At 41.7% G+C, this 56,682-nt stretch carries 58 protein-coding genes, 6 tRNA genes and 1 rRNA gene (1 of these 65 only partly in view); 24 read left to right on the plus strand and 41 right to left on the minus strand.

The annotated features are described in order from the left end of the window. The 3 genes in view from IEU81_RS05865 to IEU81_RS11050 are tightly spaced (at most 1 nt apart) and all read left to right on the plus strand, a layout consistent with a single transcriptional unit that may run on beyond the window. A protein-coding gene (locus tag IEU81_RS05865) for an ABC transporter ATP-binding protein (RefSeq protein WP_092598778.1) crosses the window boundary here: on the plus strand, positions 1–969 show its 3' portion. The gene continues 39 nt to the left of window position 1, outside the view; only the last 969 of its 1,008 coding nucleotides appear in the window; its start codon lies off the left edge, out of view; its stop codon occupies positions 967–969. Further along, complete coding sequence (locus tag IEU81_RS05870; RefSeq protein ID WP_092598775.1) at positions 959–2,062, plus strand: ABC transporter ATP-binding protein; 1,104 nt, start codon at positions 959–961, stop codon at positions 2,060–2,062. Before IEU81_RS05865 ends, IEU81_RS05870 begins: the two co-directional genes overlap by 11 nt. A 1-nt stretch (position 2,063) precedes the next feature. After that, on the plus strand, positions 2,064–2,198 hold the full coding sequence (locus IEU81_RS11050) for a hypothetical protein (RefSeq protein ID WP_268884138.1): 135 nt from the start codon (positions 2,064–2,066) through the stop codon (positions 2,196–2,198). A 4-nt stretch (positions 2,199–2,202) separates the two neighbouring features. On the opposite strand, the gene IEU81_RS05875 is transcribed toward IEU81_RS11050, so the two are convergent. The 7 genes from IEU81_RS05875 to IEU81_RS05905 all read right to left on the minus strand — a co-directional run bounded on the left by IEU81_RS05875 (position 2,203) and on the right by IEU81_RS05905 (position 8,659). Beyond that, positions 2,203–2,685 carry a DUF456 domain-containing protein gene (locus tag IEU81_RS05875; protein WP_092598772.1) on the minus strand — a complete coding sequence of 161 codons (483 nt, stop codon included), beginning with the start codon at positions 2,683–2,685 and terminating at the stop codon, positions 2,203–2,205. Then, entirely contained in the window at positions 2,685–3,890 is a 1,206-nt protein-coding gene (locus tag IEU81_RS05880; RefSeq protein WP_186090707.1) for a sugar efflux transporter, read from the minus strand. The genes IEU81_RS05875 and IEU81_RS05880 overlap by 1 nt, the downstream gene beginning before the upstream one ends. A gap of 15 nt (positions 3,891–3,905) precedes the next feature. Next, entirely contained in the window at positions 3,906–4,766 is an 861-nt protein-coding gene (locus IEU81_RS05885) for a LysR family transcriptional regulator (protein WP_186090708.1), read from the minus strand. 46 nt (positions 4,767–4,812) lie between these two features. Further along, positions 4,813–5,349, minus strand: coding sequence for a ribonuclease FAU-1 family protein (locus IEU81_RS05890; RefSeq protein WP_186090710.1), 537 nt, complete (start codon positions 5,347–5,349; stop codon positions 4,813–4,815). Positions 5,350–5,446: 97 nt separating this feature from the next. Beyond that, on the minus strand, positions 5,447–7,405 hold the full coding sequence (locus IEU81_RS05895; protein ID WP_186090711.1) for an ABC transporter permease: 1,959 nt from the start codon (positions 7,403–7,405) through the stop codon (positions 5,447–5,449). After that, positions 7,377–8,282: an ABC transporter ATP-binding protein gene (locus IEU81_RS05900; protein ID WP_186090713.1), complete on the minus strand. Its 906-nt coding sequence runs from the start codon at positions 8,280–8,282 to the stop codon at positions 7,377–7,379. The genes IEU81_RS05895 and IEU81_RS05900 overlap by 29 nt, the downstream gene beginning before the upstream one ends. Beyond that, complete coding sequence (locus IEU81_RS05905) at positions 8,279–8,659, minus strand: GntR family transcriptional regulator (protein WP_186090715.1); 381 nt, start codon at positions 8,657–8,659, stop codon at positions 8,279–8,281. The genes IEU81_RS05900 and IEU81_RS05905 overlap by 4 nt, the downstream gene beginning before the upstream one ends. Before the next feature lie 215 nt (positions 8,660–8,874). Here IEU81_RS05905 and argF point away from each other — a divergent pair, with 215 nt between their 5' ends. Genes argF through IEU81_RS05930 form a run of 5 tightly spaced genes read left to right on the plus strand, consistent with a single transcriptional unit; the run spans position 8,875 to position 14,304 of the window. After that, a complete protein-coding gene (argF, locus tag IEU81_RS05910) occupies positions 8,875–9,882 on the plus strand; it encodes an ornithine carbamoyltransferase (RefSeq protein WP_186090717.1) in 1,008 nt (335 codons plus the stop codon). 21 nt (positions 9,883–9,903) lie between these two features. Further along, on the plus strand, positions 9,904–10,944 hold the full coding sequence (gene argC, locus IEU81_RS05915) for an N-acetyl-gamma-glutamyl-phosphate reductase (RefSeq protein ID WP_186090718.1): 1,041 nt from the start codon (positions 9,904–9,906) through the stop codon (positions 10,942–10,944). Between the two features lie 12 nt (positions 10,945–10,956). After that, on the plus strand, positions 10,957–12,180 hold the full coding sequence (gene argJ, locus IEU81_RS05920) for a bifunctional glutamate N-acetyltransferase/amino-acid acetyltransferase ArgJ (RefSeq protein ID WP_186090720.1): 1,224 nt from the start codon (positions 10,957–10,959) through the stop codon (positions 12,178–12,180). Between the two features lie 10 nt (positions 12,181–12,190). Beyond that, positions 12,191–13,096 (plus strand): acetylglutamate kinase, encoded by a 906-nt coding sequence (gene argB, locus IEU81_RS05925; protein WP_208454708.1) that lies wholly within the window; start codon positions 12,191–12,193, stop codon positions 13,094–13,096. Continuing rightward, positions 13,093–14,304, plus strand: coding sequence for an aspartate aminotransferase family protein (locus tag IEU81_RS05930; RefSeq protein WP_186090721.1), 1,212 nt, complete (start codon positions 13,093–13,095; stop codon positions 14,302–14,304). Before argB ends, IEU81_RS05930 begins: the two co-directional genes overlap by 4 nt. A gap of 50 nt (positions 14,305–14,354) precedes the next feature. Here IEU81_RS05930 and IEU81_RS05935 read toward each other — a convergent pair whose 3' ends face one another. The 6 genes from IEU81_RS05935 to IEU81_RS05960 all read right to left on the minus strand — a co-directional run bounded on the left by IEU81_RS05935 (position 14,355) and on the right by IEU81_RS05960 (position 19,871). Further along, a complete protein-coding gene (locus IEU81_RS05935) occupies positions 14,355–15,128 on the minus strand; it encodes an SDR family NAD(P)-dependent oxidoreductase (protein WP_186090823.1) in 774 nt (257 codons plus the stop codon). Positions 15,129–15,158: 30 nt separating this feature from the next. Continuing rightward, on the minus strand, positions 15,159–15,878 hold the full coding sequence (locus IEU81_RS05940; RefSeq protein WP_186090723.1) for a YebC/PmpR family DNA-binding transcriptional regulator: 720 nt from the start codon (positions 15,876–15,878) through the stop codon (positions 15,159–15,161). A 46-nt stretch (positions 15,879–15,924) separates the two neighbouring features. Continuing rightward, positions 15,925–16,839, minus strand: a complete 915-nt coding sequence (locus IEU81_RS05945; protein ID WP_186090725.1) for a Rossmann-fold NAD(P)-binding domain-containing protein — start codon at positions 16,837–16,839, stop codon at positions 15,925–15,927. A 10-nt stretch (positions 16,840–16,849) separates the two neighbouring features. Then, on the minus strand, positions 16,850–18,001 hold the full coding sequence (locus tag IEU81_RS05950; protein WP_231957182.1) for an MFS transporter: 1,152 nt from the start codon (positions 17,999–18,001) through the stop codon (positions 16,850–16,852). Between the two features lie 105 nt (positions 18,002–18,106). Further along, positions 18,107–19,297: a dicarboxylate/amino acid:cation symporter gene (locus IEU81_RS05955; RefSeq protein ID WP_092598729.1), complete on the minus strand. Its 1,191-nt coding sequence runs from the start codon at positions 19,295–19,297 to the stop codon at positions 18,107–18,109. 70 nt (positions 19,298–19,367) lie between these two features. Then, the gene (locus IEU81_RS05960) at positions 19,368–19,871 is read right to left on the minus strand and encodes a GNAT family N-acetyltransferase (protein WP_092598726.1); all 504 of its coding nucleotides are present in this window, start codon (positions 19,869–19,871) and stop codon (positions 19,368–19,370) included. Between the two features lie 113 nt (positions 19,872–19,984). On the opposite strand from IEU81_RS05960, the gene IEU81_RS05965 reads away from it, so the two are divergent. After that, entirely contained in the window at positions 19,985–20,266 is a 282-nt protein-coding gene (locus IEU81_RS05965) for a hypothetical protein (RefSeq protein WP_092598723.1), read from the plus strand. Between the two features lie 57 nt (positions 20,267–20,323). Here IEU81_RS05965 and IEU81_RS05970 read toward each other — a convergent pair whose 3' ends face one another. Continuing rightward, positions 20,324–20,962, minus strand: a complete 639-nt coding sequence (locus tag IEU81_RS05970) for a DsbA family oxidoreductase (RefSeq protein WP_186090726.1) — start codon at positions 20,960–20,962, stop codon at positions 20,324–20,326. Positions 20,963–21,134: 172 nt separating this feature from the next. On the opposite strand from IEU81_RS05970, the gene trhO reads away from it, so the two are divergent. The 5 genes from trhO to IEU81_RS05995 all read left to right on the plus strand — a co-directional run bounded on the left by trhO (position 21,135) and on the right by IEU81_RS05995 (position 26,428). Then, positions 21,135–22,121, plus strand: a complete 987-nt coding sequence (gene trhO, locus IEU81_RS05975; protein ID WP_092598717.1) for an oxygen-dependent tRNA uridine(34) hydroxylase TrhO — start codon at positions 21,135–21,137, stop codon at positions 22,119–22,121. A 367-nt stretch (positions 22,122–22,488) separates the two neighbouring features. Continuing rightward, entirely contained in the window at positions 22,489–23,013 is a 525-nt protein-coding gene (locus IEU81_RS05980) for an MsnO8 family LLM class oxidoreductase (protein WP_186090728.1), read from the plus strand. Between the two features lie 72 nt (positions 23,014–23,085). Then, complete coding sequence (locus IEU81_RS05985) at positions 23,086–23,490, plus strand: hypothetical protein (protein WP_186090730.1); 405 nt, start codon at positions 23,086–23,088, stop codon at positions 23,488–23,490. After that, the gene (locus tag IEU81_RS05990) at positions 23,487–24,797 is read left to right on the plus strand and encodes an LLM class flavin-dependent oxidoreductase (RefSeq protein ID WP_186090732.1); all 1,311 of its coding nucleotides are present in this window, start codon (positions 23,487–23,489) and stop codon (positions 24,795–24,797) included. Before IEU81_RS05985 ends, IEU81_RS05990 begins: the two co-directional genes overlap by 4 nt. Positions 24,798–24,988: 191 nt before the next feature. After that, positions 24,989–26,428 carry a carbon starvation CstA family protein gene (locus IEU81_RS05995; protein WP_186090734.1) on the plus strand — a complete coding sequence of 480 codons (1,440 nt, stop codon included), beginning with the start codon at positions 24,989–24,991 and terminating at the stop codon, positions 26,426–26,428. Positions 26,429–26,687: 259 nt separating this feature from the next. On the opposite strand, the gene IEU81_RS06000 is transcribed toward IEU81_RS05995, so the two are convergent. From IEU81_RS06000 to IEU81_RS06015, 4 genes are all read right to left on the minus strand, one after another. Continuing rightward, positions 26,688–27,665 (minus strand): C40 family peptidase, encoded by a 978-nt coding sequence (locus IEU81_RS06000; protein ID WP_186090735.1) that lies wholly within the window; start codon positions 27,663–27,665, stop codon positions 26,688–26,690. A gap of 331 nt (positions 27,666–27,996) precedes the next feature. After that, positions 27,997–28,746, minus strand: coding sequence for a DeoR/GlpR family DNA-binding transcription regulator (locus IEU81_RS06005; RefSeq protein WP_186090737.1), 750 nt, complete (start codon positions 28,744–28,746; stop codon positions 27,997–27,999). Positions 28,747–28,912: 166 nt separating this feature from the next. Next, on the minus strand, positions 28,913–29,311 hold the full coding sequence (locus IEU81_RS06010) for a hypothetical protein (protein WP_092598657.1): 399 nt from the start codon (positions 29,309–29,311) through the stop codon (positions 28,913–28,915). 206 nt (positions 29,312–29,517) lie between these two features. Next, positions 29,518–30,156: an NAD(P)-dependent oxidoreductase gene (locus IEU81_RS06015; RefSeq protein ID WP_186090738.1), complete on the minus strand. Its 639-nt coding sequence runs from the start codon at positions 30,154–30,156 to the stop codon at positions 29,518–29,520. Between the two features lie 96 nt (positions 30,157–30,252). On the opposite strand from IEU81_RS06015, the gene ybaK reads away from it, so the two are divergent. Next, positions 30,253–30,732: a Cys-tRNA(Pro) deacylase gene (ybaK, locus tag IEU81_RS06020; RefSeq protein ID WP_218122154.1), complete on the plus strand. Its 480-nt coding sequence runs from the start codon at positions 30,253–30,255 to the stop codon at positions 30,730–30,732. A gap of 48 nt (positions 30,733–30,780) precedes the next feature. Here ybaK and IEU81_RS06025 read toward each other — a convergent pair whose 3' ends face one another. Beyond that, the gene (locus IEU81_RS06025; protein WP_186090740.1) at positions 30,781–32,916 is read right to left on the minus strand and encodes an ATP-dependent Clp protease ATP-binding subunit; all 2,136 of its coding nucleotides are present in this window, start codon (positions 32,914–32,916) and stop codon (positions 30,781–30,783) included. 299 nt (positions 32,917–33,215) lie between these two features. On the opposite strand from IEU81_RS06025, the gene IEU81_RS06030 reads away from it, so the two are divergent. The 4 genes from IEU81_RS06030 to IEU81_RS06045 are packed head-to-tail and all read left to right on the plus strand — an operon-like array spanning position 33,216 to position 35,780. Then, positions 33,216–33,584: a GntR family transcriptional regulator gene (locus IEU81_RS06030; protein ID WP_092598645.1), complete on the plus strand. Its 369-nt coding sequence runs from the start codon at positions 33,216–33,218 to the stop codon at positions 33,582–33,584. Further along, complete coding sequence (locus IEU81_RS06035) at positions 33,577–34,458, plus strand: ABC transporter ATP-binding protein (protein ID WP_092598642.1); 882 nt, start codon at positions 33,577–33,579, stop codon at positions 34,456–34,458. The genes IEU81_RS06030 and IEU81_RS06035 overlap by 8 nt, the downstream gene beginning before the upstream one ends. Then, entirely contained in the window at positions 34,445–35,137 is a 693-nt protein-coding gene (locus IEU81_RS06040; protein ID WP_092598639.1) for a hypothetical protein, read from the plus strand. The genes IEU81_RS06035 and IEU81_RS06040 overlap by 14 nt, the downstream gene beginning before the upstream one ends. Before the next feature lie 49 nt (positions 35,138–35,186). After that, positions 35,187–35,780, plus strand: coding sequence for a hypothetical protein (locus IEU81_RS06045; protein ID WP_186090742.1), 594 nt, complete (start codon positions 35,187–35,189; stop codon positions 35,778–35,780). Here the strand turns inward: IEU81_RS06045 and IEU81_RS06050 are convergent. The 5 genes from IEU81_RS06050 to IEU81_RS06070 form a co-directional block, all read right to left on the minus strand. Further along, positions 35,705–36,664 carry a VOC family protein gene (locus tag IEU81_RS06050; RefSeq protein WP_186090743.1) on the minus strand — a complete coding sequence of 320 codons (960 nt, stop codon included), beginning with the start codon at positions 36,662–36,664 and terminating at the stop codon, positions 35,705–35,707. The genes IEU81_RS06045 and IEU81_RS06050 overlap by 76 nt on opposite strands. A gap of 39 nt (positions 36,665–36,703) precedes the next feature. After that, the gene (locus IEU81_RS06055) at positions 36,704–37,645 is read right to left on the minus strand and encodes a DMT family transporter (RefSeq protein ID WP_092598626.1); all 942 of its coding nucleotides are present in this window, start codon (positions 37,643–37,645) and stop codon (positions 36,704–36,706) included. A gap of 97 nt (positions 37,646–37,742) precedes the next feature. Beyond that, positions 37,743–38,711, minus strand: a complete 969-nt coding sequence (locus IEU81_RS06060; protein WP_092598623.1) for a tRNA dihydrouridine synthase — start codon at positions 38,709–38,711, stop codon at positions 37,743–37,745. Positions 38,712–38,822: 111 nt separating this feature from the next. Continuing rightward, positions 38,823–39,152 (minus strand): GRAM domain-containing protein, encoded by a 330-nt coding sequence (locus tag IEU81_RS06065; protein WP_092598620.1) that lies wholly within the window; start codon positions 39,150–39,152, stop codon positions 38,823–38,825. A 198-nt stretch (positions 39,153–39,350) separates the two neighbouring features. Beyond that, positions 39,351–40,847, minus strand: coding sequence for an MDR family MFS transporter (locus tag IEU81_RS06070; RefSeq protein WP_186090745.1), 1,497 nt, complete (start codon positions 40,845–40,847; stop codon positions 39,351–39,353). Positions 40,848–40,958: 111 nt separating this feature from the next. On the opposite strand from IEU81_RS06070, the gene IEU81_RS06075 reads away from it, so the two are divergent. Both IEU81_RS06075 and IEU81_RS06080 read left to right on the plus strand, forming a co-directional pair. Next, positions 40,959–41,786 carry a MerR family transcriptional regulator gene (locus IEU81_RS06075; RefSeq protein WP_209725773.1) on the plus strand — a complete coding sequence of 276 codons (828 nt, stop codon included), beginning with the start codon at positions 40,959–40,961 and terminating at the stop codon, positions 41,784–41,786. Positions 41,787–41,863: 77 nt separating this feature from the next. Beyond that, positions 41,864–42,022 (plus strand): hypothetical protein, encoded by a 159-nt coding sequence (locus IEU81_RS06080; RefSeq protein ID WP_186090748.1) that lies wholly within the window; start codon positions 41,864–41,866, stop codon positions 42,020–42,022. A 99-nt stretch (positions 42,023–42,121) separates the two neighbouring features. Here IEU81_RS06080 and IEU81_RS06085 read toward each other — a convergent pair whose 3' ends face one another. The 3 genes from IEU81_RS06085 to gcvPA form a co-directional block, all read right to left on the minus strand. Then, entirely contained in the window at positions 42,122–42,931 is an 810-nt protein-coding gene (locus IEU81_RS06085) for a SurA N-terminal domain-containing protein (protein ID WP_092598608.1), read from the minus strand. Positions 42,932–43,125: 194 nt separating this feature from the next. Next, on the minus strand, positions 43,126–44,592 hold the full coding sequence (gcvPB, locus tag IEU81_RS06090; RefSeq protein ID WP_186090750.1) for an aminomethyl-transferring glycine dehydrogenase subunit GcvPB: 1,467 nt from the start codon (positions 44,590–44,592) through the stop codon (positions 43,126–43,128). Then, positions 44,585–45,937, minus strand: coding sequence for an aminomethyl-transferring glycine dehydrogenase subunit GcvPA (gene gcvPA / locus IEU81_RS06095; protein ID WP_186090752.1), 1,353 nt, complete (start codon positions 45,935–45,937; stop codon positions 44,585–44,587). Before gcvPA ends, gcvPB begins: the two co-directional genes overlap by 8 nt. A 331-nt stretch (positions 45,938–46,268) precedes the next feature. On the opposite strand from gcvPA, the gene IEU81_RS06100 reads away from it, so the two are divergent. Continuing rightward, positions 46,269–46,889, plus strand: a complete 621-nt coding sequence (locus IEU81_RS06100; RefSeq protein WP_186090753.1) for an NAD(P)-dependent oxidoreductase — start codon at positions 46,269–46,271, stop codon at positions 46,887–46,889. Between the two features lie 43 nt (positions 46,890–46,932). Here the strand turns inward: IEU81_RS06100 and glmS are convergent, their stop codons facing one another. Together glmS and IEU81_RS06110 are read right to left on the minus strand one after the other, a co-directional pair. Further along, positions 46,933–48,735, minus strand: a complete 1,803-nt coding sequence (gene glmS, locus IEU81_RS06105; RefSeq protein ID WP_186090755.1) for a glutamine--fructose-6-phosphate transaminase (isomerizing) — start codon at positions 48,733–48,735, stop codon at positions 46,933–46,935. A 588-nt stretch (positions 48,736–49,323) separates the two neighbouring features. Continuing rightward, a complete protein-coding gene (locus tag IEU81_RS06110) occupies positions 49,324–49,518 on the minus strand; it encodes a YwbE family protein (RefSeq protein ID WP_186090757.1) in 195 nt (64 codons plus the stop codon). Between the two features lie 170 nt (positions 49,519–49,688). Here IEU81_RS06110 and IEU81_RS06115 point away from each other — a divergent pair, with 170 nt between their 5' ends. Continuing rightward, a complete protein-coding gene (locus IEU81_RS06115) occupies positions 49,689–50,222 on the plus strand; it encodes a metal-dependent hydrolase (protein ID WP_092598590.1) in 534 nt (177 codons plus the stop codon). A 61-nt stretch (positions 50,223–50,283) separates the two neighbouring features. On the opposite strand, the gene glmM is transcribed toward IEU81_RS06115, so the two are convergent. Genes glmM through IEU81_RS06135 form a run of 4 tightly spaced genes read right to left on the minus strand, consistent with a single transcriptional unit; the run spans position 50,284 to position 54,386 of the window. Then, positions 50,284–51,636 (minus strand): phosphoglucosamine mutase, encoded by a 1,353-nt coding sequence (glmM, locus tag IEU81_RS06120; protein WP_092598587.1) that lies wholly within the window; start codon positions 51,634–51,636, stop codon positions 50,284–50,286. Positions 51,637–51,660: 24 nt separating this feature from the next. Beyond that, on the minus strand, positions 51,661–52,608 hold the full coding sequence (locus IEU81_RS06125) for a CdaR family protein (RefSeq protein ID WP_186090758.1): 948 nt from the start codon (positions 52,606–52,608) through the stop codon (positions 51,661–51,663). Next, positions 52,595–53,416 carry a diadenylate cyclase CdaA gene (cdaA, locus tag IEU81_RS06130; RefSeq protein ID WP_092598581.1) on the minus strand — a complete coding sequence of 274 codons (822 nt, stop codon included), beginning with the start codon at positions 53,414–53,416 and terminating at the stop codon, positions 52,595–52,597. The genes IEU81_RS06125 and cdaA overlap by 14 nt, the downstream gene beginning before the upstream one ends. Before the next feature lie 22 nt (positions 53,417–53,438). After that, positions 53,439–54,386: a helix-turn-helix domain-containing protein gene (locus IEU81_RS06135; RefSeq protein ID WP_176760642.1), complete on the minus strand. Its 948-nt coding sequence runs from the start codon at positions 54,384–54,386 to the stop codon at positions 53,439–53,441. A gap of 142 nt (positions 54,387–54,528) precedes the next feature. Here IEU81_RS06135 and IEU81_RS06140 point away from each other — a divergent pair, with 142 nt between their 5' ends. Continuing rightward, positions 54,529–54,975, plus strand: a complete 447-nt coding sequence (locus IEU81_RS06140; protein ID WP_186090760.1) for a winged helix-turn-helix domain-containing protein — start codon at positions 54,529–54,531, stop codon at positions 54,973–54,975. A 23-nt stretch (positions 54,976–54,998) separates the two neighbouring features. Here IEU81_RS06140 and rocF read toward each other — a convergent pair whose 3' ends face one another. The 8 genes from rocF to rrf form a co-directional block, all read right to left on the minus strand. Further along, positions 54,999–55,904 carry an arginase gene (rocF, locus tag IEU81_RS06145; protein ID WP_373867773.1) on the minus strand — a complete coding sequence of 302 codons (906 nt, stop codon included), beginning with the start codon at positions 55,902–55,904 and terminating at the stop codon, positions 54,999–55,001. Positions 55,905–56,043: 139 nt separating this feature from the next. Further along, a tRNA-Lys gene (locus tag IEU81_RS06150) sits at positions 56,044–56,116 on the minus strand. Between the two features lie 17 nt (positions 56,117–56,133). Further along, positions 56,134–56,205, minus strand: a tRNA-Gln gene (locus IEU81_RS06155). 7 nt (positions 56,206–56,212) lie between these two features. Next, positions 56,213–56,296 (minus strand) — tRNA-Tyr (locus IEU81_RS06160). A 10-nt stretch (positions 56,297–56,306) separates the two neighbouring features. Continuing rightward, positions 56,307–56,379 (minus strand) — tRNA-Val (locus IEU81_RS06165). A gap of 21 nt (positions 56,380–56,400) precedes the next feature. Then, positions 56,401–56,475 (minus strand) — tRNA-Glu (locus tag IEU81_RS06170). An 11-nt stretch (positions 56,476–56,486) separates the two neighbouring features. Beyond that, positions 56,487–56,561, minus strand: a tRNA-Asn gene (locus tag IEU81_RS06175). 19 nt (positions 56,562–56,580) lie between these two features. Continuing rightward, positions 56,581–56,682 (minus strand): 5S ribosomal RNA (rrf, locus tag IEU81_RS06180); the annotation flags it as partial.

Genomic DNA, 56,682 nt, shown 5'->3' on the forward strand with positions numbered 1-56,682 from the left:
ACTTCCTTCTTCGTTGATTCAAACGAAGTTAAGGCAGTCGACGGAGTTACATTCCAGGTGCCTAAAGGTAAAACTCTGGGTATTGTTGGAGAAAGTGGTTCAGGTAAAAGTATCTCTGCCCTTTCGATTTTAAGATTAATTGAACATCCCGGAAAAATTATCGGGGGAAGCATTAAATATAAAGGCGAAGAATTAACAGAAGTTAAAAATGCCCGCATGCGTCAAATTCGCGGTAATGAAATCTCAATGATTTTCCAAGAGCCGATGACATCACTGAATCCGACTTTCACTATCGGCCAGCAGCTTCGTGAGTCTTACAAAATTCACGAAGGTCTAGGTAAAAAAGATGGGACGAAACGAGCAATTGAAATGCTTGAACTCGTTGGTATTCCATCCCCTGAAAAACGTGTGGATCAGTATCCTTTCGAACTTTCAGGCGGTATGAGACAGCGTGTCATGATTGCTATGGCCTTAGCATGTAAACCAGATCTCCTGATTGCCGATGAGCCGACAACGGCACTCGACGTAACCATTCAGGCACAGATTTTAGAACTCATTAAAGAACTTCAGGAAGAAATCGGCATGAGTGTTGTAATGATTACTCACGACCTTGGTGTTGTTGCAGAAACGTGCGATTACGTTGCTGTAATGTATGCAGGTAAAGTCGTAGAATTCGCCGATATTAATACACTGTTTGAAAATCCGAAACACCCGTATACAGTTGGACTCTTAAACTCACTGCCTCGACACGATAAAACTCAGGATGAACTGATTCCAATTAAAGGCAACGTGCCTGCACCTGACGAAATGCCTTCAGGCTGCAGATTTGCACCGCGCTGCCCATTCGCTTCAGATATTTGCAACACATTGCCTGAACTCGAAGACCTCGGCAACGGCAACGAAGTCAGATGCTGGATCCATACAGATCAGTGGGACGGAGACAAGGAGGTACAGCTGAATGCCAAATAAACCATTATTAAATGTTGAAAATCTCGAGCAGCACTTCCCGATTAAAGGCGGATTTTTCGGCCGTACAGTCAACCACGTTAAAGCCGTTGACGGCATCACTTTTTCAATCGATAAAGGTGAAACTGTCGCTGTCGTCGGTGAATCCGGCTGCGGTAAATCAACGACCGGCCGCGCTATCCTCCGTTTGGACGAACCGACCGGCGGTAAAGTTGAATTTGAAGGCCAGGATGTTCTCGCCATGTCTAAAGATGAAATGCGCAAGATGAGAAAAGATATGCAGATCATCTTCCAGGATCCATATGCATCATTAAACCCGCGTAAAACAGTCAGACAGACACTGTGGGAAGCCATGGATATTCAAAAAGTCGTTCCGAGAAAAGAACGCAATGCACGCATTATCGAGCTGATGGAAACAGTTGGGCTGCAAAAACACCAGATTGACCGCTACCCGCACGAATTCTCAGGCGGACAGCGCCAGCGTATCGGTATTGCCCGTGCTTTATCAGTAAATCCTAAACTCATCATTTGTGATGAAGCAGTATCAGCGCTGGACGTTTCAATCCAGGCACAAGTACTCAACCTGCTGAAAAGATTGCAGCGCGAACTCGGCCTGACTTATCTCTTTATCTCACATGACCTTGGAGTCGTCCGTCACATTGCTGACCGTATCGTCGTAATGTACCTAGGTAAAATTGTCGAAGTCGGAGATACAGAATCTATTTTTGAAAACCCTCAGCACCCGTATACAAAAGCATTATTATCAGCAATCCCTGTACCGGATCCGAAGAAAAAATCACAGCGTATATTCCTGCGCGGTGACGTTCCTTCACCTATTGATCCGCCGACAGGCTGCCGATTCCATACGAGATGCCCGTTCGCGACAGACCACTGCCGAACAGCTGAACCGCATTTGGAACAAAAAGATACTCAATTTGAAGGTTTCCACAAAGTATCTTGTCACTACGCCCTCGATATTCAGGATGGAAAACACGAACCGCAGTATGAAATGTACAACGTTCGTAAAATTCTTGATGATGAAGGCGAAGAAGCAGCAACAGAAGACAGTGAAGCATTTTCAAAAACAGAAAAATAGTATGATGATAAAGCCCGGTAATCCGACATTTGGATTGCCGGGTATTTTTGTGCAGCTGGAAAGATCGGATTATCTTGACGTTGGATTTCACAACATTCATACAAAAATCCCCCGCTCACATGAGCAGGGGATTTAACCAACTAATATAAGAATACATCCAGCAGGAAGAACATAATCAGGAAGATGTATACAATAATGTCGAAGACAGCACTGGAAATAAAGGCCAAGAATGAGCCGATCGATGCTTTCAGCGCTTTGTTCATATCTTTAATCTGTATAAATTCTACGACGAAAACAAATACAAATGGTACGAAGAGAACGCCAAACGGCGGGTAGATAAACATACCGATAACAGCTCCGATAATGGCTGCCAATTCCCCTTTTTTACTGCCTCCGAATTTCTTAACAAAATAGCTGTTCGCAGCGACGTCGCTAATTAGTGCAACGACCGTCAGCGATGCTGCGATTACCCAGAACATCCATGACAGTTCGTCACCGATGAAGAAGTTATATACTAAAAATCCGACCCAAAACATGAGCACTGACGGGAGGACCGGGTAAATAATACCGGCGAATCCCAGTACAAATGCTGCAATGACGATGAGCCATAAGAAAATGTCCATCAAATGTCTCCTTTTCTTACTTCTTTTTTAGTAAAGAAGAAGAGTATAAATGCTGTAAATAAAAATGCGGCGCTGATATAAAATGAATTCTCGACGCCAAATGTATCGTTAGCAATACCGCCGAGCAAGTTGCCGAGCAGCTGGCCGACGATCATTGCGTTCGCAAACAGCGTCGAGGCGTATCCCGGAAATTGCGGCAGCAGGTCTTGGAAATAACTGATACCAAGTCCGAGCAATATTGCCAGGAATAAAGCTAAAGGCAGCTGACCGATTAACATCATCGTATAACTCTCAAATATGCCAATCGATAAAAAGTAAAAGCCGCCGATAAAGCCTGCGACAATTAATAGTGTTTTCGATGAAACTCGTGATGCGATGTATCCCATAAATATCATCAGAGGGACTTCAAGTCCCGCACATAGACTGGCGAGGATTCCGACTGCACTGTCCGCTTCGCCCAAATAGCCGGTAACGAACAGCGGCATATTTAGTAAGTACATCCATTGTCCCACGTGCAGGAAGACAAATGCAATAAAAGGAATAAAGAGTGTCAGACTCTTCATCAAGTTAGGACTTTTCGGCTCTTCATAATTCGTAATTTCAATCGTCTTATCCACTGCGGGCGGATTTGAGTTTTTAATTAAAAAGCTCGCTATAAAGACGACTATAAACATAATCACCGTCCCAAAGAATAGGCCGGTAAAGTCGTAACGGGCTAAGAGCAGTGACCCGACTAACGGTCCGAACAGAAAGCCGAAGCTGAACATCGAACGCAGTATAGTATTCGCCATCACAGCAAGGCTCGATCGGTACTGGTTAATCGATTCACGGGCTGATGCGTAAAGCTGCGGCATTGCTGGTGCGCCGAGTGAAAAGAATATGATATAAGAAATGATCAGTATCCATGTATTTGGAATAATTAAGAAGCTGACAAATGCCATAATCTGCATGAATAGAGCAGCGATGATTAAATATTTCCTGTCGAATTTCAGCCTGTCGCTGTATCGCCCAATAATAGTATTAACGAAAAAACTGCCGACTGCAGCTGCGGCCATGAATATGCCGTAGCTCGTCGTGGACATGCCATGTACTTCAGTCATAAATATAACGAGGAACGGCGTCGTAATTGCCACTGCCATTCCAAGCATAGTCATATTGGATAGGAACAATTTATAGTTTTGAATTTGGAATAAGTCTTTTATCATCTTCGTCCCCCGGTTTTACTGCTCATTGGATAATGAGTCCTGTTTAATTAAGTTGATAAACGACTCTACCTGCGGCAGCATTAATACGCTTTTGTCGTATGAAATGTAAGTGTCGCGCGTTAACGGTTTGTCACCCGCCATCACTTCTTCAATATGATAATTATCGAGGTCCAGGCCTTCCAGCACCAGTTCAGGCAGTACTGTTATGCCGACTTTTTTCCTGAGTAGTTCGCGGCAGGTCGTAATCTGGTCAACGAAGATCTGCGGTTCGTACTTCGTATTAAAACGCTCTTCAAAGTAGTTTTTAATATGTGTAATATAATCGGGATCTGCCTGGAATTCAATCACTGCCAAGTCTTCAAAATCCACATCTTTCGGTGTGACCAGATAGTGCTTATCACTGTAGAGCAATTCGTTTTCCTTATTTAAAATCCGGGAGCCGCGCACAATCGATAAGTGATAGTCGCCCTGATTGGCAATAATATCCTTCGTCGAACCCACATCAATTTTAACATTAACGCTCGGAAAATCATTTAAATATTTCGCAAGAATATCCGGTAAAATCGTATAGCCGATTAACGACGATACACCGATGGAAATTTTCCCTTCGATTTCTCCTTCATTCGCCTGGATATAATCTTTCACCAGACGCTCTTCATCGACAACTTTTTTAGCATGGGCAATAATTCTCTCTCCGACGCCTGTCGTATATAATGCTTTTTTCGTTCTGATAAAAATCTGCACGCCCCACTCGTCCTCTATTGACTTCAGACGCTGACTGACTGCCGGCTGAGATATGTATAACTTTTCAGCAGCTTTACGCAAGGTTTTCGCTTCGCTTAATGTTGCCAGTAAACGATAATCATCCACTTTCACGACATTACCTCCAGATAATAAGCCATCCGGCGCTTTGTGCGGATGGCTACATTAATTTTTTAAGTTCTTTTAAACATGATGCTGCAAGTGTTTTAAACTGGCTGAAATCCTTATCGATTTCATTCATAAGAGCGCGGGCAGTTTTATAAGCAAAATCTTTTTCTTCCTCACTGATAATTCCTTTTTTAAAGGCACGCTTAATATCGTCTTCGTCGACCAGTTCGTAACGGCCGTCCGGCAGGACGAGCACATCCAGGTAAAGATCTTCCCGGCGTGCCTTGCCAAGTTCTAAAGTGTGAGAATAATTTATATCAAAATAATATTGAATTTCCTGCCATCGTTCATCGTACATTACTGTAATACTGTAATTCCTTTTCTCAGGAAGGAGCTGCATCCATTTAAAATTGTTTGCCACAACTAACGTATCTTCACCGACGACGGGAACAGTCAACGGTTCACGGACTTTATGCATATGAATCATACCTGCCAAAATCTTTTCATTTTGATAGGTCAGGATTGTTTCGTCATATTTTGAGCGCACAAGCCGCCGCCATTTTTTCTTATCCAGATACTTAGTTTTCATGGCATTCATCTCCTAAATATAAGTATACAAAAAAATGAAAACAAAAGTATAGAGATAGGCATTAATTTTACCTATCTCTATAACTTTTTCTTATATTCTATTGGATAGCGATTATGCTGAAATCTATGTCTGCAGCATAATCCTCACTTGTTGCAGTGTAATTTGGATAGCTGAACAGCAGCAGTTTATTCCCTTCAGGTGCCAGTTCTCCATTATTTACTGCCGTTAGAGTCTCTTCTTTCTCTGCTTCGGACAGGGCTTTAAGATTATACTTCTCAGTCAGTTCTTCTATATTTAAGCTGTGGTAGTCTGTAAAGAAGTCCGCCATATCTGCCTGCTCAGGTTCTGCCACATACATTGCACTGGATTGATCAAGAAATAGTGTATCTGAAACCGAGATGTCAGATGCATGAATTCTATCGAGCACTGCCGAATTGTAAATAGAGCTGAAGCCTGATTCATAATTATTTTTATAATTTGCAGACATTTCGACTTGGCCGGTCTGGTTAACAATATACGGATTATAAGACATTAATGCATCCGTGTTTTCTTTATAATCATCGATGAATGATTTGTCTGCATTGACCATTCCGCTGAACAGAATTAAGTCAATCATGTCAGGATGCTGTTTTAAGTTCGCCAGAAAATCAGAATTAATATCGTACTGACTATTTTTCAAGTTATTCACATCTGCAAATAGCGGTGCATCCGCTTTAAGCGTACTGAAACTCCGGCTCATTACAGTCCCGTCTGTCATCTTATATTTGATATTCAAGATTGCAGTTTCTTCACCGCTGTAATTACCGGGAACGGATTTTTCTTGAACTGCCGCTTCATGAATATTAACGGCATTTTGAATCGTTCTTGGATGATTATCATATAAAAATCCATCTTCAAAATATTCTTCGATTGATATATTCGTATAATATTCATAGTCAGATGACACATAGACACTGTCGACTTTTGAAGCCTCCGGCACGCTGCTTGTATAATTGCTCCATGCAGGGATGAAGATTGCCCAGAATACACCGATTACGATTAAAGTAAGCAGAAAAGTTTTCCAGTTCATATCGATTTTCGCGTTTTTCTGGAACAGCATTTCCGCAATGATATAAGTGACAATTGCCCCGATAATAAAACCGACGATTGATATCGTCACGGATAAAGGAATAAAAAGCAGGGATACCGCCGTCCCCATGGCGAGCATTCCACCTGTACTCAGCACTGCAACTAAAGCAGATTTCAGCCACTGGTAATTAAAACTGTCAGTGACATATTCATTTTTTCTGTAACGGTAAAGTACGAAGGACAGCAGGAGCAGCACTGCAGCAATTATCGCCCAGACTAAATTGAGTGTTACATCTAAGCCGCTGTACAGCTGAGTGACTGCAATATATGGAAAGGTCGCATTTAATACAGGCTCAGAATGTTCGATAAATGACTGCGAAATACCATCAAATAGTACCGCTGCTGCGCCGTATATGAGTCCCCATAGAGCCAGCGGCAAAAACAGCGCCAGCAGAATCATTTGCAGATGCAGGAAAATACCATTTACTAAAAATCCCGCGAACACTGATATTAAAAAGATTACACAGTTAACAAAGATTGAATACAGCAGCCACTTCCCTATTTCCATCAAAGCAATTTCCGGTATAAAAACAATGCGTTCAAGGAGCAGGATCACTGCTGTAATAAGCAGCGGAATTGTGATTGCTGCAAAACCAGTCATTAAAGCATGCGTCAATACAGCAGTGCGTTTTATCGGTAAACTGTGCATGAAATCGGACGATGCTTCATCGTTTAAATAGTTGAGTAAAAACATTGCTAAAAACACTGCGAAAATCATTCCGATAATAATTTGTCCCGCTGACATCTGAAACAGCAAATTGTCCGGCATTGTATAACCCGGTATTAGATCACGGTCATAAGTGACAATCCAAAGCGACAGCGGCAGCGCGATAATATTCATCGCCATAAAGACCACTGTCAGCCAAAATATCGTCCCGCTGAAATGGGAAAACAGTCCTTTATTCAACAATGATGTTTGAGATTTCATAACCGAGCTCCCCCATTTCATAAGTAAATATTTCTTCCAGTGTTAAAGGCAAAATGTCGTACATCAGCGGATTGTACTTCGTCACCTTTTCTTCCAGCTGATCGATATTCCCCTTAACGATACATGTAATAATACGTCCTTTAGTTTTATGATGGACGATGTTTAAATCTGTAAAAAATTCATCGCCAGGCAGTTCTTTAAAAGCAATCTGCAGTTTGCAGTGTGTGCCTCTAATATCTGTCAGCTCTTTATGATACAAAATTTTTCCATCGTGCATAATCGACACGGAGTCACACAGATCTTCCATTTCTCGTAAGTTATGGCTCGAAGCGACCACTGTCATATTATGATTGGCAATATCCTGCATTAATATATTTTTGACCTGCTTGCGCATAATCGGATCCAGGCCGTCGAATGGTTCATCAAGCAGCATAACTTTCGGTCTCGCTGAGAAAGCCAGAATGAATGCCGCCTGCCGCTTCATCCCTTTTGACATCTGATTCAGCTGTTTGTCAGTCACAATGCCAAAATGTGCAGCCAGCTGTCTAAAGCGGTCATCTGACCAGTTTTTATACATCGTTTTATAAAACTTAGCCATCTTTTTTAAAGTCGCACCCTTAAAGAAAAACGGTATATCATGCATGAAAATTACGTCGCTTTTAACTGAAGGATTTTCAAAAATATTGTTGTCATCATAAGTTACACTGCCAGTGTCAGCCTTATAAATTCCCGACATCACTTTCATTAGCGTCGTTTTCCCCGCCCCGTTTGATCCCAGTAAACCGTGAATTGTTCCTTCTTCAACACTTAAATCTATATGCTCCACTGCTTTCTTTTTGCCGAAACTTTTGTCTGCACCATTTACTGCGAGCTTCATTTCTTTCCCTCCTTCTCCTGTTGCACTTTATCTATTAATTTTTTTAAGTCATCTCCCGGAACTTCCAGAAAAACCAGTTCTTTTATTAAACGCTCAAGTTCTTCAGTTAAGCTGCTGATTCGCTCTTTGTTCATTACATCTGTCATATCATTCACAAAGCTCCCTTTTCCGGGACGGGAAATCACATACCCTTCCCTCTCCAATTCTCTGTAAGCCTTTTGGATCGTGTTGGGGTTTATAGTGAGTTCCTGGGCCAGACTTCTGACTGACGGCAGCTGCTCACCCGGCGTCAGCACCCCTTGAATGATTAAACGTTTTACATTTTCGGTCAGCTGCTCATAAATCGGCACACGACTCTTCACATCGATATCAAACACGTATCCACCTCCTGTCAGTTTTACTGCAATAGCTGTATTACTTAATATAGTACAGATAGTACAGTGATCCGTCAATATATACATTATCCGTTTAAAAAGAAATAAGTCCTTGATTTACAGACGGATTTTGTATATGATAAACAACAACATTTTAATTATATTTATACAGTATAATGTATATTAATTATATAAATTAACGAAAAAGGAGTGTTTTAATGCATTTTCAAGGAAAAAGTTTTTTAACAATCAGTGATTTTAATCGAAAAGAGGTCGAATATTTAATCGATTTCGCAATTCATTTAAAACACTTAAAGAAAAATAATATTCCTCACCAGTATTTAAAAGGCCAAAATATTGCGCTGCTGTTTGAAAAATCTTCAACGCGCACCCGTGCTGCATTTACCGTTGCAGCAAATGATCTCGGCGCTGCACCTGAATTTCTCGGTGCCAATGATATCCAGCTCGGCAAAAAAGAATCCGTCCAGGATACTGCAAAGATTTTAGGGAGCATGTTCGACGGCATTGAATATAGAGGCGCCAGCCAGGCAGTCGTTGCTGATCTCGCCGAATATTCAGGGATTCCTGTCTGGAACGGTCTGACTGACGACTGGCATCCGACGCAGATGATCGGAGACTTTATGACGATTAAAGAGGCTTTTGGTACATTCGACGGCATTAAACTCGTCTACTGCGGAGACGGCCGAAATAACGTTGCAAATTCACTGCTCGTTACTGCTGCAATTCTCGGTGTTGATGTCACTATCGCTTCACCGGAATCTCTTTTCCCTGAAAAATCTTATATTCAGATGGCACAAGAATTTGCCAAAGAGAGCGGCTCTGCAGTAGAAATTACTGCCGATATTCACACTGCTGTTAACGGCGCTAACGTAATATACACCGACGTTTGGGTGTCTATGGGTGAAGAAGAACATTTTGAAGAACGCGTCAATTTGCTGCTGCCTTATCAGGTGAATGAATCATTATTAGAAAATGTCAGCGGAGACTTTATCTTCATGCATTGTCTGCCGGCCTTTCACGATACAAATACTGTTTACGGTAAAAATGTCGCTGAAGAGTACGGCATCGAAGAGATGGAAGTCACATCCGAAGTATTTAATGCTGATTACGCCAAACAGTTTGAACAAGGAGAAAACCGCATGCATTCCATTAAAGCAATTATGGCAGCGACGAACGGTCATTTATTTATACCGGATTTAAAATAATCATCATCAGGAGGTCATATTATGATCAAAGTCAGTATTATCGGTGCGACAGGCTATACAGGGAGCGAACTGCTCCGCTACTTAATTCCCCATCAGGACGTTGAATTAATCCATCTGACATCGCGCAGTCACGCAGGTACACAGGTCACCTCTTATTACCCTTTTCTAACCGGCAGCATTGATTTGAAATTTACAGAGTTAAAACCGGACGCAGTATTTACAGACAGCGACCTGGTATTTATTTGTCTGCCTCACGGTCATTCCATGGAACTGTCCGCTCTTGCAAGCACATTTGATGTGAAAGTGATCGATTTAGGTGCAGATTTCCGCCTGAAAAATATTGATGTCTATGAAGAAACTTACAAGGTGGAGCAGGCTGCGCCGAACTTACTGAAAGAATTTGTCTACGGCCTGCCTGAAAAGTACAGAGAAGATATTAAAAATGCTCAATACATCGCCAATCCCGGATGTTTTGTGACCAGCGCCCTGCTCGGTTTGTTACCTGCTGTGGTTCATGCACTGATCGATCCTCAATCGATTATTATCGACAGTAAAACAGGCGTCAGCGGTGCCGGACGCAGCGCTTCGGTGGATAAGCTGCTGACAGAATTAACAGGGAATTTTAAAGCTTATAACCCGCTCCTCCATCGCCATATTCCTGAAATAGAACAGGAGTTAAACAGTGCGTCAGAGCATACAGTTCAAGTACAGTTTACGCCGCATTTAATACCCGTAGAACGCGGCATTTTTTCAACGATATACGCCTCGGTGGAGGATGGTATTACAGAAAGAGACATTATCGACTCTTATAAGAGCGCCTATCAACATGAGCCCTTTGTTCATGTTTTAGACAAGGGTGAACTGCCTCAAATGAAACATGTGTCGGGCACTAACAATTGTCAGCTGTCCGTTCAGCTCGATGAAAGAACCGGCCGCCTGATTGTATTGTCAATTATCGATAACCTGGGTAAAGGTGCTGCCGGACAAGCAGTACAAAATATGAACATCATGTTTGGACTGCCTGAAAAAACCGGGCTGGCTGCCATTGCCATGATGCCTTAAGGAGGATTTTTAATGCAGATTACAGAGAAAAAATTATCAGCCTTAACAAATGGCCTGAATGCGGTTGACGGCGTTATGTCAAACGGTATACATACCGGCTTTAAAGCACTCGATAAAGACCTCGCCCTGCTCTACTTTCCGGACGGTGCCACTGTGACAGGTATCTTTACGAGAAATAAAATAAAAGCGCACAGCGTAATGTACGATATGGACATGCTTAAGCAGTTCACAGAGTTTAAAGCCATTCTCGTCAACAGCGGCAATGCCAACGCCTGCAACGGTTTACGCGGCGAACAGGATGTCCATGAGATGACACGTTCACTTGCTGAAAAATTAAATATCGCCCCGCACCAAGTCCTCGTCAGCTCAACCGGTGTTATTGGCGAACCGATGAATTTACAGCCCTTTTATTCCGGCCTTGATGCACTCATTGATGGTCTGTCGCACCAGCACTCTACTGCAGCTGCAGAAGCGATTATGACGACAGATACGATTCCAAAAGAACTGTCTATGCAGACAGTGATCGGCGGAAAAATGATTCACTTCGGTGCCATTATTAAAGGCGCCGGTATGATTCATCCGAATATGGGCACGATGCTCAGCTATATCGTAACCGATGCAGCGCTGCCGCAGAACGCTTTGAATACCGCCTTGAAATCAGCAGCGGATGACAGTTTTAATGTTATGACGGTAGATGGTGATACGAGCACAAATGATACTGTCTTACTGGCTGCAACAAACAAAGTTCCGCTCGATGCTGCATATTTAGATGACTTTACCGCATCGTTGACTGAGATGTGCCGCGAACTGTCCCGCATGGTGGCACGGGATGCCGAAGGCGCCACAAAATTCGTCACAGTAAAAACTGTCAATGCAAAAACTAAATCAGATGCGATCAGCGCTGCAAAGGCTGTTGCAACATCCAGCCTGGTAAAAACAGCGGTCTACGGCCAGGATGCTAACTGGGGCCGCGTTATTATGGCTGTCGGCAACAGCGGGATTAAAACGCTTGATCCAAATGCTATAACGATTAAGTTTACCTCCGCAGCCGGTGAAGTTCTTGTCTGTCATGAAGGACTTGCTGTTCCCTTTGACGAAACGCTGGCTTTTACCGTACTGAGTCAGACAGATGTCGGGATATTTATCAATTTAAATACAGGAGATGCTGCAGCTGAAGTGTGGACATGTGATATGTCGATCGATTACGTAAAAATCAATGCGGACTACAGAAGTTAGGATGATAGCTATGAATGATACTAAGAGAATCGATATATTGATCGAAGCACTGCCCTATATCAACGTCTTCCAAAATAACATTATCGTGTTGAAATACGGCGGCAATGCCATGGTGAATGATCAGTTGAAAGAATCTGTAATGCAGGATGTGCTCCTGATGAAATCTGTCGGCATCAAACCGATTATTGTTCACGGCGGCGGCCCCTTCATCAACGATATGCTGACCGGTTTAAATATTCATACTGAATTTAAAAAGGGGCTTCGTGTGACTGATGATGCGGTAATGACAGTCGCTGAAATGGTGTTGTCGGGTCAGGTAAATAAAGATATTGTGAAGTATTACAACAAGCTCGGCGGCAATGCTGTCGGCATTTCAGGCAAGGACGGCAACATGATTAAGGTGAAGAAGAAGTTTATCCAAGAAATGAATGACAATGGAGATATTGAACACGTTGATATCGGACTGGTCGGTGAGATTGAAACGATTGATACCGCTCTGTTAACCTTGCTGATTAACAATGATTTCGTACCGGTTGTATCACCAGTCGGTGTCGATATGAACGGTGATACGTATAACATTAATGCAGATTATGTTGCCGGTGAAATTGCCGGAGCCATTCAGGCGGATAAATTTATTCTATTAACAGATACTAAAGGGGTATATGAAAATAAGGACGACGAGACAACGCTGCTGTCCGAGCTGACTTTAGAGCAGGTCGAAAACTATATTTCAAACGGTGTCATTTCAGACGGAATGATTCCAAAAGTTGAATGCTGCACACATGCGATTAAAAAAGGCGTTAAGCAGGCGCATATTGTCGACGGCCGCATTAAGCATTCGCTCCTCTTGGAGCTGTTTTTCGATGCAGGTATCGGCACGATGATTATGCCGCATGAAGGAGGCGGAGTTTTATGAAGACAGAAGATCTTTTAGCAATGGGCAATGAATCGCTGTTTAATACTTATAAGCGCGATGAAAAGTTATTTATTTCCGGTAAAGGGGCTTACCTTAAAAATAATAATGATGAAGTGTATATTGATTTTGTGTCCGGCATTGCAACGAATATTTTAGGTCATGCCAATGACAAAATTGTTGAAGCAATATCGAAGCAGGCTGCAAAACTGATGCATACCTCAAACCTCTTTTGGAATCAGCCGGCAATTGAATTGTCACATAAACTGGTGAACAGTACAGGTGCCGGTAGTTTAGCTAAAGTATTTTTTACGAATTCAGGCGCTGAGGCAAACGAAGGAGCCTTAAAGCTCGCCCGCAAATACGGCAAAGATACACACGGTGACGGCTGCACTAAAATTATTTCTTTAACCGATTCTTTTCACGGCCGCACTATGGCAACTCTGACAGCAACAGGTCAAACGGATATGCATGAATATTTTAAACCCTTACTGCCGGGATCGGTCTATGTGCCTTTAAATGACAGCGAAGCTTTAAAATCAGCAGCAGATGCAAAGACGTGCGCTGTATTATTTGAAACGATACAAGGCGAAGGCGGCATTAACACCCTGAGCAGTGAATTCATTGCCACCTTAAAATCTCTGCAGCAGGAGAAAGATATCCTGCTCATTATCGATGAAGTACAAACGGGTATGGGACGTACCGGCACGCTCTTTTCATTTGAACAATTCGGTTTTAAACCGGATATTATCACCTTAGCAAAAGGCCTCGGTGCAGGTTATCCAATCGGTGCCTTTGTGGCAACAGATGCTGTCGCTGATCATTTTAAATCGGGCGATCACGGTACAACACTCGGCGGCAATCCTCTGGCTGCTGCCGTCGGCAATGCCGTATTCGATGAAATCTTTCAAGCTGATTTGCTAAATAATAGTAACATCCGCGGTCAACAGCTGGCTGACGGCTTAAGACAAATCGCCAAAAATACAGGTGTCATTGCTGAAGTGAAAGGTCTCGGTCTTTTAATCGGCGTCCAGTTTACTGATGCTGTATCGTCAGCTGATATTTTAAATGCCTGCTTCGAAGAGAATATGCTCGTTGCCGGTGCTAAACATAATGTAATTCGCCTGCTGCCGCCTTTAAATGTCACTGAAACTGAAATAGACGAAGCGCTGTTAAAATTCGCGTCAGCAGTAGAAAAAAGTCTTAAATAAAAAGAACTCCGGCCATTTTCTATGAAAGAAAATAGCCGGAGCTTTTTGTTTTACCATGCGTGGCCGCTGCCGCCGTCAATGTTCACAGCAGTGCCGCTCACGTATGACGCGAGGTCAGAACATAAGAAAGTAATGACATTCGCCGCTTCGGCTGTATTACCGATACGGCCAAGCGGAATCTTCTCTCCGCTTCGAGCTGAGAATTCTTCCCAGCTTAAATCAGGCGCCTGCTTTTGCCAGCGTTTTTCTATTTGGTCGCTCCGGATTAAACCGATGCATACTGCGTTTACCCGAAGATTGTATTTCCCTAAATCTTTACTCATCGCTTTAGTCAGTGCCAGTCCTGCACTTCTCGATACAGTGGTCGGCAAAGAATTTGGCTGCGGTGTTTTGCCCATCACAGCCGTTAGGTTTAGTACTGCTCCGCCTTGTTTTTTCAAGTGTGGCAGTGCTGCCTTAGACATTTTCACTGCAGACATAACTTTTAAATCGATGTCCTGTTCCCAGTCACTCAGTTCAACATCTTCAAAATTCTCTGCAAAAGAACTTCCCGCATTGTTAACCAGAATATCCAGTCTACCGAATGCCTTAATCACTGCTTCAACAATAGTCTCGCCTGCACCCGCTTCAGTAATATCCTGTGCGATATATGCCACTTCACCATATTGACTCAGTTCGTCAGCCGCTTCTTTTAAGGCAGTCTCACCGCGCGCAACCAGCATAACTTTGGCACCCAGCTTCACCATTTGTTCAGCCGTTTCACGGCCAATCCCTTTACTGGATCCAGTAATCACTGCAGCCTTGCCCTCATAGCCGAAATTCATTAAATCTGACACAGAACCACTCCTTTTGTTTTAGTCTCCTAAGTTTACATTATGAAAGACATTAGATACATCTTCCAAGTCTTCTAAAACGTCAACGAGTTTTTCAAACTGTTCAAGGTCTTCTTCTTGTAAAGAGACTTCGTTTTGAGCAATCATCGAATGTTCAGCGACTTCATAGTCTTCGACTCCAAAGTCGTCCAGCGATGTTTTAATATCATTAAATGCACTCGGCTCACCGTAAACGACTGTCATGCCGTTTTCTTCTGCCACATCTTTAACATCGACTTCTGATTCCATTAAATGCATGAGTACTTCTTCTTCATCGAAGCCTTTAAAGACGAAGACAGATACGCTGTCGAACATGTAGCTGACTGCACCGCTGACACCCATATTGCCGCCGTTTTTGCCGAAGGCTGCACGGACGTCGGATACTGTACGGTTAACATTATCAGTCAGTGCATCGACGATCAGCATAGAACCTCCTGGCCCAAAGCCTTCGTAGCGCATTTCATCGAAGGATTCTTCGTCGCCGCCTTTTGCTTTATCGATTGCCTTATCGATAATATGTTTTGGCACTGAGTAGGTTTTAGCACGATCCAGAACGATTTTAAGTTCCTGATTTGTTTCAGGATCCGGTTCGCCCTTTTTAGCTGCAACGTATATCTCTCTGCCGAACTTGGCATATATACGGCTCGTATTCTGATCTTTTTGTGCTTTTTTCTCTTTAATGTTATTCCATTTTCTTCCCATCAGTCATCTTCCTCATAATTGATTTATTCTTTAATATTTTAACACTTTATTTATTATTGTGCGGACGGTGTTCCGGCACATCCTTATTAATAATCATTTCGACCTGGTAAATTCTGCTGACCAGGGAATGAATCGGTGCCTGAGTCATTTTAAATACCGGCCAGGGCAGCGCCGGTTCAAAATCATGCAGCGCCATAATAAACTCATCACCTGACGGCAGTTTCCTGAATTCAAAACGCTGCGTTTTACTCGTCGAGCCTTTTTTCAGACTGCCGCCTGTAATTTCAAAAATAACGATATCTTCATCCGATATTTCTTCATTATATTTAAATATCAGCACCGGTTTCGGTTTATCCAGAACATAAATACAGACCGTGTTATTTTTAATCTCAGTATTGACGAGACCATAGACGATTTCATCCAGCCAGCCGAAGTAATACCAGGCGATGTTTTCTACCGTCCATCCCGGCGGCGTTTGTGCCCGCTGAACACTTCTGACGCTGTTGTAATCCTTTGTTTTATAAGTCAGATTTTTACCGTAGCGGCGAATCGGTGTCGCTGTTTTTTTAACTGCTGTCCCGTATGCGCCTAAGACGGATAAAATACTGCCGTCAGACAGTTCATCGGCGATATAAATAATCTGCTCAACACCGGTATTTTTAGAAGCTCTGGCAATATTATCTGCAATGAGCAGATACATATCATTAAACTTGCCTTGGGTCAGCCGGTTCAAACGCATGATTGGATCTTCAAAGAAGATAACGACATTCATATCCTGCAGTGCTTCTTCGACTTCCGGCAGGATAAATAAATCTTTTTTAATCAAAGTAATATCTTCGAATACATCATCCTGATTTGGGCTGGAAAAGGAGAATAGATTGACTGAATCTTTCAGCTCTAAATATAAATGTTCCCCGATTCTGCCGTGTATTCCCATCAGCATTACATTTTTCTTAGTCATAAAGGACCTCCTATGGACGGTTCATTTCTAATTTGTAACGGATAAACATCAGAACAGCCAGCATTACCAATGTAACGATACCGATGCCGAGAAAAGGCAAGCTGAAGACCGTTGCAAAATAACCGGCAAGAATCGATCCGGCCACTGAACCTAGTGAAAAGTATGAGTAGAAAATTCCGTTTGCCTTGCCGCGTTCATTCATTGCAGAGTGCTCTGCAATAATTTTATTCATGGACGGGAAGATTAAACCAAAGCCGAGGCCGTATATTACCATAACGCCGAATATCGTTCCAATGGTCGGTACGAAATGCAGCAGAATCATGCTTAGACTTAAAACTAGAATCCCTGCTGCGACCAGGCTCTCACTTTTATAAATCGAATATATTTTATTAATCGGTGATGCAAATACAATAATTGCTGTGACACCAAAGACGCTGAGCATCATCCCCGTCATGGATGCGTCGGCATTTAAGCTCGCGGTTTTTATCGGCAGACCAAAAGCGAGTGTGCCCTGAGCTATCATCAGTGTAAATGATGAAATATATGCCACATTTAATGCCGGACGAAGCAGCAGTTCTATGAATGGCGTTGCCATGTGACTCTGTCTGCTTTCTTTGGTCGAGCTTTCTTTAATACTGAACAGCGTTAACAGTGTACCGAATACATATACCCCCGATAGGACGTAGTACACCATTTCGTAGCTGACAGTGCTTGAAATAATGCCGCCGGCTGCCGGTCCGAGAATGGCTGCTGAGCCGATTGCTACACCTGTCAATGCCATCGATTTACCAATTGCTGATTTCCTTGAAATATCAGCGACTAAACTGAAGGCTGCCGGGGTCAGCAGGCCGCTTGAAAAGCCGTGTATTGCTCTTACTGCGAGCAGTATGCCGAGCGACGGTGTCGTCGTATAAATCAGCACGAAAAATACCTGCATAATCATACCGAATAAGAGTGTGTTGCGGCGTCCGAACTTATCGGAAAAATAACCCCCTGCAACGTTTCCGACCATATTAAACAAGGAATACATTGCAACGACGATACCCGCCATAAATTCAGATGCACCGAGTTCCAGTGCAAATGGTGTAATAATCGGCAATTGGATAAATAAATCCAAAAAGCAGATTACGATAACCATATATAAAATAACTTTTGACTTCACATTATACCTTCTATTCTAATTTCTCATTTTCTATCCTTTTAATTATAACGAAAAAAAGACAGCAAGGCACGTCCGCCCGGCTGTCTTTCAAAATACATTTTAGATTTAAGCTTTTTTGTTCAATTTTTGTTCATAAGCATCGATCATCGCTGCGACTGCACCGTCACCGGTAACATTTGTCGCTGTACCGAAGCTGTCCTGAGCAACGTATAAGGCGATCATGAAGGCAACTGCTGCATCGTTGAAACCTAAGTTGGACATGAGCACGCCGCTCGCTGCCATAATCGCACCGCCCGGTACACCCGGTGCTGCAATCATAACGACACCTAAGAGCAGTATGACGCCGAGCATTTCCCATAGTCCCGGCATATCGTATCCAGGTAAAATTGTCATAACCGCAATTGAACAGCTGACAATTGTAATCGTACTGCCGGATAAGTGGATTGTCGCACCCAGCGGTACGACGAAGTCAGCAATACGTGCGCGAATGCCGTTTTCCTTCGTACGTGCTAATGTTACAGGTATTGTCGCTGCACTGGACATCGTCCCTAATGCTGTAAAGTATGCCGGCAGCATGTTTTTCAGCATTTTAAATGGATTTTGTTTTAACAGTGAACCCGCAATTGTATATTGAACCGTGAGCCATACCCAGTGAAGGACGATTGCAACAATCAGCACGACACCAAATACGAGCAGGGTATCAAATACTGTACCCGTCGCTGCCATGTCTGCAAAAACACCGGCGATGTAGAACGGCAGTATTCTAATAATGACTTTCTCAATAATAAATTCAGTAATATCTTTACCTTGATCGAAGAATTTAATCATCAGATCCGCTTTAATAATATTCATAACAATACCGACTGCAAATGCAAGAACAAGCGCCGGTAAAATATCTATGATCGGCGGTATATCAAATTCCAGGAATGGTGCAATCTCGCTGCCTTCTTCAGGCACTGAGCTGCCGGCAGTAATACGCGGCATGATAAAAATTGCAACAGCGTAAGCAAGTAAGCCTGCGCCGAGTGTCGACAAGTAGGCTACCCCGAGCGTCGCTCCGACGACTTTACCTGAACCTGAGCCGATTTTTGAAATCCCTGATGCAATAAAAAACAGAATAATAAATGGAATCGTAAAGAAGATAAATGCCCCTAAAACTGATTGAACTGTTACGAATAATCTGACGATGAATTCCATGACAGAACCCATTACACCGTCATTGCCAGTCAGATAATAAATGCCCCCGATGACGATACCGGCAACGATACCCGCAATTAATTTTGCTAATAATTTCACTCTCAAACACCCCTCGAGTTTTTCATCTCACCAAACATAGCTTTTTGCGCCTTTAATTGCAAGCGTTTTCTTAAAATATTTTCTCGTAGGCTGCATACCAGTTATCTAAATTTTCATCCAGATTCAATTTACCTCTGAATTCAAATCCCAATTTTTCAAACAGCTGCTGCATCGGTTTGTTTTCCATCGATGTATCCGTATGTATACCGTAATAGCCTTTCGCTTTTCCTTCTTCGATTACACCGTTTAAAATTTTCTGCGCCAGACCTCTTCCTTGAAAATCGGGATCTACAGCTAGTCTGTGCAGCGCCAGACAATCGAACCTGGCAAGGGCCCAGGGAATATCGTCATAGGCGTATGCATGGTTGTCATCCGCTACGATGCAGCCTTTAATTACACCCGCTTCATCAAATACATATAAAGTATCGTTCTTAATATCTTTTTGGAATGTTGCCTCAGTCGGATAATATTCATCCCACTGATAATTTCCCGCTGCGTGCATTCTCGGTAAAACCTTCCGGATTATCCCCATAACATAAGGAACATCATCACTGACTGCTAGTCGTAAAGACATATGTTTTCCTCCATTTAATAAAATATTTCTAAAAATACCGTCAATAAGCTATGCATTCAATTATACATTGATGTATACTGTCTTAAAAGACTAAAAATGTAAGGGGTTTTATAATGTTTAAATTTGATAAGAATACTGTGCCGTATCATATTTCAAATCTGGTATTCTATTTGGTCACTTTAGCTGTTGTCGGTCTGATTTATTATTTCGCATTTTTACCGCCGCTGCTTGAAGTCACAACAGACGAGTTTTTCTCATCATTTGGATTCGGTGAATTTATCGGGTCATTGTTCTTCCTTGTCCTGATTATTGTACCGATTTTACTTATCGTCGGCGCGGTGTTCCATTTAATCAGACTGATTAAACCGGAAAAAAATATACCGGCAGAAAATTAATTTCCATGGGGATGGAATGAAAAAGCTCCGCAGTCAAATGACTGTGGAGCTTTTCGCTTATTTTGATTTTAATGTTTTATTGAGTGCGATTGTATAATGACGCGGCTCGCGGGCACCGCTGATTGCAAACTTATCATCGAAAATATAATACGGCAGCGTACGCACTTTGTTCACTTTCGCCATATTGAAATCGCCAATTACATTTTCTAAAAACAGGCTCGGATCATTAATCACTTCTGCCGCCCGCACTTCAGGAATTCTATTGTCTTTTGCAATTTCCAGAAGGACGTCTTTATCGTTGATATTTTTCCCCTCGATAAAGTACGCCTGCTGCAGCGCATCCAGCATGCTTTCGCCAAGACCAAATTCATAAGCTAATTTTAAAAGACGGTGCGCATCGCGCGTATTGACAGGAATGACCTGATCCATATTGAAATCGATGCCGGCTTTTTTACCCTCTTCAACGATATGAGCGACCATCTCTTTAATTTCTTCCATGGGTTTCTCATGCTTTTCCGCCAGAACTTCATACATATTTTTGTCCGTCGACTGCGGTGCCTGATTATCCAATTCATAACTTGCATACTCAACATTAATCGGTTCATCTGCTTTGAACTCAGCTAATGCTTTCTCAAAGTTCTTTCTGCCGATATAACTAAAAGGACAGGAAATATCGGTATATATTTTAATGTGCATTCAACCACTCCTCATCTTCTATTAAATTTTAACACATTTGTTCAAGAATTCAGTAAAACTGTCACTTTACTGTACAATATTTCGTACTAAAGCACGTCAAAATCTGATACAATAACTCTTGTAAAACTATCAGGATTTATCCTGCAAATAAATTTGATAGGTGGAAAATATAATGAAATATCGAGTTTTACTTTACTATTACTACACAGATGTAGAAGATCCGGAAACATTTGCCGCAGAACACTTGAGATTCTGCAAAGACTTAGGGCTGAAAGGCCGTATCTTAGTAGCCACAGAAGGCATCAACGGTACCGTATCAGGCGACTACGAACAGACTGAGCGCTATATGGAATATATGAAATCTCACCCTCTATTTAAAGATATCGTCTTTAAAATTGATGAGGCTAAAGAACATGCATTTAAGAAAATGTTTGTCCGTCCGCGCCCCGAGCTTGTTAACTTAAGCCTGGATGTCGACATTGATCCGCGCGAACAGACTGGAGAGCATTTATCCCCTGCTGAATTTTATGAACAGATGCAGCGTGATGACACTGTCGTTTTAGACGTTAGAAATATTTATGAATACGATGTCGGCCACTTCCGGGGCGCAATTAAACCCGATGTGGAAACATTCCGCGACACACCCCAGTGGGTCCGTGATAACCGTCACTTATTCGAAGGCAAGAAAATACTGACATACTGCACAGGCGGCATTCGCTGTGAGAAATTCTCAGGCTGGTTAAAAAATGAAGGCTTCGATAATGTTGCCCAGCTCGACGGCGGTGTAGCAACTTACTCAAAAGACCCTGTCGCTAAAGGTCAGCTCTGGGACGGTCAGATGTACGTCTTTGACGAAAGACTGACAGTGCCGATCAACCAGGTCGAACATGTTGTTGTCGGCCGGGATCACTTTGACGGTGAACCGTGCGAACGATATATTAACTGCGCTAACCCTGAATGCAACGCACAAATTTTAGCATCAGAAGAAAATCAGGCATATCACTTAGGCGGCTGTTCAATGGAATGTGCCGAACACCCTAGAAACCGATATATTGTCGAACATAATATGACTACTGATTTTGTTGAAGCGCGTATTGAAGAATTAAAACAGACTGATTTCGCAAAAACAGAACCTGTCCTAAGTCACAAAGGTGCATAATATAAGTTACAACCAGCCCGGTCCTCCGGCGCTGGTTTTTTTGTGCTGAAAATTTATGCTGTCAGGTCATTGAACATACCTCATCTGCCTGATAAATCTTCTGTCAGGTCAATGAGCATACCTCATTTGCCTGATAAACCCTCTGTCAGGTCAATGAACATACCTCATCTGCCTGATAAATCTTCTGTCAGGTCAATGAACAGACCTCATCCGCCTGATAAATACACACCACCATAAATCCTAGTAAAAAGATAAGATTTATCTATTAAATAATTGAATTATTCCAAATACGTGATATCATTAATTTTAATTCATAGTACATAAGTAGGAAAAAAGTTCTAAAGAAATCGTCCGAAGGGAGAAGTTTATGGAGTTTAATATTTTGAACCAAAGTCCCATTTTAAAGAATCATTCTGTTCAGGAATCACTGCAGCATACGGTTCATCACGCCAAACTCGCAGATGGTCTCGGCTATAAGCGCTACTTTTTATCAGAGAACCATAATTTAGATAATGTTATCGGCACTGCGCCGGAGGTTTTAGTCACTCACCTTATCAATCATACGAAAATTATGAATATCGGAGCCGGCGGGGTTATGCTGTCTCACCATAATCCTTTTCACGTGGCGGAGCAGTTTCAGCTGATTAGCCACCTTGCACCCGGACGAATTGACCTCGGTATAGGCAAAGCTCCAGGCGGTACACCGCTCGCAACTCAGGCACTGCAGCATGAGCTTCGTCCGGATATCGATTCGTTCAACGACCGGTTTTTATCGTTGAAATCGTATATTGACGGAACGCATGAAAATTCCGGTTCTCTAAAAATTTCACTGGATACGGACTCCAGCCGCCCGACTATGTTTCTTTTAGGCGGCAGCACTTCATCTGCATAATTCGCAGCAGAAAATCAGACCAATTATATTTTTGCTCACTTCATTAAAAATGATCCTGTCTTACTTAAAGAAGTGACGGACATATACCGCCGGTTTAATCCGGACGGCAAGCTGATTATTGCCCTATCCGTTCTCGCCGCAGAGACTGAAGACGAAAAAAACCAGGCGCTCAAAGAGAACGAGTTTTATCAGCTGAAATTCCCGGACGGTAAAACACTCCGCGTGCAAACTGAAAGTCAGGTTAACGAGTTCATCAAAACATCTGATGTAAAAATTGAAGTGGAAAAGAAACGTCCAGATATGATTCTTGGTTCACAAGAAGAGATTCTCTCTCAGGTAAAAGCACTGAGTGACGACAATGATATTGATGAGTTTATGTTCCACTTGCCGACAGCTCAAGCTGATTTACGTGACAAGACGATTCAAACACTCGCACCTATCCATACCATACACAAAGAAAAGGCTGGGATATTATGAGTAAGAAAGTACAATTCGGAGTCATGCTTCACGGACCGGGCGGTCATATGAATGCGTGGAGAAGTCCTGATGTGGCAAGCGATGCCAGTGTCAATTTAGAGCATTACAAAAATATTACTTTAAAATCTGAAGCAGCAGGTTTTTCATTTGTATTCGTTGCTGACGGCCTGTTTATAAACGATAAATCTATTCCTCATTTCCTAAGCAGATTTGAACCGCTGACTTTACTCGGGGCACTTGCACCGATTACTTCTCACATCGGCCTTGTCGGAACTGTTTCGACATCTTACAGCGAGCCGTTCACTATCGCCCGCCAGCTGGCTTCTATCGATATGATGTCAGGCGGACGTGCCGGCTGGAATGTTGTCACATCGCCTTTAGAAGGCAGTGCTAAAAACTTCAGTAAAGATAAGCATCCCGAACACAGTCTCCGTTACGATATCGCTGATGAGCATTTAGCAGTCGTTCAAGGCTTATGGGATTCATGGGAAGATGATGCATTTATACGCGATAAGGCATCCGGCCAGTATTTCGATAAAGACAAAATGCACGAATTAAATTATGAAGGTGAGTTTTTCAAAATTGCCGGTCCTTTAAATATTGAACGTTCGCCCCAGGGTCAGCCGATTATATTCCAGGCAGGAGCGTCACCTAAGGGTTCAGCATTTGCGTCAAGAAATGCCGATGCAGTATTTACGAATGCCAGCACTTTAGAAAAAGCTCAAGCAACCTATGCTGACCTTCGCCAGCAGGCAGCAGACAACGGCCGTAATCCAGATGAGATTAAAGTTTTTCCAACGCTGCAGCCGATTGTCGGCAAAGATCATGAAGAAGTCAGAGCGCGTTATGACGCGATTAAAAATCTCGTAACGATTGAAGAAGCACTCGCTTACCTCGGCCGCTACTTTGATCATCACGACTTTACACAATACGATGTCGATGCCCCGTTCCCTGAACTTGGTGATATCGGTAAAAACAGTTTCCGCTCGACAACAGATGAAATTAAACGCCGTGCAAAAGAAAATAATTTAACGCTGCGTCAAGTGGCTATGGAAGAAACAACTAGAGAAAGTGCCTTTATGGGCACATATGATGAAGTTGCCGATCAGATAATTGAATGGATCGATAACGATGGTGCAGACGGTTTCGTTCTGACACCGCATATTCTCGGCGATTTTTTCCACGACTTTATCGACAAAGTCATTCCAATCCTGGTCGCTAGAGGCTACTATGACATTTCATATGAAGGACAGACTTTAAGAGATGAACTCGGTTTGCCGTTTAAAGAGAACCGTTATGTCAAATAAATAATTAAAAGCATCTAAGCTGTTGAGCCCCCTCTCCTCATCCGCTTAGATGCTTTTTTATCGTTTTATTCTTATGAAAGCGTTTTAATTTTCTATTTTATCAAAATTATCAGAATACTTATTGACGAAGTATATACCTCTTGCTACACTTAGCATTAAATTTTTATTTTCCCAATGGCAGGAGGACTCATATGCTTACATTTTTTATCGCTTTATTTTTACTGATTGCAGGATACATCATTTACGGTAAATTAGTTGAGAAGATTTTTGTTATCGATAATGACAATCCGACCCCGGCATATAAAACTAACGACGGTGTGGATTACATGCCGATGCACCCGATTAAAGGATGGCTGATACAGCTGTTAAATATCGCGGGTCTTGGCCCCGTCTTCGGTGCTGTTGCTGGTGCTGTGTACGGTCCGCCCGCTTTAATCTGGATCGTTGTCGGCTGTATTTTTGCCGGTGCAGTCCACGACTACTTCGCCGGAATGCTCAGCTTAAGACATAACGGCTCCCAGTTCCCTGCTTTAGTGGAAAGATATTTGGGCAAAGGTGTAAAAGCATTTATCTATATTGTGTCACTTGCACTGATGATTTTAGTAACAGCGGCATTTACTGCAGGACCTGCAGAATTAATTTCTTTAAAAACAGATGGTGCGATTCCATTCTTTCTTGCACTAGTCATTATTTTTGCTTATTTTGTAATGGCAGCTGTACTGCCAATTAATAAAATTATCGGACGGATTTACCCGTTCTTTGGTGCAGTACTGATTATCATGGCTGTATCGGTTATGATTGGCCTGCTTGTTTCAGACACACCGATTCCGAACTTAACTTTAGAAAATCAGCATCCGGAAGGACTCCCTGTCTGGCCGCTCATTATGGTGACTATTTCATGCGGTGCGATCAGCGGATTCCACTCAACTCAGAGCCCGATTATCGCCCGGACAGTTAAGAAAGAATCGGACGGCAGAAAAGTATTTTTCGGTGCAATGATCGCTGAAGGTGTGATTGCCTTGATCTGGGCAACTGCCGGTATGACATTTTTCAATGGCACAGGCGGTCTTGCTGATGCATTAGCAGCAGGCGGTCCAGCAGGTGTTATCGATACAATCTCAATTGAAATGCTCGGTTCAGCCGGTGCAATCCTTGCATTTTTAGGTGCAATTATTTTACCAATTACAACTGGAGATACAGCACTCCGTTCATCCCGCATGATGTTAACAGAAGCTGTTACCAGCATCAGAAAGAGCGGTAAAACGCCAAAAATGATCTGGATGACAATCTGTGTCGGTGTGCCTGCCTTTCTCCTTTCAACGATAGATTACACTTTCCTGTGGAGATATTTAGGATTTACTAACCAGACAGTTGCAGCTACCATGCTGTGGGTTGCGACCGTTTATCTCTTAAAAGAAGGCAAACTGCACTACATTGCAGGAATCCCTGCCTTGTTCATGACAGGCGTCGTCGGCACATACTTCCTGTATGCCCCTGAGACGCTGAATTTAGACTACGGTATATCCGTAATTGGCGGACTTGTTCCGGTCGCTGTCACAGGCTTCCTGTATGTCAGAGCGATTTTTAAACAGCGCAGCATCAGAATTGAAAATGCAGCCTACGAACAATAACTGCACTCTAAAATATGTAACTTTAAGTTTATTATTTTAATAAAAGCATGCCCTTATATGATACTGGGCATGCTTTTTTTATATAGTTTACAAGGTATGGATTTTCGGGTGATAACGGTGATTTCCCGTTGTGATTCAAATCTCAAAATTCCTCTTAAATCATTATCAAAATAAAAAAGCACCCCTAAAGCTGAATGTTAGTGTTCAACTTTAGGGGTGCCTATCATCTATATTAGACGCTTGCTATTAAAATTTGTAATTAGAATCTGTAGTAACCGTCAACGTGACCGTGTACGTAAGATACAGCGCGTTGGCCAACGCCTTCTGATGGGTTAAGTGCATCTACCATTTGGCCATTTCCAATGTAAACTCCAACGTGTGAGAAGTTGTTAAAGAATACAAGATCTCCAGGTTGCGGGTTAGATACTTGCGTACCAGCTGCTTGCTGACCGTAAGTAGTTCTTGGAATTGATTTACCATTGAATGCAGCCATGAACTGCTGAGTAAATGCTGAGCAGTCTACTGCTGATGCAGAGTTGCCGCCGTATACGTAGCTCTTGCCAGCTGCTAATGAGTTAGCAACTGCTGCTGCGTTACCGCCAGTTACTGCTGGTTCTGCTGCAGGTGCTGCAGGTGCTGCTTGTGGCTGTTCAACTTCTTCAGTTTCTTCTACTTCAGGAGTTTCTTGAACTTCTTCTACTTCTTCAACTGCTGGTGCTGCTGTTTCTTCAACTTCTACTTCTTCAACTTCCGCTGCTTCAACTTCTTCTACAGCAGGTGCTGCTGCTTCTTCAGCTTCAGGAGCTTCTTGAACAGATGCCGCTTCCGGTGCAGCTTCTTCAGCTACAACGATAGTTTTACCAGCGATAATTAGATCTGAAGATAAGTTGTTCCAAGCTTTGATTTCATCGATAGAAATATCGAATTGGCTTGCAATTGCAAATAAAGTGTCGCCAGCTTCGATAGTGTATGTAGTTGCATCATTGTCAGCTTCAGTTTCTTCTGCAGGTGCTGCACTTGGTGCTTCAGCGTCTACTTTAAGAACGTCGCCAGGGAAAATTAGATCTGAAGATAAGTTGTTTAATGACTTAATTTCTTCAACGGATTGTGATGCGCCAGCTGAAATGCTCCAAAGCGTGTCGCCTGATTCTACTGTTACTTCTGATGCTGATATATTAGCTGCAGCTACTGCTGATAATGCCGTAAGCGATGCTGCAGAAATGATTGTTTTTTTCATGTTTAAATCCTCCATAGTTTGGGAATATATTTATTAAACTCTGTACGAGTTATTTCCACGAGTCCTACTATAGCACATGATTTAGGCATTTTGGCTTTTGTAATTGACTTGTAATATAATAGAAAAACTAGTGAGATTAGAATAATAGGACGTCACAAATATTCATATTGTTAATTCCATATTAAAACGCCGAACCCCTTGTCATATCAAGTGGTCTCGGCGTTTTATCATATAATTTAAATTCAAAGTAATCTAACTTCCGTAACATAACTGTAATGTTCTAAATAAATAATAAATCAAGTAAAACCAGTGTCACACCGGCGACAACTCCTCATATCACAGATGTCTGTTCGGCAATCTGCTCCAGATCTTTCTGGCTCATAGAGTCATCTGTAATCATTCCTGTAAAATCCTTTAGGTCACAAATCTTAGAAAACGCAGTGTGATTCAGCTTGCTTGAATCGACTACGAGATATGCTGACTGGCCGCACTTCATCATCAGCCGCTTCACCTTGGCTTTTTCAATCGTCGGTGCAAATATTCCTTCGCTGATTGTCATAGCCTGAGTACCGACAAATGAGACGTTCACTTTAATATTATTCAGCATGTCTATCGTCTGTGAACCGTACATGGATCCAACATTTTGCTGGACAGTGCCGCCTAAAATAATCACTTCATGCCGGCTGTCGATTAATTCCGCCGCAGCTTTAATGTCATTTGTTACGATACGCACAGTATAATCAACAGTTTTTAACATTTTACAAATTTCCAGCGTCGTCGTACCCGCATCGAGTAAAATCGTTTCATCCGGTTTAATAAACTGCATTGCTTTTTTGGCAATCAGTCTTTTTTCTTCTATATTCACAAGCTGTTTTTTTACAAATGGCACTTCATTTAAGAAGGAATCCTTGAGCAGAATAGAATGAGAGGTTCTGATAATCTGTCCTTTCTCTTCAAGTGCCTTTAAATCACGACGCACTGTCATTTCTGAAACATTTAGTTCATTGGCCAGCAGCTCTATCGTGACATTGCTGTCTCCAGCTACCCGGTTAACTATATATTGCTGTCTTTTACTTTTCACAATCGATCACCTTGAGATTCATTATATTGTCCAATTTTCACATTGTAAAGTGAATAGTGTGATATTTTAACAATTAATTATTATTTTTGTTCACTTTTAACATTTATATCACATTCAGCTATAAAAAAAGTAAAACCCGTTTGTTCGGATTTTACCAATTCTTTCTCTATTTTTTTATAATGACTCCGCGTGCCTTCAGTTCACGTTTTAGATCTGCCATACGGTCCGCTTCTCCGTTTTCCTTGGCCTTGTGGTACTCACTCAGCATATCGGTCACTTCATCTTGAGTGCCTTGGATTTTATCTTCTTTGTTTTCATCCTTATAGATGAACTCTACTCTGAAAGTTACGAACAGCATTATAATACCAAATACAACAGCGAGTCCTAGGCTCGATACGCCTGCAATATTATCCAATGTATTATTGCTGATGACTTTTTCCGATAAAAACCCGGCAATTTCCGGGGTAATAAATCCGACAGCCATCCCAATCAGAACTTTAATCGGATCAAAATGATATTTCTTTTTATCCGGACGTCTTTCATCTTCTTCTGATTTTAAAAACATAATATGCTCCTTAAATATCTTCTTTGTCTTGTATTATACTAAATAAAGAACGGAATGACGTTAAAAAAGTCATATCGGGACATAATTATCTCCAGAATAAAAAAATCCGCGTGTCAGCTTGAGGGTCATCGCGCCAGATAGGTATCTGATGCTGATGCTATTCCCCAAAGTGTCTAACACACGGATTTTATAAGTTTAATATCTGCTTATTCTTTTTCTGCAGTTACTGTAAAGCGTTCTTTCACATGATTCGCATTCTCTGCTTCATCTACAATGGCAATCGCGTAGTCAGCATAGCTGATATAGCTTTCTCCCGCTTCATTCACCAACAGTATATCACTGCCTGACTGGTATTTACCTGTACGTTTTCCTGCTGCATCAAATTCCGCAGAAGGGCTCACAAATGTCCACAGCAAGTCTTCTGTTGCCTGAAGTTCTTTCAAGTTTGCACCTTGTCCGCTGGCTGTCGCTTTAAACATATCCGGGAAGTTCGGTGTATCGATAACTTGAGTTGTTTTACTGTCATCTACATATAAACTGCCGGCACCGCCGACAACGATCAGACGAGTATCCGTTCCGGATAAGGCACTAATCAGTGAACGCCCCGCTTCAATATGAGCATCTTTTTCACCAAGCGGTGCACCAAATGCATTGACGACAACGTCTAGTCCATTAAAATCTTCTTTAACCAATTCCTGAACTTCTTTTTCTATTACTTTTACATCTTTATTATTTAACTTATTCGCATTTCTGACGATTGCAGTCACTTCGTGACCTCTGTTTTTCGCTTCATCCAAAATTAAACTGCCTGCTTTTCCTGTTGCACCTACGATTCCTATTTTCATAAAAATCCTCCTCTTATGCTATAATTTTGTACAATACAATTATATACCTCACGCTTACTTTTCGAAACATAGATGCTTATAGTAAGGAGAATGATCATGAAGAAGAAAATACAGAAAACCAATGCCATGCGAGTGCTGGAAAAACATAAAATAGATTACACCGTTCATGAGTATCCGTGGAATGATGAACATACTGATGCACAGTCTGCTGCAGATAAAATCAGCATGCCTCTTCATAAAATTTATAAAACACTGGTAGCTGTCGGCAGCCAGACCGGGGTACTTGTAGCCTGCATCCCTGCTTCTTCGGAACTCGATTTAAAGAAATTTGCCAAAACGAGCGGTAATAAAAAAGTGGATATGCTCCATATGAAGGATCTTGAGAAAACGACTGGTTATATACGCGGCGGCTGTTCACCGGTCGGTATGAAAAAACTATTTCCTACCTACATTGCACTTGAAGCACAGGATATGGCAGCGATTGTCGTTTCTGCCGGAAAACGCGGCATGCAGATGGAAGTGGATCCTGATCAATTAATAACAGTAGTCCAGGGTGAATATGCAGATATTACTTAAAACAAAAAGTCCTTAAATCCTATATACGGATTTAAGGACTTTGCTTTATTATGCTTTAACTACTGCTATTTCTCCATCTTTAATGTGAGCTTTCACATTATGAATGTCAGGATCTTCTAAAATTAAGTCTGTCAGCTGGTCTTCGATTTTATCTTGGATGACGCGTCTGAGCGGTCTTGCACCAAATCGTTTGTCATAACCCAGACTCACTAGTTTTTTCTTAGCATCATCAGTAATTGAAATGCTGATTTCATTTTCTGATAGTCTATCTTGCAGTTCTGTCATCATTAAATCAACGATTGTCATCAGATGATCTTCTGAAAGCTGGTTGAAATTAATAATGGCATCGAATCTGTTTAAGAATTCAGGTTTAAAGTAGCTGCTTAAGTTTTCAAGCGTACTGACTGATTCATGCTGGTCCGCATTAAAGCCGACACTTGCATTGTTATCACCTGTACCTGCATTACTTGTCATAATGACAACAGTTTCTTTAAAGCTGACCGTTCTGCCATGAGAATCTGTTAACTGTCCGTCTTCCATAATTTGCAGGAACATGTTCTGTACGTCAGGGTGTGCTTTTTCAATTTCATCCAGGAGAATAATTGAATAAGGATTATGGCGGACTTTTTCTGTCAGCTGTCCTGCTTCTTCATGACCGACATAACCTGGAGGCGAACCGATAATTTTAGATACCGCATGTTTCTCCATATATTCACTCATATCCAGTCTGAACATCGCATCTCTCGAACCGAACAACTCTTCAGCAAGTGCTTTCGTTAATTCAGTTTTACCGACACCCGTTGGACCAACAAAGAGGAAGGAACCAATTGGACGGTATTTAGATTTCAGGCCGGCACGGCTTCTTCTGACAGCTTTAGCTACTTTATCCACCGCTTCAGTCTGACCAATAACTTTGGCACTCAGATTATCACCGAGTTCTCTCATCTGATTCTGTTCTTCAGATTGGAGTTTCGTTACCGGTATACCTGTTTTTTCTTCGACGATCAGCTGAATATCTGATATATCAACATCCATTACCTGCTGTTCATCTGCTGCAGCTTCCAGCTGTTTCTCAAGCTGAAGTTCTTGGTATTTCAAGCGTGCAGCTGTTTCATAATCTTCCTGTTCTGCCGCTTCATCTTTCTCTTCTGCAATTTTCTCCAGTTTCTGTTTAATAGAATCCGTATCATTCTCTGCATTGGCAAGATTGAGTCTTGAACCGACTTCATCCATTAAATCTATGGCTTTATCCGGTAAGAAACGATCTTGTATATATCTGTGAGATAAGTTTACGAAAGCTTCAATGACTGCATCAGAGTAACTTACTTCGTGGAATTTCTCATATCTGTCCTTAATACCCTGCAAGATTAAAACCGATTCCTCCAGTGAAGGTTCTTTAACGATAATCGGCTGCAGACGGCGTTCGAGTGCGGCGTCTTTTTCAATTTGACGGTATTCTTTTAATGTTGTCGCACCGATAATTTGCAGTTCACCGCGTGCCAGAGCTGGTTTAAGAATGTTGCCTGCGTCCATTTGAGAACTTTCAGCTGAACCTGCACCGACGATTTGGTGAATCTCATCTATAAAGAGAATGACTTCTTTACGTTCTTTCAGTTCTGCGATCAACTGCTTCATGCGCTCTTCAAACTGTCCGCGCATAGAAGTGTTTGCAACAAGTGAAGCGACATCGAGGACGTAAATTTCTTTGTCCATCAGTTTCGCCGGCACATTGCCTTCTACGATTTTTAGTGCCAAGCCTTCAGCAATCGCTGTTTTACCGACACCGGGTTCACCGATTAATACCGGGTTGTTTTTGTTGCGTCTGTTTAAAGTCTCGATTACACGTTTGACTTCTTTGTCACGACCGATTACCGGATCGATATTGCCTGATCTTGCTTCATCAGAAATATTATTGCCGAGCTGATCTAAGAGACCGTCGCGCTGATTGTTTTGACGTTCGAGTGTTTTCGTACTTGTTGATTTGTTTCCTTGTCCATTAAAGTATTTATTATTCATATTATTATTTTCGAATGGTGATCCTTTAAAAAAGTCATTTGAGTTCATCATTTGACCTTGGATTTCCTGGAAACAGCTGTCACATAAATGAACCTGCATTTGCTGATTATTGAAATTCATTGCAAGGTTTACATTGGCTTCGTTAATACCGCAATTTTGACATTTCATATGTGTTTCCTCCTATTGATATATTCGTATTCACAGTCTATTTGACTTTGACTATATTTGACTATGATTACAGTATAAAGGCCTGGAAAGTTATTTTCAAATATGATGCTTACTCTGAATTTGTTTCAATTAAATACGTTGACCTTCTTTGACCTTATATACATAGTATACATTGACCTTATTTGACTTTCAACCTTTTTGATTAATTTATATAAAAACTATTTACAAAATATACTTCACAATGTATAGTTGATTACACAACTAATCAACCACTCATCAAGAAGGGAGGCGGAATACTTTTGAAAGCTGTATTAGATGATTCAAGTCCGATATTCCAGCAAATATACGAAATGATAGAAGACGACATTATAGAAGGCGAACTGGATGAAGGTGATCAAATCCCTTCAACAACAGAAATTTCTAAGTTTTATCAGGTTAACCGTGCCACTGCACAAAAGGGACTGGCTGTCCTGGTCGATGAAGGTTACGCCTATAAGCAGCGCGGTGTCGGTATATTTGTCGCTGAAGGCGCCACTGCCAAACTGATTGAAAAACGTAAACAGGAATTCCGCCTGCAGTTTGTTAAACCGCTGCTTGAGGAATCTAAAAGACTTCGTATGACAACCGACGAAATCATTCAATTTATTAAGGAGGATAACAATGATTAAAGTCAATAATTTGTCGTTTGCCTATGACGGCACTAACATATTAAAAGACGTAAACTTTAATGAATCTGAGCCGGTGATAATCGGACTCTGGGGCAGAAACGGCTCCGGTAAAACAACATTGATGAAAATTTTATCAGGCTTGGAAAAACCGGGGCACGGCACTGTAGAAGTAGACGGTGTTACACCTTATAACAACAGTGACGCGATGAACCACGTTGCGTTCATGCAGGAAGATCATCCCTACTCGGATATTTGGAATGTTAACGATGCTTTAAAATTCGGCAAAGAGTTTAATGCGAACTGGGATCAGCAGCTGGCTGATGACTTAATCGATATTTTCCAGCTGCCTAGAAAGAAAAAAATCCGCAATTTTTCAACGGGGATGAAAACGATGATTACCATTGCGATTGGTCTCGCCAGCAAAGCCCCGCTTACCATTTTTGATGAGCCATCAAATGGTTTAGACGCTCATATGAGAAAACAGTTTTACGAAGCCCTGCTCGATTCATACGATGAACACCCGCGGACGATTTTACTGTCTTCACATCACATTGAAGAAGTTGAACCGTTATGTGAAAAAATTGCAATTATCGATAACAACACTCTGATGCATTACGAAGAAACGGAAGAACTGAAAAACAGCGGCGTACATTTAAGCGGTTCTGTCGATGCGGTCACTGCGTTTGCAGGATCATATCGCATTCTTGAATCTCGCAAACTTGGCAAACAATTAAACGTAATGATTGACGCACCTATGACAGACGACTTGAAAACACGAGCTGACCAAGCCGGTGTGATGATAGAAAAAGCACCATTTCAAGATTATCTCGTTAATTTAACTAAGAAGGAGGCGAAACAAAATGAACACGCTTAAAGGTCCCTTCAATGTAGTCAATAAAGAAATGTCTCTGACCTTTACTATTAATGCTTTTCTGACAATCGCATTATTCGCTTTGTATATATTTCTTGGTACAAGAGCAGATTCTGACACGATGCTCGGTGTAATATTCGGACCTTACTATGTCGTATTTGCTGCTTATCCGTTTGTATTTTTTAAAGCATATAAATATATACTCGCACTTGGCGGCACACGTAAACAATTTATGATATCAGCGGTCACAATATCACTTATCTACTTAATCGCTGCAACAATATTATTGAATCTCTTGCACCTGATCGGCAGCAAAGTGCTGCACAATGGATATAGCTTCCACATGGCTAATATTCTTGGCGACCCTGGTACTGCGATGTATTTCTGGGTAGACTTTCTGTGGCTGTTTATACTATTTGGTCTTGGAATGTTTGCACAGGCCATATACTTTAACTTGGGTGCGATTCGCACTTTAATATTAGGTGGCATTTTAATTCTTGCCGGCGTTACAATCTACTTCTTCACAGATTTAACTCCGCTGTTTGAATTTATCGTACGCGAGCACTTGATGTTCCTGCACCTGTTTGCGCTGCTGTCATTAATACTGATTGGACTGTCATATTTCATGATGAGAAATGCGCCAATTGAACAAGGTGACAGAAAAATATTCAGATCATATTAATCGTTATATCATGAACCACCTGCCGTTTAAGACGGCAGGTGGCTTTTTTATGAGCAAGGTCGCAAAAAATAATACCACCTTGCTCGTTTTCACTCTCATTATGAGCAAGGTCATACAAATTAACTCCACCTTGCTCGTTTTCACTCTTGTTATGAGCAAGGTCGCACAAAATAACATCACCTTGCTCGTTTTCACTCTCATTATGAGCAAGGTCTCAAAAAATAACGTCACCTTGCTCGTTTTCACTCTCGTTGTGAGCAAGGTCGCACAAAATAATATCACCTTGCTCGTTTTCACTCTTATTATGAGCAAGGTCGCACAAAATAATATCACCTTGCTCATTTTCACTCTTATTATGAGCAAGATCGCAAAAAATATCACCACCTTGCTCGTTTTACTACTTATTATGAGCAAGGTCTCACAAAAAAAGATCACCTTGCTCGTTTTACTACTTATTATGAGCAAGGTCGCACAAATTAACATCACCTTGCTCATCCCCCGTCCACTACCCATAAACAAAAATAGCAGATACCCTCGTCAAGGATATCTGCTTAAACATCTCTATGTTCATTTATCTTTCTTCCCCAGCATATCAAGCGGGCTGAGTTTTGCTTCGATTTCGGCTCTGTCGACTTCCATATAAGGCGGCAAATCTAATTTTTCTCCAGCTTCAATGCCCGCTGTCGTACCGACGAGCCCCGGTCCATCAGTTGCAATCTCAAACATAATGCCGTTGGATTCCCGGAAGTAAAGACTCTTAAAGAAATGCCTGTCGATGATACCCGTTGATCTGAATCCTTTTTCCATGACTTTTTCATGCCAATAAGCCAGTTCTTCATCATTTTTTACATTAACAGCTAAATGATGGACACTGCCTCGGCCGGGTTGTTCTCTTTTATCGTCTTTAAATTTCGTCAGAATTTCTCCTTCGAATTCGCTCCCTGCGGGACGGTATAATCTTACCGATTCGTCACCGGATACTTTCACGTAATCGAACATTTCTGTCAATGAACTTTCCAATTTGTCCATTCGTCGGACTGTCATTTCAACTGTGCCAATACTGATAATTTGATGTTCTTCTGGAATCACGGAATCTTCCCAGCTGTCAAAGCGCTCAGCCATTTTTGCGTCTGCCACTTGCAGCGCCAGTCCGAGTCCATCATTATCTTCAAACATCAATGCGTGTCTCCCTGCATATTCAGTCACCGGCCCGCTATTGACACCGAAGCTGTCGAATCTTTCTTTCCAAAACGATAAACTCTCGGTACTTGGAACAAGTAGACCAATCCTTGTAATCGCATTTGTCCCGCGGTGTGTTTGTCCTGCCATCGGCATTTCAAAAAAAGATAATTCTGTTCCAACCGACCCGTTTTTATCGCCGTAAAACAAATGATACATCGACGGGTCGTCCTGATTCACTGTCACTTTAACTCTTCTCATACCGAGCACCTGGGTATAAAATTTATTGTTTTCCTGAGCATTCTTCGTCAACATTGAAATGTGGTGGTGTCCTAAAATTGTCTTCATAATATTAACCTCCGTTTAGTTACAGCTGAAAAGCATTTATTAAAACAAATTAATCATTACAACACCGGCCAGCATAATCATCAAACCGATCAGCTGTACCGGCACGACTGTGACTTTGGCTGATTTAAACAAGCCGAACTGCTGAACTAAAAGACTGCCGAAAATTTGTCCAAATAAAACGAGGACCACCGTCGGGCCTGTACCAATTTCACCGACAAGAAAGATATTGATCAGCACGTAAAAGCCGCCGAAGATACCGCCGAGCCAAACCCAGAGCGGCGCTTTTTGTGTCACAGGATATTTTACGGGCACCAGTGTTTTATCGCGTACTAAAACGATAATAATCAAAGTGGCCGCACCGACAAAGAATGAAATAAATGATGCTGTAAATGGCGAATTTACTGCTGCACCGAGTTCACCGTTAATTGCTGCCTGGACAGAAAGGAGTGCGCCGCCTGTAAAACCAGCCGCACGCCATGGCCACTTATTAATACTGCTGTTGACCGGCTCCAGCTTGTTCCGCCGCTGCTTAATAATATCCTGCAGCACCACTGCCAGAAAAACGCCTGCAAAAATTAAGAGGACACCGAACAGCCTGTTTAAACTAAAGGCCTGCACATAGGAATTAAACCAGCCGAAATGATCGATCGCCATCCCAGTAATAATCATACCGATAATAGGCATAATCGCAGTTTCTACACTGCCAATTTTGGGAAAGATAAATATATTTGTCGTCAGAGCGATTACCCCGCACACACCGCCGAGCCATATCCAAGCTGGTTCCGCAGTAAAACTCCCTGCTGGCGGTGTTAAAGGCAGTCCATTCACCATCACTATAATACTTAAAAATATTGTCCCGATAATAAATGAAATCATCGAAGCAATAAAGGGAGATAAGACGTAAACTCTAAGTCTCGAGTTAATGGCAGACTGCATCGACATACCCGCACCGATTGCCGCCCCCAGTACAGCTGTAAACATGGCTTTCACGCTCCTACTGTTTGCATATCATCGTATCACTTATTAAAACAAAAATCCCTTTTGAAAATTCAAAAGGGGTTCTAAATTAAGCTCGCTCTTACGTTGCTCTCATCTGTTCAAACTCGTTCAGCAATGCACGAACCTCATCGGTGGTGTTCGTCTGCATGAGCTGATTTCTTAATTCGCCGGCACCTCTAATACCGCGGACGTATATTTTAAAGAATCTGCGCAGCGGTTTAAATAATCGAGATTCTTCTTTTGAATACTTATCGAAAAGATCAAGGTGCAGTCTTAATAATCCAAGCAGTTCCTCGCTCGTATGCTCTTTCGGCTCTTTTTCAAAAGCGTAGGGGTTATGGAATATTCCCCGTCCGATCATCACACCGTCTATGCCGTATTTTTCTGCCAGTTCCAGACCGGTTTTTCTGTCTGGTATATCGCCATTAATCGTGAGCAGTGTATCCGGAGCAATTTCATCGCGCAGCTTTTTAATTTCACCGATTAATTCCCAGTGCGCATCGACCTTACTCATTTCTCTTCTCGTTCTTAAATGAATCGATAAATTCGCAATGTCTTGTTCAAAGACATGTTTCAGCCAGTCTCTCCATTCCTCTATTTCAGAATAGCCGAGGCGTGTTTTAACGCTGACGGGCAGACCGCCTGCTTTGGCCGCCTGGATAATCTCCGCCGCAGTTTCAGGTCGCTGGATTAAGCCTGCACCCTTACCTTTTGCTGCAACATTCGGCACCGGGCATCCCATATTCAGATCGATTCCTTTAAAGCCCATCTCAGCCATGCCGATACTCATTTCTTTGAAATGTTCGGGTTTATCTCCCCAAATATGAGCAACAATCGGCTGTTCATCTTCAGTAAAAGTCAACCGGCCGCGAACGCTGTGCACCCCTTCCGGGTGACAGAAACTTTCCGTATTCGTAAACTCAGTAAAAAACACGTCAGGACGTCCCGCTTCACTGACGACATGGCGGAATACAACATCCGTCACATCTTCCATCGGTGCCAAAACAAAAAATGGACGCGGTAATTCACGCCAAAAATTTTCTTTCATATATATTTAAACCTTCTCATCTATTAATTTTTTCGAATTTTAATCCATGATGATATTACCACAAAAAGTCATTTTACACAAAGCAGCCGTTCATATAAAAACCTGCAGAGACTAGTAGTCTGCAGGTTCGTTTAATTCACTTCTCATTTTATTTATCGCAGTAATCCAGTCGTTCCGCTTGAACACACTGAACTTAAATACATCATTATTATGCGTAATAATTTTAATACGGTTAGGAATCATTCCCATGCTGTTTTTCGTTTTTATTTCTTTAATATCTTTTAAATCAATAACCGTTTCCACCGATTCAATATGCTGGCCGATTGACCCCTCATGAAATAATGTCGTTTTAGTCAGATAAAGCGGGCCTTCGACACCTCTCATCGGACGTCGCATATGCGCGTGCCCCGCCCGTATTATGTCACCTTTATTCAGCCTCATCTTATATACCTCCGCCGCTATTTATTATTTATACTCCGCCTAATGCTATCATAATTGTAAAAATTAACAATCCAGCAATGACAATAATTAAAAATGCCATGAACCATTTGTTCACATTATCCGCTCCTTTAAGAACACATAATTTAAGTATACACGTAAAAAAATCACTTCATTTAAAAAATGAAGTGATTTCATAAATTATTCATTATTGCTGTCTTTTTTATCCGGTGCAGCCACCAGATCTTCGATCGGTGTCGCACGGTATACGAAGAAGGACATAACAGCAGCGATGATAGCGATGATAAAGATAATGAAGTAAACTGATTCAACACCATATACCATAGCATCCGTTATTACTGCCTGTGACTCCGGATTTTCTGCCGAACTTAAATAGCTGTCCTGACGCGAGTTAAGCAGTCCGATAAAGACCGATACACCTATTGCACCTGCCAATGGCTGCAAGGTCGATACGACTGCTGTACCGTGAGGATACAAGTGTTTCGGCAGCTGGTTTAAGCCGTTTGTTTCCGCCGGCATCATCGTCGCTGAGACACTTAGCATAATCAACATGAAGCCTGCAATAATTACCCACTGCGGCGTATCCGCTGTTAAGTTGCTGAACATAAACATCGTTGCAGCTAAAATAATCGTTGCCGGAACCATCATGACTTTGGGTCCGACTTTATCGAATAATGCACCCATAAACGGGCTCATCGCACCGTTTAAAATACTTCCCGGCAAGAGCAGAAGTCCTGCTGCAGCTGCAGTCAGACCCATCGGCCCCTGCATAAATACAGGCAGAATTAATTCCGATGCAAACATCATCATAATAATGATAATGAAAAGGACGACCGCATGCGAGAACATAGGAAATTTAAATACACGAAGATCCATTAAAGGCTCTTCCAGTTTAAACTGACGGAATATAAAGAGCAGGATTGCAATAACACCGATAATTATCGGAATGAATACAGTCGGCGTCATAAATCCGTTTGCACTTTCACCTGCATGGCTGAATCCGTAAATTGTCGCACCTAAACCAATCGTAGAAAAAAGAATGGAAATCCAGTCAATTTTAGGTTTAGTAATTTCAGTAATATTAACCAGATATTTTAAAGCAAATAATATTGAGAAAATCGTAAACGGCATAACGAATATAAACAGGAATCTCCAGCCGAAATATTCGACTATAACGCCTGACAGCGTTGGTCCGAGTGCCGGTGCGAACATAATAACCAGACCGACAATCCCCATAATTTTCCCTCTTTTGTGCGGCGGGTAAATTAACAGAAATACATTAAACATAATCGGCATTATAAGGCCTGTACCAATTGCCTGAACCATCCGGCCAAAGAGCAGCACACCAAATGACGGTGCAATTGCTGCAATGACTGTTCCGATGAAGAAGGTTACCATGGTGCCGATAAAGAGCTGTCTCGTCGTAAACCAGCCCATCAGGAGCGGTGATACCGGTATGACGATAGCCATAACTAGCATAAATCCGGTAGCGATCCATTGAACAGTGGACAGAGAAATATCAAATTCTGCCATTAAAGTCGTTAAAGCTATATTAAGCAGTGTTTCATTTAAAATCGCGAAGAAGGCACCGATAATCAGTGCCACCATAATCGGCAGCGTTTTTGCATTCGGATCTTCCGATAAAAATTCGTACTTTGTACTTTTAGTCTCAGTCATTTTACACCTCTGTTATTTAAATATGATTGTATTTCACGTGAGATTTTAAAATACACATCAAAACGATGACCTAGTATAATATAAGCTATATGGTAACTATACAGTCAAGAGGTGAGTCCTATTCAAACAGAAATTTATTTTACGACCGGAGATTTCGCCAAACTTTGCGAAGTGACGAAACAGACACTGTTTCACTACGATAACATCGGTCTCCTTTGCCCCGACCACAAGGATAGTAAAGGCTACCGCTACTATTCTTATACGCAATTCGATACGATGTACGTCATTGAATCATTAAAAGAAATGGAAATGTCCCTAAGTGAGATTAAGGTCTTTATCAGCAATACAACACCGGATACTATGATTGATCTCTTTAAAGAAAAATCGAACCAGCTGTCAGAAAAAATTAATAATCTCATCAGTATACAAAAAACTATTGAGAAAAAAATACAGATTACCGAACAGGCTAAGACAGCGGACTTTAGCAAGATTAAGCTGGTGCAAGCCGAAGAAGAATATTTGTATTTAAGCGCGCCGCTGTTAAATTACGACGACGATGAAAACAGGGCGTCCATTTCATATTTCTATAAAGAATGTATGAGAACGCTCCATGAGAAGTATTCAATTGGAGTAATCTTAGAAAAACATGAACTATTATCAGGAGAGCACCACAGTTTTAAACATCTGTTTGCAAAAACCGATTTTACTGATGCACTGCCTTTAGTAAAGAAAGACGCCACTTTACAAGTCGTCGGCTACCATATCGGCAAACACGAAAATATTGCAGATACATATAATGAAATGATGCATTTTATTGAGTCAGAAAAGCTGGAGATGACTGACTTTTCATATGAAGAACCCTTGATGGACCGTATTTCTGTTAACGACAGCAATCAGTATGTCACTAAAATTACAATCCCTGTAAAGAAACTTAAGTAATACAATTCTTTGCTATATGACTGGCATTGATATATATTCAAAGAAAAATACGGCATGTTTGAGAAAGGAGCATTGCAGTGAGCAGTAAATCCACTTCAGTCGTTAAAACAGGTGTCGGTTTTGGTACGGTACTTGCCGTCACAATTTCCTGGAGTTTGCACCAGTCTATACTCTGGGCTATTATTCACGGTATCTTCAGCTGGTTCTACGTTATCTACTACATTATTGTAAGATAGAAAAAGCGTCTGCCGGATATAAATATATCCAATATAAATAATCCGTACGCCAGACTCCCCGGAGAATAGCGTACGGATTTTTTCGTTTCTATAATAATATTACAAGTGCATTGTTACATCTGCATCTGCTTTAAGTTCTTCAACTAAAGCTTGTGCAGCTTCGCCTTCTTTTTGCATAACAACCTGTTCTTCAAGCTGAGGTTTCATTTCTTCAAATGATGGCGGTTCCTCTTCCGTTTCCATCTGCTCCATTTGTTCTACCTGCTGATCGTATAATTCCTGGAGTTCTTCATCTGACGGATTAATTTCTCCTGATTCTTCAGCAATCAGCTTATCAACTTTAACTTGCATTTCAACTTGTGACATTACTTCATCTTTAGGCATATCCTGTTCTTCAAATGCTGCAAACAAGTCATCCTGTGACTCCATGCCGTTTTGTTCTACCAATTCGTCTAAGACACCATTCGTATCTTCTTCAGTGACTTCAAGCTCGCGGTTATCCGCTTCCTGGATTAAGAGTTCCTGTGAAACCAGTCCATCAGCAACTTGTGTTTTCAAGTCATCCTGATTGACTTCTTCACCAGACATTTGCGACATCATTGCCGCCTGCTGGAACTGCATAGTATACGCTTCTTCAAACTCAGGTTTTTCAATTTCAGTTCCGTTCACTTCTGCAACAACATCCGGCACCCCTTCTAAGTCAGGTTCCGGCTGTTCAGGCTGTTCAGCTGATGCACTTTCTGCATTTTCTTCCCCTTCAGCTGCTGCACCTGATTCCTCAGATGCTTCCGGAGCTTCTTCCTGCGCTGCGCCGGTATCTTCTGTTTCTGCTGCTTCTTCATCACCATTGCATGCACCGAGCAGCAGCAATGAGCCTATTATTGTTAAACTTGATAACCATTTCTTCATTTGTGACTCTCCTTTTATTCCTTACTTGTTGGTCATTCTAACGCAGATTATCTACAGAGGCATGTAAAAAGCGGCTATGACGAAAATAAATTTCTTGAAATATGTTGAATTCATGACATTGTGAATCACCTCACTAGAAAGAAACCCCTGCAGCCGATATTTTCATATCGCTGCAAGGGCAGTGTTCTCATTTATTATGCTTCTTCTTTATTCCAGCGTAATACCGGTTTACGTGACGCTCTTGTTTCGTCTAAACGTTTAACTGATGTTTTGTGTGGTGCTTCGTGAATGATGTCCGGATTATTTTCCGCTTCATCCGCGATTTGAAGCATTGTATTGATAAAGTGATCCAGAGTTTCTTTAGACTCTGTTTCAGTCGGTTCAATCATCATCGCTTCGCCTACGATTAATGGGAAGTAAACAGTCGGCGGGTGGATGTCAAAGTCCATCAGACGTTTAGCAATGTCTGCAGTTCTGACTCCAAGTGCTTTTTGTTTGTTTCCGGAAATAACGAATTCGTGTTTACAGTGCTGTGTGAACGGAAGTTCGTATTTCTCCTGCAAGCTGCGCATGATGTAGTTAGCGTTAAGTACTGCGTACTCACTTGCTTTTTTAAGTCCTTCTGCACCTAAAGTACGGATGTAAGTGTAAGAACGGACGTTAATTCCAAAGTTACCGTAGAAATTCTTAACCATACCGATTGAATCCGGACGGTTGTAATCTAAATCGTATACACCGTTTTCTTCTGTCACAACAGGTTTCGGCAAGAATTTAGCCAGTTCTTCAGTCACACCGATCGGGCCTGAACCCGGACCGCCGCCGCCGTGAGGACCTGTGAATGTTTTGTGCAGGTTCAAGTGAACTGCGTCAAAGCCCATATCTCCAGGACGTGCGTAACCCATGATTGCGTTTAAGTTTGCACCATCATAGTACATTTTACCGCCGGCTTCGTGAATAATGTCAGCCATTTCAAGGATTTGTGTTTCAAATAAACCTAAAGTGTTCGGGTTTGTCAGCATTAATGCTGCAGTGTTTTCGTTAACGACTTTCTTAAGGTCTTCAACGTCTACGAGACCTTTATCGTTTGATTTAACTTCAACGATTTTAAAGCCGGCAACTGCTGCTGATGCAGGGTTAGTACCGTGTGCTGAGTCAGGAACGATGACTTCGTTACGGTGTGATTCACCATTCGCTGCGTGGAATGCTTTAAATACCATCAGTGCAGTCCACTCACCTTGAGAACCGGCAGCCGGCTGCAATGTGATTTCATCCATTCCTGTAATTTCTTCAAGATGAACTTGAAGATCGTACATTAACTCTAAAGCACCCTGGATTGTTTTAGTATCCTGGTAAGGGTGAATATGGCTGAAACCAGGTAATCTGACTACATCTTCGTTAATTACCGGGTTATATTTCATCGTACAAGACCCTAAAGGATAAAATCCTGTGTGAATACCGAAGTTGCGGTTAGATAAACCAGTATAGTGACGCATTAATTCCAGTTCATCAACTTCCGGAAGGTTTGCATCGACTTTACGAATGTAAGCATCATCAATTTCTTCTTCTAAATTAACTTCTGGAACATCAAGTGTCGGCAGGCTGTATCCTACTCTGCCTTCTTTACTGCGTTCAAAAATTAATGGAAAGTTTTCATTAGCCATTGTTGATATCCCCCAATTCTTTAACAAATGCATCGATTTCGTCTTTTGAACGGATTTCTGTCGTTGCGATCAGCATGTGGTTTTCGAACTCAGGGTAAATAATACCAAGGTCAAATCCGCCGACAATTCCTTTTTCAAATAACTTCTCGTTAACCGTCTTAACAGGCTGTGAAAGCTTAACTACGAACTCATTGAAAAATGCGCCCTGGAATGCTGCCGGTAAACCAGCTGCTTCAAGCTGCTGTTTCGTATATCTTGCTTTCTGCATGTTTAATTTAGACATGTCTTTCACACCGTTTTTACCAAGCGCACTCATAGCAGCAGAACTTGCTACTGCGTTTAATGCCTGGTTAGATGTAATGTTAGATGTCGCTTTTTCACGTCTGATGTGCTGCTCTCTCGTTTGAAGTGCAAGCACGAAACCGCGCTGTCCGTCTTCATCGACAGTTTCACCAACGAAACGTCCAGGTACTTTACGCATTAACTTATCAGTTGTTGCGAAGTAGCCGCAGTGCGGTCCGCCGAGCTGTGCAGGGATACCGAATACTTGTGTATCACCGACAACGATATCAGCACCGAACTCTGCAGGCGGTGTTAAGTAGCCTAATGATAACGGGTTACTTGAAACAATCATCATTGCTTTAGGCTGAGCTTTAATTAATTTATTAATTTCTTCAAGCGGTTCAATCTGACCTAAGAAGTTAGGGTACTGAACAATCACTGAAGCAGTATTTTCATCGATTTCTTTTTCAAGCTGCTCTAAGTCTGTTTTACCATCAGTTAAACCGATTTCAACAATTTCAAGGCCTTTACCTTTAGATGCAGTTTTAACTAATTGACGGTACTCAGGGTGTAAAGCTTCTGATACTAAGATTTTGTTCTTTTTAGTCTGAACATTACTTAAGTACATCGCTTCAACAACAGCCGTTCCGCCATCATATAATGAAGAGTTTACGATAGGCATGCCTGTAATTTCAGAAATCATCGTCTGGAACTCAAACATCGCCTGAAGCTCACCTTGTGTCATTTCCGGCTGGTAAGGTGTGTAAGATGTATAAAATTCTTGTCTGGAAATAACGTGGTCAACGACTGATGGAATGAAGTGGTCATAAACACCAGCACCTAAGAAAGAGCTGTATTCCTGCAAGTTGGCATTTTTAGCAGCCATAGCAGTCATTTCTTTTTTAAGGTCGTACTCACTCTTTGGTTCTTTCAGATTTAATTTTCTGTCCAGTCTCACTTTTTCAGGAATATCTGAAAAAAGCTCGTCTGTGGATTTTACACCGATCTTTTCTAACATCTGTGCTTTATCAGCTTCAGTCGCTGGTAAATAACGAAAATCCATTACAATTTCCTCCCTGTTCTTCACATTTATAATATAATAATTAAAATATTATTATTTTACTCCCACGCTCTATATTAACATAAGGATTTAAAAAATAATCATTATGATAGCGCGCTGATATGGAAAACAGAAAAATAATACAGCGCTTTCAGAAAGCGTTACAATAAATTGCCCGTTATCTGACTATTTCCCCATACATTGTTTATTATAAAGTTTATTAGGGTATAAAGCCAGTCTCATATAAGTAAAATGAACTTTATTTGTATAAAAATTATGACTTGATACGCTTGAGATAAGAATTCATTATTTTTGTGAATAAGGAGAATGCAAGATGAAGATTACTATACTTGGAATGACAGGAAGAGTTGGCAGTCAAATCGCCGCCTTGGCTTTACAAGATAAAAACCAGGTCACCGGATTGGTACGCAGCCCAGAAAAAATTACCGTTGCTGATGATAACCTGACGGTGATTAAAGGAAATGTTTTAGACAAGGAAAATATTGAGCAAGCAGTGAGAGGTGCCGATGCTGTGATCAGCGCTTTAAATACAGATGGAGACGATACTTTATCGAAAAGCATGCCGCTGATTATTGAAGCTATGGAGGAAGCGGGAGTTAATCGTCTCGTTTCAATCGGGACTGCCGGTATTTTAGAAAGCAGAATAGACGCCGACCGCCTCCGCTATCAATCCAGTGAATCCAAACGCAGATTGACACGCGCCGCAGAAGAACATCACAAAGTCTTTGACTTGCTGGAAACATCAGGTTTAGATTGGACCATTGTTTGCCCGACATATTTACCCGACGGCAAAGCTGTGGGTGAATACCGTGAGGAAAGAAACTTTTTACCGGAAAACGGCAAACAGATCAGCGTCGGAGACACAGCCCACTTCGCTTATAGCCAGCTTGGCAGCGACGTGTATGTGAAATCGAGAGTGGGACTGGCGTATTAAAAAAAGAGATCTCCAGTGCTTTGTCTGGAGCTCTCTTTTTATATTATTCCACTGTAACCGACTTCGCCAGGTTACGCGGTTTATCAACATCGTTGCCTCTGTGCAGCGCTGCATAGTATGAAATTAACTGGTAAATAACTACAGATACGAGCGGTGTGAGCATTTCATCCACTTTCGGTATGACATATGCATCACCTTCCTGTTCCAGTCCTTCCATCGCTACCACACACACATTCGCCCCTCTTGCTGCGACTTCCTGTGCGTTACTTCTAATATTTAAATCCACTTTTTCCTGTGTAGACAGTGCAAACACCGGCGTGCCTTTTTCAATTAAAGCAATCGTTCCGTGTTTCAGCTCACCGCCGGCAAAGCCTTCTGCCTGAATATAAGAGATTTCTTTCAGCTTCAATGCACCTTCTAGACCGACGTAGTAATCCAGTGCTCTGCCGATAAAGAACGCATTTCTCGCAGTTTCCAAATAACTTTTAACGATTTCTTCGATTTTTGAAGCATCATCAATTACCGACGTTATGGCCGTAGTGACTTTACCGAGTTCTGACATAAGGTTCATATCTGACACTTTGTTCAATTCTCTGGCTGTCACAGCTGCTGTAATCGCCAATACTGCAATTTGTGCCACATATGCTTTTGTCGATGCTACCGCTATTTCAGGGCCGGCATGCAGGATCAGCGTCTCATCCGCTTCACGTGACAATGTTGATCCCGGCACATTCGTAATCGTTAGTGATTGATAACCTTTGTTTTTAATATCAACCAGTACGGCACGGCTATCTGCTGTTTCTCCTGATTGGGAGATAAAGATAAACAATGGACGCTCGGATAAGAGCGGTGTATTATAAACTAATTCTGAAGCGACGTGTACTTCTGTCGGCACGCCTGCCCATTTTTCGAAGTATTCTTTACCAATCAAGCCCGCATGATAACTCGTACCGGCAGCGATAATATATAAGCGGTCAGCGTCATTCAGCTGTTTAACAATATTTTTATCGATTTTTAATTCACCGTTATCATCCTGATATTCTTTAATGATTTTGCGCATGACCTGCGGCTGTTCATTAATTTCCTTAATCATATAATGCGGGTAAGTCCCAAGCTCCGTATCGCTCGCATCGATTTCTGCAATATACGATTCACGTTCGATTTCAGTGCCTTCATTATCGCTGATGAGCATTTTATCGTCCATTACCTGAATGACTTCGCCGTCCATCAGTTCAACAAATTCATTAGTTAAATTCAGCATTGCCATCGCATCTGATGTAATCACGTTAAACCCGTCGCCTTTTCCTAACAGCAGCGGTGATTTGTTTTTCGCAGCGTAGATTGTGTGATTGTCTTCATTATCTAGCAGCCCGATGGCATATGAACCGTGCAGTAACGATAAGGTTTTACGGAATGCTTCAAGTGTCGATGAGCCTTCGTCAGCAAACTTAGCAATCAGCTGAACGATGATTTCCGTATCTGTATCTGATACCAGATCAACATCGTTTAAATACTCTTCTTTTAACTGTTTGTAGTTTTCAATGACGCCGTTATGCACCAAAGTGAATCTCTGATTGTGACTCTGATGCGGGTGAGAATTCGTCACACTCGGCTCGCCGTGTGTTGCCCAGCGTGTATGACCGATACCGATTGTACCGTTGAAATCATTATCAACTTGTTTTCTAAGATCAGCAATTCTCCCTTTTTCTTTAAAGACTTTCGTTTCTTTATCGTTTTTTACCGCAATACCCGCTGAATCGTAACCGCGGTATTCTAATTTTTCAAGACCATGCAATAATATTTCCTTCGTATCTTTCGTTCCAATATAACCAACTATTCCGCACATAAGATAAACTCCCTTTACACTTGTTTTAAGTTTTATGGGATATCTGCTCTGTCAGACCGGTTGCCCGGCAGTTTTAACAGATAAACTTACGAATACTTTAGTATCCGGGACAGCATCCGCCGAATTTTCGATCACTGTCCTCCTCGTCAACAGCATACTCTGCTGCTCAGGCGCTATTCCGATTTAGTTTACAAATTTCACTCCTTTTTTCTTCAGATTAAAAGTGTAATTTATTTTTTTAAGGATTACAAGATTTTTTTACCTTTAAATGGAAAAAAAGTTTGGATTGGGATGAGAGATTGGCTGAGGACTGGTTAATTGGCTAGTACACTGTCAGTCAAATATGTTTGATTGACAGTGTAGACCAAATCAACGGAAAATCTGACAAAAATCCTCGCCTGATTCTTCACACTGTCAGTCAAATACCTTTGATTGACAGTGTAGACCAAATTAATGGAAAATCTGGCAAGAATCCTCGTCTGACTCTTCACACTGTCAGTCAAATATGTTTGATTGACAGTGTAGTCCTCTTTATCAAAAAAACAGGAACGATTCTACTATCGCTCCTGTCCAAACTTTCAAAATCTCTTATTCTGCTATTTCCTTCACTCTGCCAACTATGCCGTCTTCTAATTTAACTTTGATCCCGTGATGATGATTTGCTGAATTGGTTAAAATTCTAGCCACAACGCCTTCAGTCAGTTCCCCGGATCTCTGGTGATGTTTCTGCACAACTTTTACTGTGCTGCCCACTTTAATATCGGCTCTTTTTGTTCCATCCATATTAACTCTCCTCGCGCTTCCTTTATATTATATTCATCATAACATTTTTACTGTTTTTTTATCGAAATTACTCAGCAAGCAATGACTTAACATTACCAAATATATGTTCGATAAAAGTTATATTTTTGTCTTAAAAGTGTTATAATATACAGGTCAGAGGAGGTCGCATCATGAAGGGTAAAACTCATATCATCGGTGGTGTCGCATCCAGTCTGGCGGTCGCTCATTTTACATACGCCGATCCTGTTTTATTAATTGGCGCCGGCATTGCCGGGGCTTTACTTCCCGATATTTGCCACGGCGGCAGCAAGATTGGTAAGACGTTTCCGGTTCTGTCGAAATTAATCAATTTCGTCTTCGGTCACCGTTCGTTTACACACAGCTTGTTATTTATCGTTTTGATCGCTTTTCTTGTCGACTACTTTTTTCCAAACGACTCGATAAAACTCGGTCTAATCACAGGAATGATCAGCCACTATATTTTGGATATGGCAACTAAAAGCGGGATTCAGCTGTTTTTCCCGATTAGTTTTAAAGTGAGGTTTCCTGTCACTACCAGAACCGGCAGTTTTGCAGAAAATATTATTTTCAGCCTGCTGTGTCTCGTTTCTTTATATTTTGGTTTTCAAGTATTAGGTGTATACATATTTAATTTTATCAATGATTTTAATATGGGCGAGCTTTTAGCAGAGCCCGTTTATTAATCCCGTATTTGATAAGAAAAAAGTGCTGTTTTCCAAAATGGAAAACAGCACTTTTTTTATTTTACTTGTCGAGACCCATTTCAGCTTCTACAACTTTAGCAATTTCTTTGCTGTATTGCGCTGCAAGTTCTTCAGTTTCTGCTTCTACCATTACACGGACTAATGGTTCTGTTCCTGAAGCACGGACGAGAATTCTTCCGTTACCTGCCATACGATCTTCAACATCGTTCATAATTTCTTTCACTGCCTCATTGTTCGTCACGTTGTGTTTATCGTTTACACGCACGTTTACGAGCTCCTGAGGGAATGTTTCGACTTGTGCTGCAAGTTCACTCAGTTTTTTACCTGATTCTTTAATAATTGCAGCCAGGTGAATACCTGTTAACAGACCGTCTCCAGTCGTATTATAGTCCATCATAACGATATGACCCGATTGCTCACCGCCGAGTGAGTAGCCGCCCTGACGCATTTCAGCAACGACGTATCTGTCGCCGACTTTAGTTTTATCGGACTTCATACCGTTTGCTTCAATTGCTTTATAGAATCCAAGGTTACTCATTACTGTCGATACAACAGTATTATCTTTCAGCTGGCCTTTTTCTTTTAAAGACTGAGCAAGGATGAACATTATTTTGTCGCCGTCGACGATTTCGCCGTTTTCATCTACTGCGATAATTCTGTCGCCGTCGCCGTCAAAGGCAAGACCGAAGTCGCATTCTTCTTCTTTAACGAGTGCTTGAAGTTTCTCCGGATGTGTTGAACCGACTTCAGCGTTGATATTCGTTCCATCCGGATTGCTGCCGACAGTTGCAGTATCCGCTTCTAAATCTCCGAATAAATATGGTCCCAGGTGATATGTTGAACCGTGGGCACCGTCAAGACCAATTTTCAGTCCTTCAAAATCTGTATCAATTGTTGATTTCAAGTAACTTAAATATTTCTGGCCGCCTTCAAAATAATCTGAAATTGTTCCTACAGACACGCCTGTCGGTCTAGGTAGTGTATCTTCATCGCTGTCCAGCAGCGCTTCGATTTCATTTTCCTGTTCGTCCGTCAGTTTAAAACCATCCGGTCCGAAAAATTTAATTCCATTGTCTTCAACCGGGTTATGTGATGCAGAAATCATGACCCCTGCATTTGCTTCCATTTCTTTTGTTAAGTAAGCCACTCCCGGTGTAGAAATGACACCCAAGCGCATGACTTCAGCACCGATTGATAACAGTCCTGCAACGAGCGCAGATTCCAGCATCTCTCCAGAAATACGTGTATCTCTGCCGACTAACACGCGCGGATGCTCTTCGCCCTTTTCAAGTAATGTATAACCGCCGAAACGGCCTAATTTAAATGCCAGTTCAGGGGTTAATCCTTCGTTTGCAATACCTCTAACTCCATCTGTACCAAAATACTTTCCCATAGTAATCTCCTTTTTAAGCAGCAATTATTCGTCTTCTTCAATTGTTACATCTGCCTCAAGTACGGCAGGTTCACTTTTCGTTACATTTTCCGGCAACTCAAGCCGGACGTCTTTCTTACCAGATGATGACATTCCGCCGACATCGACTTCTGCAGTTACAGAAGAGATCGAACTTAAGGTTTCTCTGTCACCATATATTTCAATTGTATCATGATTTAATTCTACATCCGATAGCCTGTTTCCATCTGCAACCTCACCGGTTGTTTCCTGGTAAACAGGTACTTCCTTACTCAATTCGTTAACGTCAATTTCAATTCTAACAGTCGACGGTTCAATTTCTACGTCCAGTTTATTATACTGTGCATCAAATGCGCTGACCTCTGCTTCTTCGACTCGTTCCTCTGTAATCCTTGAAGTATCTGTCATCATCGCACGTACATATTGTATACGATTCATCGTACTTTCACCACCGCTAACTGTCACAGTCGACGGTTCAACATTCACAGAGTCAAGCTGGTAGCTGGAGCCGACGCGTCCTTCACTGACTTCAACCTGCACTTCAAACGTTTGAGTGACAAGATTTTGAATCGTTACATTCGCTGTTTCCGGCTGGACTGTTCCCGAAACATTTTCCGGCAGTCCATTTACAGTAAAGAAGACTTCATACTCCCCAGGTTCGCGGTTTCTAAGGTCTAAGACCACTTCAAAATTACGTGTTGCCTGCAATCGTTTAACATTAGAGTTCGCTCCGCCAAGTTCCACGGTGACTTCCTGCGGTACACCTGAGACGTAATAAGATTCTTCATCGTATAGCACCTCTACTGGCACGCCTTCGATAAACTCAGTATTTTCCTGGTTTTCAGCCTCATCATTAAACAGGTTCATATCCTCGAATACATTATTCGCATTAACGAACATAAACAGTGCCAGTAACAAAGCAACAATGCTTACACTTAGTTTATTTTCGAGCAAATAAACCGCCTCCTTCTTTACTGCTGGATGCAATCAGCCAATGTTTTTGAAGGTATTCTTCCAACTCTTCCAGGGTAATCTCTTTAGATAGTTTGCTATCGTATGTAACGGAAATGTTACCTGTCTCTTCTGAAACAATAATGGTAAATGCATCTGTCACTTCTGAAATACCGACAGCTGCCCTGTGGCGCGTCCCGAGATCTTTAGCAATTTTATTACTTTCAGACAGCGGTAAATAGCTGCCAGCGGTTGCAATTTTATCTCCCTGAATAATCATCGCACCGTCATGGAGCGGCGTATTCGGAATGAATATATTGATTAAGAGCTGGGATGATATTTCCGAATACAGCGGTACGCCCGTTTCAATATAATCTTTTAGTCCTGTTTCTTTTTCCAGCACGATTAAAGCCCCGATCCGGCGTTTTGCCATGTAACGGACTGCGGTCACCATATCCTGCCGTAATTTTTCATATTCAGAAGCTTCGTTGCCGCTGCTGCTTCTGAACAGGCTGCCCCGCCCGAGCTGTTCAAGCGCCCGTCTTAATTCAGGCTGGAATATTACGATGACTGCAAGGAACCCCCATTGCAGCACCATATCGAACAGCTGTGTCGTCGTTGTTAAATCAAAAAAGTTACTTAATGCCCGTCCAATAATTATGAAAAATATCCCTTTGATCAGCTGTACAGCTTTCGTCCCTTTGATCACTGTCAGTATTAAGTAAAAAACGTACCATATAATCAGTATGTCTATAATACTGGTTATGACAAAAGAGGTAGAGATATTATCAAAAAAGTTGGCTGTTTCCATAATGATTATCCTTTCTATTATGTTATAAGCCACCTAATCTCCCGGTAAGTTCTTTATACAGACTACCTGTTTGCGGTATGCTGAAAGAGTCCTTAGCAGGCTCTGGTATCGCTTTTAATAATTGATCAGCTTCTTTTACCTTGTCCAGCTGCCACAGACTATATGCTCTCATAATGCTGATTTCTGACTCGCTGTTCTCCCCTGATAATTCCAGTACTTCTTCGTACCTTTCCAGCTGGAGGAGCAGAAATATTTCAAATTTTTTCAAGTCGTCTGCTTTATAAGTCACGTTTAGTCTGGCTGATATATGATTAATATCAGTAACCAGTCTGTAGGCAGTGTAATACTGTTTAAATATAATATAACATTTTACAAGTGCAAATCGTAATTTAATATCAGAAACATTTAATTCATCAAATTTTGTTAACAGATAAACGGTTTCTTCCAGAATATCTATTGCTTCGTTGACTGCATCATCTTCTGTCAGCAATTCGGCTTTCAGAAGCACAGCATTGACATAGTGCTGGTTCACAGCGACAGTTGACAGCTGCTGAATTGCCTTGTCTGTGTGCAGGCGCGTTCGTTTTAAATCATGTTTAAATTTGTAGTAACGCGCATAAATTAAATGTATTCTCCCGCTGTCCGGCAGCGGCACATCTTCAATCTGCTCATATTCTTTATCGATAAAATATTTTACAGCTTCATAGTCCCCGTTGTCTACTTTTAATTCGTAATGACCGATTTCCCGCAGAATTTCAAAATTATTATATTTAAAATGTGAAACTTCTGCCATGAAGTCATTCACAGTACAGTTCAAACGTTTGCTCAGCTTGACTAATACATTGGTCGACGGCTGGACTGTACCTTTTTCAATCAGACTTAAATAAGTGCGGGAGATGATCCCGTCCGCGAGCTCTTCCTGAGTTAGATTGTTATTGTTGCGTATCTCTTTAATTCTTTGACCTATCATACTCATCCCCCTAAGTACTTAACATTTTAATAATACCAAATTCACAAATGTGTAACAAATATTCACATTATTTAAAATCTGTTTAATTGACTATATTTACATTTTACATGATAATAAAAGAAAAATTACACGGAGGATATTGATGAAACCATTGCTTGTCATTACTGAGCTGGAACAGCTTAAGTCGATCAGTGATCCCTTTAGAATACAGCTGCTTTCTCTTATGGCAGATGGCCCGAAAACCGGACAGATGCTTGCCGACACACTCGCCTTGCCGAGAGCTAAAGTTCATTACCATTTAAATCAGCTCCTGTCCCATAATATTATCACTATTCATCACACTGAAGAAAAAAATAGCATTATCCAAAAATTTTACCAGCCTGCGGCAAGAAAGATTATACCGTCTGCCAATATTTTTAATTTTAATCATACAGATCAGCAAGCAGCACCCGCTGTATATAATATTAAAATGAACAATGCTGACTATGAAAATTTCAGTAAGCTTTTATCCGATAAAGAACAGAGAAAAATTTCCAAAAAAGAAACAGCTACTGCTGATGAGTATGCTGTCTATGTATTGAATATATAAGAGAAGCATCACTGCTTCTGTGTTTAAATTTGGCTTTGCCCAAATATGTACTCTGCCAATGTCACTGCTTTAACTGCTGTTTTATTGCGGTTATCAAGCAGCGGATTCACTTCAACTAAGTCTGCTGATACAAGCTGTTCAGTTTTACTCAGTATATTTAAAGCTAAAAGCATATCCGATAAAAATATTCCGCCGTCGACTTTAGTTCCTGTTCCCGGCATTTCCATCGGGTCCAGGCTGTCCACATCAAGCGATAAATGAATACCATCGCATTCCTGCAAATGTTTCAAAGCTTTAGTGATGACTGTATCGAGACCCAATCTCGCAACATCACTCATAGTGTAACATTTAATACCGTGCTTTTTAATATAGGCTTTTTCACCGGCATCCAGATCACGTACTCCAACTAAAACAATATTTTCATGTTTAAGTTTTGCACCTTTATGATTAATGTTTACCAATGCTTCATTGCCCTCGCCTAAAAGGACACCTAAAGGCATGCCGTGGATATTTCCACTTGGAGACGTATCACTGCTGTTAATATCACCGTGCGCATCAATCCATAAAACACCGAGATTACTGTAGTGATGACTTACTGCGCTGACTGAGCCGATTGACAGGCTGTGATCTCCGCCAATAACAAATGGAAATCTCTTATTCTTTAAAGTATTGTCTACAGCTTGTGATAAGTGTTCACTGAAGTCTCTGACTTCATCAAAATTGATTAATCCCTGGCCATCTTTAACATTGTCTTTACGGTAAACCGTTTTATAATTTCCGTATACATTTCCGAGATCTGAAACATCATGACCTAAACTTTTTAAATTCTCCTCTAATCCTGAAAAACGCACCGCATCCGGTCCCAAAGATACCCCTAACTTTGGCTGCCCAAATGCTGTCGGTGCGCCTATGATGTCTATTTTAACCACTGACATCCCCCCATAACCTATTCCTTTGTCTAGTAACAATATACTAAAGAAAGCGCTTTTATACAAGTGCTTATAAATATAAATTTAAAATAAAATTATGCATAAAAAAAGAACACCTACAAAAGTAAGTGTTCGATGATGAGCCATGCAGGATTCGAACCTGCGACCCTCTGATTAAAAGTCAGATGCTCTACCAACTGAGCTAATGGCTCTAAATAAAATAATTATACTGGGCTGGAAGGATTCGAACCTTCGCGTCACGAGACCAAAACCCGTTGCCTTACCGCTTGGCTACAGCCCAAAATCTATGGTGGAAGGGGGCAGATTCGAACTGCCGAACCCGAAGGAGCGGATTTACAGTCCGCCGCGTTTAGCCACTTCGCTACCCTTCCAGACAAAAAATGGAGAATGACGGGCTCGAACCGCCGACCCTCTGCTTGTAAGGCAGATGCTCTCCCAGCTGAGCTAATTCTCCATATTGAACTATTGAATTAAATGGTGACCCGTACGGGACTCGAACCCGTGTTACCGCCGTGAAAGGGCGGTGTCTTAACCGCTTGACCAACGGGCCAGACAAAAAAATGGCTCCACAGGTAGGACTCGAACCTACGACCGATCGGTTAACAGCCGATAGCTCTACCACTGAGCTACTGTGGAATAATAAATAAAAATATTAGCCTGGCAGCGTCCTACTCTTGCGGGACGTCAGTCCAACTACCATCGGCGCTGGAGAGCTTAACTGCTGTGTTCGACATGGGAACAGGTGTGGCCTCTCCGC

This window comes from Jeotgalicoccus aerolatus, assembly GCF_014635205.1.
Lineage (GTDB): Bacteria > Bacillota > Bacilli > Staphylococcales > Salinicoccaceae > Jeotgalicoccus > Jeotgalicoccus aerolatus.

Bases quoted from the DNA above. Each gene is read 5' to 3' on its own strand.
- IEU81_RS05890 (WP_186090710.1), bottom strand. From the start codon at position 5,349: ATGAAAACTAAGTATCTGGATAAGAAAAAATGGCGGCGGCTTGTGCGC.
- IEU81_RS06035 (WP_092598642.1), top strand. From the start codon at position 33,577: ATGATTAAAGTCAATAATTTGTCGTTTGCCTATGACGGCACTAACATA.
- IEU81_RS06110 (WP_186090757.1), bottom strand. From the start codon at position 49,518: ATGGATGGAACAAAAAGAGCCGATATTAAAGTGGGCAGCACAGTAAAA.
- IEU81_RS06070 (WP_186090745.1), bottom strand. From the start codon at position 40,847: ATGACTGAGACTAAAAGTACAAAGTACGAATTTTTATCGGAAGATCCG.
- cdaA (WP_092598581.1), bottom strand. From the start codon at position 53,416: ATGGAAACAGCCAACTTTTTTGATAATATCTCTACCTCTTTTGTCATA.
- IEU81_RS06135 (WP_176760642.1), bottom strand. From the start codon at position 54,386: ATGATAGGTCAAAGAATTAAAGAGATACGCAACAATAACAATCTAACT.
- IEU81_RS05880 (WP_186090707.1), bottom strand. From the start codon at position 3,890: ATGATAAAAGACTTATTCCAAATTCAAAACTATAAATTGTTCCTATCC.
- trhO (WP_092598717.1), top strand. From the start codon at position 21,135: ATGAAATATCGAGTTTTACTTTACTATTACTACACAGATGTAGAAGAT.
- IEU81_RS05940 (WP_186090723.1), bottom strand. From the start codon at position 15,878: ATGGGAAGAAAATGGAATAACATTAAAGAGAAAAAAGCACAAAAAGAT.
- glmS (WP_186090755.1), bottom strand. From the start codon at position 48,735: ATGTGCGGAATAGTTGGTTATATTGGAACGAAAGATACGAAGGAAATA.
- IEU81_RS05900 (WP_186090713.1), bottom strand. From the start codon at position 8,282: ATGAAGCTCGCAGTAAATGGTGCAGACAAAAGTTTCGGCAAAAAGAAA.
- IEU81_RS06060 (WP_092598623.1), bottom strand. From the start codon at position 38,711: ATGAAAGAAAATTTTTGGCGTGAATTACCGCGTCCATTTTTTGTTTTG.
- gcvPB (WP_186090750.1), bottom strand. From the start codon at position 44,592: ATGGCTAATGAAAACTTTCCATTAATTTTTGAACGCAGTAAAGAAGGC.
- gcvPA (WP_186090752.1), bottom strand. From the start codon at position 45,937: ATGGATTTTCGTTATTTACCAGCGACTGAAGCTGATAAAGCACAGATG.
- IEU81_RS06085 (WP_092598608.1), bottom strand. From the start codon at position 42,931: ATGAAGAAATGGTTATCAAGTTTAACAATAATAGGCTCATTGCTGCTG.
- IEU81_RS06040 (WP_092598639.1), top strand. From the start codon at position 34,445: ATGAACACGCTTAAAGGTCCCTTCAATGTAGTCAATAAAGAAATGTCT.
- argB (WP_208454708.1), top strand. From the start codon at position 12,191: ATGAATGATACTAAGAGAATCGATATATTGATCGAAGCACTGCCCTAT.
- IEU81_RS06100 (WP_186090753.1), top strand. From the start codon at position 46,269: ATGAAGATTACTATACTTGGAATGACAGGAAGAGTTGGCAGTCAAATC.
- argF (WP_186090717.1), top strand. From the start codon at position 8,875: ATGCATTTTCAAGGAAAAAGTTTTTTAACAATCAGTGATTTTAATCGA.
- ybaK (WP_218122154.1), top strand. From the start codon at position 30,253: ATGAAGAAGAAAATACAGAAAACCAATGCCATGCGAGTGCTGGAAAAA.
- IEU81_RS06015 (WP_186090738.1), bottom strand. From the start codon at position 30,156: ATGAAAATAGGAATCGTAGGTGCAACAGGAAAAGCAGGCAGTTTAATT.
- IEU81_RS06025 (WP_186090740.1), bottom strand. From the start codon at position 32,916: ATGAAATGTCAAAATTGCGGTATTAACGAAGCCAATGTAAACCTTGCA.
- IEU81_RS06010 (WP_092598657.1), bottom strand. From the start codon at position 29,311: ATGTTTTTAAAATCAGAAGAAGATGAAAGACGTCCGGATAAAAAGAAA.
- IEU81_RS06045 (WP_186090742.1), top strand. From the start codon at position 35,187: ATGAGCAAGGTCGCAAAAAATAATACCACCTTGCTCGTTTTCACTCTC.
- IEU81_RS05995 (WP_186090734.1), top strand. From the start codon at position 24,989: ATGCTTACATTTTTTATCGCTTTATTTTTACTGATTGCAGGATACATC.
- argC (WP_186090718.1), top strand. From the start codon at position 9,904: ATGATCAAAGTCAGTATTATCGGTGCGACAGGCTATACAGGGAGCGAA.
- IEU81_RS05935 (WP_186090823.1), bottom strand. From the start codon at position 15,128: ATGAATTTCGGCTATGAGGGCAAGGCTGCAGTGATTACTGGATCCAGT.
- IEU81_RS05875 (WP_092598772.1), bottom strand. From the start codon at position 2,685: ATGGACATTTTCTTATGGCTCATCGTCATTGCAGCATTTGTACTGGGA.
- IEU81_RS05895 (WP_186090711.1), bottom strand. From the start codon at position 7,405: ATGAAATCTCAAACATCATTGTTGAATAAAGGACTGTTTTCCCATTTC.
- IEU81_RS06140 (WP_186090760.1), top strand. From the start codon at position 54,529: ATGAAACCATTGCTTGTCATTACTGAGCTGGAACAGCTTAAGTCGATC.
- IEU81_RS05965 (WP_092598723.1), top strand. From the start codon at position 19,985: ATGTTTAAATTTGATAAGAATACTGTGCCGTATCATATTTCAAATCTG.
- IEU81_RS05930 (WP_186090721.1), top strand. From the start codon at position 13,093: ATGAAGACAGAAGATCTTTTAGCAATGGGCAATGAATCGCTGTTTAAT.
- IEU81_RS05990 (WP_186090732.1), top strand. From the start codon at position 23,487: ATGAGTAAGAAAGTACAATTCGGAGTCATGCTTCACGGACCGGGCGGT.
- IEU81_RS05870 (WP_092598775.1), top strand. From the start codon at position 959: ATGCCAAATAAACCATTATTAAATGTTGAAAATCTCGAGCAGCACTTC.
- argJ (WP_186090720.1), top strand. From the start codon at position 10,957: ATGCAGATTACAGAGAAAAAATTATCAGCCTTAACAAATGGCCTGAAT.
- IEU81_RS06115 (WP_092598590.1), top strand. From the start codon at position 49,689: ATGAAGGGTAAAACTCATATCATCGGTGGTGTCGCATCCAGTCTGGCG.
- IEU81_RS05960 (WP_092598726.1), bottom strand. From the start codon at position 19,871: ATGTCTTTACGACTAGCAGTCAGTGATGATGTTCCTTATGTTATGGGG.
- IEU81_RS05970 (WP_186090726.1), bottom strand. From the start codon at position 20,962: ATGCACATTAAAATATATACCGATATTTCCTGTCCTTTTAGTTATATC.
- glmM (WP_092598587.1), bottom strand. From the start codon at position 51,636: ATGGGAAAGTATTTTGGTACAGATGGAGTTAGAGGTATTGCAAACGAA.
- IEU81_RS06065 (WP_092598620.1), bottom strand. From the start codon at position 39,152: ATGAGGCTGAATAAAGGTGACATAATACGGGCGGGGCACGCGCATATG.
- IEU81_RS05945 (WP_186090725.1), bottom strand. From the start codon at position 16,839: ATGACTAAGAAAAATGTAATGCTGATGGGAATACACGGCAGAATCGGG.
- IEU81_RS06000 (WP_186090735.1), bottom strand. From the start codon at position 27,665: ATGAAAAAAACAATCATTTCTGCAGCATCGCTTACGGCATTATCAGCA.
- IEU81_RS06055 (WP_092598626.1), bottom strand. From the start codon at position 37,645: ATGTTTACAGCTGTACTGGGGGCGGCAATCGGTGCGGGTATGTCGATG.
- IEU81_RS11050 (WP_268884138.1), top strand. From the start codon at position 2,064: ATGATGATAAAGCCCGGTAATCCGACATTTGGATTGCCGGGTATTTTT.
- IEU81_RS06050 (WP_186090743.1), bottom strand. From the start codon at position 36,664: ATGAAGACAATTTTAGGACACCACCACATTTCAATGTTGACGAAGAAT.
- IEU81_RS05980 (WP_186090728.1), top strand. From the start codon at position 22,489: ATGGAGTTTAATATTTTGAACCAAAGTCCCATTTTAAAGAATCATTCT.